This is a genomic window from Pseudomonas sp. 1L-E-NC-VB-C3 (assembly GCF_057291535.1).
This window is the reverse complement of sequence record NZ_JBXAWD010000021.1, coordinates 1-56,638: the sequence shown is the minus strand read 5'-3', so window position 1 is coordinate 56,638 and position 56,638 is coordinate 1. Positions and strand designations below refer to the sequence as shown.

Annotated in this window: 55 protein-coding genes, 4 tRNA genes and 1 pseudogene (1 of these 60 cut by a window edge); 13 read left to right on the top strand and 47 right to left on the bottom strand. The window is 60.7% G+C overall.

Annotated features, from left to right (window positions below):
- The 18 genes from AC0Z5Z_RS25385 to AC0Z5Z_RS25300 form a co-directional block, all read right to left on the bottom strand.
- Positions 1–192: the 5' end (the start) of a FadR/GntR family transcriptional regulator gene (locus AC0Z5Z_RS25385; protein WP_041479437.1), read on the bottom strand. 525 nt of this gene lie to the left of the window's left edge; only the first 192 of its 717 coding nucleotides appear in the window; it begins with the start codon at positions 190–192; the stop codon falls past the left edge of the window.
- A 193-nt stretch (positions 193–385) separates the two neighbouring features.
- Complete coding sequence (locus tag AC0Z5Z_RS25380; RefSeq protein WP_252878696.1) at positions 386–946, bottom strand: DUF1285 domain-containing protein; 561 nt, start codon at positions 944–946, stop codon at positions 386–388.
- 14 nt (positions 947–960) lie between these two features.
- Positions 961–1,566: a DUF4823 domain-containing protein gene (locus AC0Z5Z_RS25375; RefSeq protein ID WP_016770979.1), complete on the bottom strand. Its 606-nt coding sequence runs from the start codon at positions 1,564–1,566 to the stop codon at positions 961–963.
- Between the two features lie 165 nt (positions 1,567–1,731).
- Positions 1,732–2,700 (bottom strand): GTP 3',8-cyclase MoaA, encoded by a 969-nt coding sequence (locus tag AC0Z5Z_RS25370; protein WP_076563802.1) that lies wholly within the window; start codon positions 2,698–2,700, stop codon positions 1,732–1,734.
- Between the two features lie 138 nt (positions 2,701–2,838).
- Entirely contained in the window at positions 2,839–3,477 is a 639-nt protein-coding gene (locus tag AC0Z5Z_RS25365) for a TetR/AcrR family transcriptional regulator (RefSeq protein ID WP_016770981.1), read from the bottom strand.
- A 351-nt stretch (positions 3,478–3,828) separates the two neighbouring features.
- Positions 3,829–4,620, bottom strand: a complete 792-nt coding sequence (locus AC0Z5Z_RS25360; protein WP_485611797.1) for a TatD family hydrolase — start codon at positions 4,618–4,620, stop codon at positions 3,829–3,831.
- A gap of 15 nt (positions 4,621–4,635) precedes the next feature.
- Positions 4,636–4,992 (bottom strand): PilZ domain-containing protein, encoded by a 357-nt coding sequence (locus AC0Z5Z_RS25355; protein WP_016770983.1) that lies wholly within the window; start codon positions 4,990–4,992, stop codon positions 4,636–4,638.
- Between the two features lie 42 nt (positions 4,993–5,034).
- A complete protein-coding gene (locus AC0Z5Z_RS25350; RefSeq protein ID WP_095181625.1) occupies positions 5,035–6,018 on the bottom strand; it encodes a DNA polymerase III subunit delta' in 984 nt (327 codons plus the stop codon).
- A complete protein-coding gene (gene tmk, locus AC0Z5Z_RS25345) occupies positions 6,011–6,643 on the bottom strand; it encodes a dTMP kinase (protein ID WP_056788253.1) in 633 nt (210 codons plus the stop codon). Before tmk ends, AC0Z5Z_RS25350 begins: the two co-directional genes overlap by 8 nt.
- A gap of 19 nt (positions 6,644–6,662) precedes the next feature.
- On the bottom strand, positions 6,663–7,832 hold the full coding sequence (gene mltG / locus AC0Z5Z_RS25340) for an endolytic transglycosylase MltG (RefSeq protein WP_315436004.1): 1,170 nt from the start codon (positions 7,830–7,832) through the stop codon (positions 6,663–6,665).
- A 3-nt stretch (positions 7,833–7,835) separates the two neighbouring features.
- A complete protein-coding gene (gene pabC / locus AC0Z5Z_RS25335) occupies positions 7,836–8,651 on the bottom strand; it encodes an aminodeoxychorismate lyase (protein ID WP_095181623.1) in 816 nt (271 codons plus the stop codon).
- A complete protein-coding gene (gene fabF, locus AC0Z5Z_RS25330) occupies positions 8,651–9,895 on the bottom strand; it encodes a beta-ketoacyl-ACP synthase II (protein WP_038860467.1) in 1,245 nt (414 codons plus the stop codon). Before fabF ends, pabC begins: the two co-directional genes overlap by 1 nt.
- A 108-nt stretch (positions 9,896–10,003) precedes the next feature.
- Positions 10,004–10,240: an acyl carrier protein gene (acpP, locus tag AC0Z5Z_RS25325; RefSeq protein ID WP_003175607.1), complete on the bottom strand. Its 237-nt coding sequence runs from the start codon at positions 10,238–10,240 to the stop codon at positions 10,004–10,006.
- A 196-nt stretch (positions 10,241–10,436) separates the two neighbouring features.
- Positions 10,437–11,180, bottom strand: a complete 744-nt coding sequence (gene fabG, locus AC0Z5Z_RS25320) for a 3-oxoacyl-ACP reductase FabG (RefSeq protein ID WP_016770989.1) — start codon at positions 11,178–11,180, stop codon at positions 10,437–10,439.
- Between the two features lie 16 nt (positions 11,181–11,196).
- Positions 11,197–12,135: an ACP S-malonyltransferase gene (fabD, locus tag AC0Z5Z_RS25315; protein ID WP_485611796.1), complete on the bottom strand. Its 939-nt coding sequence runs from the start codon at positions 12,133–12,135 to the stop codon at positions 11,197–11,199.
- Positions 12,136–12,258: 123 nt separating this feature from the next.
- Positions 12,259–13,269, bottom strand: coding sequence for a phosphate acyltransferase PlsX (gene plsX / locus AC0Z5Z_RS25310; RefSeq protein WP_081932528.1), 1,011 nt, complete (start codon positions 13,267–13,269; stop codon positions 12,259–12,261).
- Positions 13,270–13,273: 4 nt separating this feature from the next.
- Positions 13,274–13,456: a 50S ribosomal protein L32 gene (gene rpmF, locus AC0Z5Z_RS25305; protein WP_003179396.1), complete on the bottom strand. Its 183-nt coding sequence runs from the start codon at positions 13,454–13,456 to the stop codon at positions 13,274–13,276.
- A 13-nt stretch (positions 13,457–13,469) separates the two neighbouring features.
- On the bottom strand, positions 13,470–13,997 hold the full coding sequence (locus tag AC0Z5Z_RS25300) for a YceD family protein (RefSeq protein ID WP_003204262.1): 528 nt from the start codon (positions 13,995–13,997) through the stop codon (positions 13,470–13,472).
- Positions 13,998–14,102: 105 nt separating this feature from the next.
- On the opposite strand from AC0Z5Z_RS25300, the gene AC0Z5Z_RS25295 reads away from it, so the two are divergent.
- Positions 14,103–14,681, top strand: a complete 579-nt coding sequence (locus AC0Z5Z_RS25295) for a Maf family protein (protein WP_485611795.1) — start codon at positions 14,103–14,105, stop codon at positions 14,679–14,681.
- An 86-nt stretch (positions 14,682–14,767) separates the two neighbouring features.
- On the opposite strand, the gene sppA is transcribed toward AC0Z5Z_RS25295, so the two are convergent.
- From sppA to rluC, 3 genes are read right to left on the bottom strand one after another with little or no spacing between them, the layout of a single operon-like run.
- Positions 14,768–15,757, bottom strand: coding sequence for a signal peptide peptidase SppA (gene sppA / locus AC0Z5Z_RS25290; RefSeq protein ID WP_056788236.1), 990 nt, complete (start codon positions 15,755–15,757; stop codon positions 14,768–14,770).
- A 24-nt stretch (positions 15,758–15,781) separates the two neighbouring features.
- The gene (locus AC0Z5Z_RS25285) at positions 15,782–16,444 is read right to left on the bottom strand and encodes an HAD-IA family hydrolase (protein WP_236168399.1); all 663 of its coding nucleotides are present in this window, start codon (positions 16,442–16,444) and stop codon (positions 15,782–15,784) included.
- On the bottom strand, positions 16,431–17,390 hold the full coding sequence (gene rluC / locus AC0Z5Z_RS25280) for a 23S rRNA pseudouridine(955/2504/2580) synthase RluC (RefSeq protein WP_016770994.1): 960 nt from the start codon (positions 17,388–17,390) through the stop codon (positions 16,431–16,433). The genes AC0Z5Z_RS25285 and rluC overlap by 14 nt, the downstream gene beginning before the upstream one ends.
- Before the next feature lie 699 nt (positions 17,391–18,089).
- On the opposite strand from rluC, the gene rne reads away from it, so the two are divergent.
- Complete coding sequence (gene rne / locus AC0Z5Z_RS25275; protein WP_485611794.1) at positions 18,090–21,362, top strand: ribonuclease E; 3,273 nt, start codon at positions 18,090–18,092, stop codon at positions 21,360–21,362.
- A 191-nt stretch (positions 21,363–21,553) separates the two neighbouring features.
- Here rne and AC0Z5Z_RS25270 read toward each other — a convergent pair whose 3' ends face one another.
- From AC0Z5Z_RS25270 to AC0Z5Z_RS25215, 12 genes are all read right to left on the bottom strand, one after another.
- On the bottom strand, positions 21,554–22,150 hold the full coding sequence (locus AC0Z5Z_RS25270) for a nucleotidyltransferase family protein (RefSeq protein WP_236168397.1): 597 nt from the start codon (positions 22,148–22,150) through the stop codon (positions 21,554–21,556).
- A complete protein-coding gene (locus AC0Z5Z_RS25265; protein WP_056788224.1) occupies positions 22,147–23,127 on the bottom strand; it encodes an XdhC family protein in 981 nt (326 codons plus the stop codon). Before AC0Z5Z_RS25265 ends, AC0Z5Z_RS25270 begins: the two co-directional genes overlap by 4 nt.
- Positions 23,128–25,449, bottom strand: a complete 2,322-nt coding sequence (locus AC0Z5Z_RS25260; RefSeq protein WP_310217713.1) for a xanthine dehydrogenase family protein molybdopterin-binding subunit — start codon at positions 25,447–25,449, stop codon at positions 23,128–23,130.
- Positions 25,446–25,916, bottom strand: a complete 471-nt coding sequence (locus AC0Z5Z_RS25255) for a (2Fe-2S)-binding protein (RefSeq protein WP_039760186.1) — start codon at positions 25,914–25,916, stop codon at positions 25,446–25,448. Before AC0Z5Z_RS25255 ends, AC0Z5Z_RS25260 begins: the two co-directional genes overlap by 4 nt.
- A gap of 250 nt (positions 25,917–26,166) precedes the next feature.
- Positions 26,167–27,186 carry a UDP-N-acetylmuramate dehydrogenase gene (gene murB, locus AC0Z5Z_RS25250; protein WP_095181616.1) on the bottom strand — a complete coding sequence of 340 codons (1,020 nt, stop codon included), beginning with the start codon at positions 27,184–27,186 and terminating at the stop codon, positions 26,167–26,169.
- Positions 27,183–27,647 carry a low molecular weight protein-tyrosine-phosphatase gene (locus AC0Z5Z_RS25245; RefSeq protein WP_076563814.1) on the bottom strand — a complete coding sequence of 155 codons (465 nt, stop codon included), beginning with the start codon at positions 27,645–27,647 and terminating at the stop codon, positions 27,183–27,185. Before AC0Z5Z_RS25245 ends, murB begins: the two co-directional genes overlap by 4 nt.
- Complete coding sequence (gene kdsB, locus AC0Z5Z_RS25240) at positions 27,647–28,411, bottom strand: 3-deoxy-manno-octulosonate cytidylyltransferase (RefSeq protein WP_024013932.1); 765 nt, start codon at positions 28,409–28,411, stop codon at positions 27,647–27,649. Before kdsB ends, AC0Z5Z_RS25245 begins: the two co-directional genes overlap by 1 nt.
- Positions 28,408–28,593, bottom strand: coding sequence for a Trm112 family protein (locus AC0Z5Z_RS25235; RefSeq protein WP_003179363.1), 186 nt, complete (start codon positions 28,591–28,593; stop codon positions 28,408–28,410). Before AC0Z5Z_RS25235 ends, kdsB begins: the two co-directional genes overlap by 4 nt.
- Positions 28,594–28,616: 23 nt before the next feature.
- Complete coding sequence (lpxK, locus tag AC0Z5Z_RS25230) at positions 28,617–29,627, bottom strand: tetraacyldisaccharide 4'-kinase (RefSeq protein WP_252886646.1); 1,011 nt, start codon at positions 29,625–29,627, stop codon at positions 28,617–28,619.
- Positions 29,627–30,055: an ExbD/TolR family protein gene (locus AC0Z5Z_RS25225; RefSeq protein WP_041479458.1), complete on the bottom strand. Its 429-nt coding sequence runs from the start codon at positions 30,053–30,055 to the stop codon at positions 29,627–29,629. The genes lpxK and AC0Z5Z_RS25225 overlap by 1 nt, the downstream gene beginning before the upstream one ends.
- Positions 30,052–30,687: a MotA/TolQ/ExbB proton channel family protein gene (locus AC0Z5Z_RS25220; RefSeq protein ID WP_016771007.1), complete on the bottom strand. Its 636-nt coding sequence runs from the start codon at positions 30,685–30,687 to the stop codon at positions 30,052–30,054. The genes AC0Z5Z_RS25225 and AC0Z5Z_RS25220 overlap by 4 nt, the downstream gene beginning before the upstream one ends.
- Positions 30,688–30,788: 101 nt before the next feature.
- Positions 30,789–33,023 (bottom strand): DNA internalization-related competence protein ComEC/Rec2, encoded by a 2,235-nt coding sequence (locus AC0Z5Z_RS25215; RefSeq protein ID WP_485611793.1) that lies wholly within the window; start codon positions 33,021–33,023, stop codon positions 30,789–30,791.
- 136 nt (positions 33,024–33,159) lie between these two features.
- Between AC0Z5Z_RS25215 and AC0Z5Z_RS25210 the strand changes: the two genes are divergently transcribed.
- Positions 33,160–33,678 carry a DUF2062 domain-containing protein gene (locus AC0Z5Z_RS25210; RefSeq protein WP_039760200.1) on the top strand — a complete coding sequence of 173 codons (519 nt, stop codon included), beginning with the start codon at positions 33,160–33,162 and terminating at the stop codon, positions 33,676–33,678.
- Between the two features lie 139 nt (positions 33,679–33,817).
- Here AC0Z5Z_RS25210 and AC0Z5Z_RS25205 read toward each other — a convergent pair whose 3' ends face one another.
- The 4 genes from AC0Z5Z_RS25205 to AC0Z5Z_RS25190 all read right to left on the bottom strand — a co-directional run bounded on the left by AC0Z5Z_RS25205 (position 33,818) and on the right by AC0Z5Z_RS25190 (position 36,986).
- Entirely contained in the window at positions 33,818–34,597 is a 780-nt protein-coding gene (locus AC0Z5Z_RS25205; protein WP_039760202.1) for an ABC transporter permease, read from the bottom strand.
- Entirely contained in the window at positions 34,594–35,526 is a 933-nt protein-coding gene (locus AC0Z5Z_RS25200; RefSeq protein WP_485611792.1) for an ABC transporter ATP-binding protein, read from the bottom strand. The genes AC0Z5Z_RS25205 and AC0Z5Z_RS25200 overlap by 4 nt, the downstream gene beginning before the upstream one ends.
- Before the next feature lie 133 nt (positions 35,527–35,659).
- Positions 35,660–36,283 (bottom strand): glutathione S-transferase family protein, encoded by a 624-nt coding sequence (locus tag AC0Z5Z_RS25195; RefSeq protein ID WP_252868099.1) that lies wholly within the window; start codon positions 36,281–36,283, stop codon positions 35,660–35,662.
- Positions 36,284–36,326: 43 nt separating this feature from the next.
- Positions 36,327–36,986: a transglutaminase-like domain-containing protein gene (locus AC0Z5Z_RS25190; RefSeq protein WP_252878709.1), complete on the bottom strand. Its 660-nt coding sequence runs from the start codon at positions 36,984–36,986 to the stop codon at positions 36,327–36,329.
- A gap of 247 nt (positions 36,987–37,233) precedes the next feature.
- Here AC0Z5Z_RS25190 and AC0Z5Z_RS25185 point away from each other — a divergent pair, with 247 nt between their 5' ends.
- Both AC0Z5Z_RS25185 and AC0Z5Z_RS25180 read left to right on the top strand, forming a co-directional pair.
- Positions 37,234–39,681, top strand: a complete 2,448-nt coding sequence (locus tag AC0Z5Z_RS25185) for an acyl-CoA dehydrogenase (protein ID WP_460161186.1) — start codon at positions 37,234–37,236, stop codon at positions 39,679–39,681.
- A 73-nt stretch (positions 39,682–39,754) separates the two neighbouring features.
- Positions 39,755–40,162 carry a PA2817 family protein gene (locus AC0Z5Z_RS25180; protein WP_039760212.1) on the top strand — a complete coding sequence of 136 codons (408 nt, stop codon included), beginning with the start codon at positions 39,755–39,757 and terminating at the stop codon, positions 40,160–40,162.
- A 644-nt stretch (positions 40,163–40,806) separates the two neighbouring features.
- On the opposite strand, the gene AC0Z5Z_RS25175 is transcribed toward AC0Z5Z_RS25180, so the two are convergent.
- Entirely contained in the window at positions 40,807–41,805 is a 999-nt protein-coding gene (locus AC0Z5Z_RS25175; protein ID WP_024013940.1) for a LysR family transcriptional regulator, read from the bottom strand.
- A gap of 89 nt (positions 41,806–41,894) precedes the next feature.
- Between AC0Z5Z_RS25175 and AC0Z5Z_RS25170 the strand changes: the two genes are divergently transcribed.
- The 4 genes from AC0Z5Z_RS25170 to AC0Z5Z_RS25155 all read left to right on the top strand — a co-directional run bounded on the left by AC0Z5Z_RS25170 (position 41,895) and on the right by AC0Z5Z_RS25155 (position 45,950).
- Positions 41,895–42,521 (top strand): alanyl-tRNA editing protein, encoded by a 627-nt coding sequence (locus tag AC0Z5Z_RS25170; RefSeq protein WP_423664923.1) that lies wholly within the window; start codon positions 41,895–41,897, stop codon positions 42,519–42,521.
- A 90-nt stretch (positions 42,522–42,611) separates the two neighbouring features.
- Positions 42,612–43,382: a 2OG-Fe(II) oxygenase gene (locus AC0Z5Z_RS25165; RefSeq protein ID WP_406227163.1), complete on the top strand. Its 771-nt coding sequence runs from the start codon at positions 42,612–42,614 to the stop codon at positions 43,380–43,382.
- Position 43,383: 1 nt separating this feature from the next.
- Positions 43,384–44,022 (top strand): LysE family translocator, encoded by a 639-nt coding sequence (locus AC0Z5Z_RS25160; protein ID WP_056788181.1) that lies wholly within the window; start codon positions 43,384–43,386, stop codon positions 44,020–44,022.
- 188 nt (positions 44,023–44,210) lie between these two features.
- Positions 44,211–45,950: a dipeptidase gene (locus AC0Z5Z_RS25155; RefSeq protein ID WP_485611791.1), complete on the top strand. Its 1,740-nt coding sequence runs from the start codon at positions 44,211–44,213 to the stop codon at positions 45,948–45,950.
- A 135-nt stretch (positions 45,951–46,085) separates the two neighbouring features.
- Here AC0Z5Z_RS25155 and AC0Z5Z_RS25150 read toward each other — a convergent pair.
- From AC0Z5Z_RS25150 to AC0Z5Z_RS25135, 4 genes are all read right to left on the bottom strand, one after another.
- Positions 46,086–46,161 (bottom strand) — tRNA-Gly (locus tag AC0Z5Z_RS25150).
- Positions 46,162–46,164: 3 nt separating this feature from the next.
- A tRNA-Glu gene (locus AC0Z5Z_RS25145) sits at positions 46,165–46,240 on the bottom strand.
- Positions 46,241–46,344: 104 nt separating this feature from the next.
- Positions 46,345–46,420, bottom strand: a tRNA-Gly gene (locus tag AC0Z5Z_RS25140).
- A gap of 2 nt (positions 46,421–46,422) precedes the next feature.
- A tRNA-Glu gene (locus AC0Z5Z_RS25135) sits at positions 46,423–46,498 on the bottom strand.
- A 384-nt stretch (positions 46,499–46,882) separates the two neighbouring features.
- On the opposite strand from AC0Z5Z_RS25135, the gene AC0Z5Z_RS25130 reads away from it, so the two are divergent.
- A complete protein-coding gene (locus tag AC0Z5Z_RS25130) occupies positions 46,883–47,641 on the top strand; it encodes a hypothetical protein (RefSeq protein ID WP_039764159.1) in 759 nt (252 codons plus the stop codon).
- 254 nt (positions 47,642–47,895) lie between these two features.
- On the opposite strand, the gene AC0Z5Z_RS25125 is transcribed toward AC0Z5Z_RS25130, so the two are convergent.
- From AC0Z5Z_RS25125 to AC0Z5Z_RS25110, 4 genes and pseudogenes are all read right to left on the bottom strand, one after another.
- Entirely contained in the window at positions 47,896–48,759 is an 864-nt protein-coding gene (locus AC0Z5Z_RS25125; protein WP_371699606.1) for a methyl-accepting chemotaxis protein, read from the bottom strand.
- Positions 48,757–48,981: pseudogene (locus AC0Z5Z_RS25120) on the bottom strand (HAMP domain-containing protein); the annotation flags it as partial. The gene AC0Z5Z_RS25125 and the pseudogene AC0Z5Z_RS25120, both read right to left, overlap by 3 nt.
- A gap of 990 nt (positions 48,982–49,971) precedes the next feature.
- Entirely contained in the window at positions 49,972–51,372 is a 1,401-nt protein-coding gene (locus AC0Z5Z_RS25115; protein ID WP_095181603.1) for an aminotransferase-like domain-containing protein, read from the bottom strand.
- Between the two features lie 190 nt (positions 51,373–51,562).
- Positions 51,563–52,324, bottom strand: coding sequence for an SDR family oxidoreductase (locus AC0Z5Z_RS25110; protein WP_423523120.1), 762 nt, complete (start codon positions 52,322–52,324; stop codon positions 51,563–51,565).
- Between the two features lie 235 nt (positions 52,325–52,559).
- On the opposite strand from AC0Z5Z_RS25110, the gene AC0Z5Z_RS25105 reads away from it, so the two are divergent.
- Positions 52,560–53,564 (top strand): NADP-dependent oxidoreductase, encoded by a 1,005-nt coding sequence (locus AC0Z5Z_RS25105; protein ID WP_041479470.1) that lies wholly within the window; start codon positions 52,560–52,562, stop codon positions 53,562–53,564.
- 126 nt (positions 53,565–53,690) lie between these two features.
- Here AC0Z5Z_RS25105 and pyrF read toward each other — a convergent pair whose 3' ends face one another.
- A complete protein-coding gene (pyrF, locus tag AC0Z5Z_RS25100; RefSeq protein ID WP_122746841.1) occupies positions 53,691–54,389 on the bottom strand; it encodes an orotidine-5'-phosphate decarboxylase in 699 nt (232 codons plus the stop codon).
- Between the two features lie 262 nt (positions 54,390–54,651).
- On the opposite strand from pyrF, the gene AC0Z5Z_RS25095 reads away from it, so the two are divergent.
- Both AC0Z5Z_RS25095 and AC0Z5Z_RS25090 read left to right on the top strand, forming a co-directional pair.
- Entirely contained in the window at positions 54,652–55,401 is a 750-nt protein-coding gene (locus AC0Z5Z_RS25095) for a response regulator (protein WP_095181601.1), read from the top strand.
- Positions 55,401–56,450, top strand: a complete 1,050-nt coding sequence (locus AC0Z5Z_RS25090; RefSeq protein ID WP_485611790.1) for an ATP-binding protein — start codon at positions 55,401–55,403, stop codon at positions 56,448–56,450. Before AC0Z5Z_RS25095 ends, AC0Z5Z_RS25090 begins: the two co-directional genes overlap by 1 nt.
- The last annotated feature ends 188 nt before the right edge of the window (positions 56,451–56,638 follow it).

Sequence of the window (56,638 nt, the reverse complement as noted above, 5' to 3'; positions counted from 1 at the left end):
GACCTTCGGTCCGACTTCGAGCATGCCTTTGGCGACGAGGGTTTTGATGGCTTCGCGAATCACTGTGCGGCTGACGCCAAGCTGCTCGCCCAGATCCGCCTCGACCTTGATGGTCTGCCCCGGCTTGACCTGACCGGCCGCAATCCAGCTGCCCAGCCAGTCAACGGTCGACGCATGAAAGCTGCTGGACATGTACACCTCAAGGCGAATCGCGATGGGTGCCTACGCTAATCATCATACGAATAACAGTCAACCGGATTTTTTTAAGCTTGCACAAACCATTGTGGGAGCGAGCCTGCTCGCGAAAGCGTCGTGTCAGTCAACATTGCTGGCGACTGATACACCGCGTTCGCGAGCAGGCTCGCTCCCACATTTTAATGTTGTGTCAGGGTTCCAGGCCGATGCGAAAGAACTCGCCGCCGCTCCACACGCCCAACCAGCGCTGACCATCGATCTCGCGGCTCACCGCCAGTTCCACCAACTGGTAAAACACATTGCGGTGAATCAGCGCTTCAAGGTTGCTGCGCACATGCACATAGGGCGCAGGCTCCTGAGTCTCAGGATCGATCTCGACACGCAGCGGATGCTCAGTCCCCGCTTCGGTGGTTTCCTCGACGTTGGTGGTAAAGCGCAAAACCTGCGCCTCGCCCTCCCCCTCCACGTCAACGGCAACCGCCACGAACGGCGCGTCATCGACCTTGATCCCGACCTTCTCGACCGGGGTGATCAGGAAATAATCATCGCCGTCGCGGCGGATGATGGTGGAGAACAGTTTGACCATCGGCTTGCGCCCGATCGGCGTACCCAGGTAGTACCAGGTGCCGTCACGGGCAATGCGCATGTCGATGTCGCCGCAGAAATCCGGGTTCCACAAATGCACCGGTGGCAGGCCTTTGGTCTTGGGGATCTGCCCCAGCAGGTCATTGGCTGTTTGCGGGTCACTCATGGCGTACTCCTTGATTACTGGTCGCCGATCCCCAGCAGGCTGCGTGCGTATTGCGCCAGCGGCGGACCGATGAGGTCTTCGGGTTTGGAATCATGGAACGTCAGTAAACCGCCACGACTCTTGATCCGTGCAGTATCAATCAAATACTGGGTGCTGGTCTCGATCAACATGATCTGAATCACGCCGCCATCGATACCGAGGCGATCCACGGCTTCCTGGTCCAGCCACTCATCGGAGTTGCCGATGCGGTCGTCTGCCTTGGCGAATCGTGTGTAGAGCAGATAATGCGCGCCGGCATCACGGGCTTCACCCATGGCCTGGTCGAGGCCTTCCGGCGCACGGGCGCGGCGGACCATCGGGAAGTATTCGACAAAGCCCTTGAAGGCTTCTTCGGCGACCACGTTCGGCCGTGGGTAGGAACCACCCGGTGGCGCGAACGCGCCCTGGGCGATAAAGATGAACGAGTCCGGCTGAATGCGGAGATTGTTCACCCGGCGGCTGTCGCTATGGTCCAGAAGCCCCGCATCGCTCATGTGATAGCGAGTGCCTTCGGCCATATCGCTGACATTCATGCAGCCACCAAGCGCCAAAACGGCCAGCAGCAAAACCAGGCTACGCATCCTATTCCTCCAGAAGCCGGTGTCGGAAAACCGGCGAATGGCCGTTGAATGCAGCTTTTGCGCCAGCTCGGCAAATTCAGTGATAGAGGCCTTCGCGAGCACTCTCGCTCCCACAGGGAAATGCATTCCATTTGTGGGAGCGAGCCTGCTCGCGAAAGCGGTTCTTCAACCGCCAATAATCTTCATGACAGTAGCGCCGCCAGAGAACGCCACCTCCTGCTTGTCACCCAACGCCTTGACCAGCAAACGTTGCAGCGCCGGCAACGCCTGGTGGCGCGGCTTGTCGAGCAGATCGCCGACATAGTGGCGGTTGCTCGACGACAGGCAGCCATGCAGCCAACCGGTCGACGAAAGGCGCAACCGCGAACAAGTGCGGCAGAACGGCACACTTTCGTTGGCGATCACCCCGAAATTGCCGCGACCGGGAATCGCATAGCGAACGGCCGTGGCGTCCACCGGTGCGTCGGTCTGGGCGTATTCATAACGTTCGCCGATCAGGCCGAGCAACTGCTCAAGGCTGACGAACTGCTGCAGGAAGGCATTGGAATCCTTGGCCAGATGGCCCATGCGCATCAGCTCGATGAAACGCAGTTCGAAGCCGCGCTCCAGACAGTAGTCGAGCAGCGGCATGACCTGATCGAGGTTCTGCCCGCGCAACGGCACCATGTTGACCTTGATCTTCATCCCGGCAGCAGCAGCCTGATCCATGCCATCGAGCACGCTGGCCAGATCGCCGCCACGGGCGATGCTGCGAAAAGCCGCGGCATCAAGAGTATCGAGGGAAACGTTGATCCGGCGCAGACCGGCATCGACCAGCAGCGGCAGTTTTTTCGCAAGGAGTTGACCGTTGGTGGTCAGGCTGATGTCGTCGAGGCCCATCTGGCCGACGGCAGTCATGAACGATTCGAGTTTGGGGCTGACCAGTGGCTCGCCGCCAGTGATGCGCAGGCGCTCGATGCCGGCCGCTTCGATCAGGTATTCGACGCCGCGCGCCATGGCTTCGGCCGACAGCTCATCCTGCGCAGCGACCAACCGCTTGCCGTTGGGCACGCAGTAGGTACAGGCGTAATTGCAGGCAGAGGTCAGGCTGATGCGCAGATTGCGAAAACGCCTGCCTTGACGGTCAACGATCATGAAACACTCCGGCGAAAGAAAATCGAGCAAGCAAAACTTGACTGAGAAATCAGGTTTTAGCAAGCCCTATGCCTGAGTATATTCCTGTGCTATTGCGCCATGTTGTGAAAACACGGCGCAATCAGCCCGCTGAATGACTTATGTGCTCGGCGTTTCCGGGTCGCGCTTGCGCTTGTTGCCCATGCGCACGCCGATGTCCATCAGGAACTGGAAGAAGCCTTCCTGATCTTCCAGCACGTTGCTCCAGAACGGCGAGTGATACAGCGCCACCGCGCCGTGCACCAACGCCCAGGATGCGCAGTAGTGGAAGTACGGCGGCACGTCTTCGAGCTTGCCTTCGCTGATGCGACCCTTGATCAGCAGGGTCAGGCGTTCGAAGTTCGAGGCACGGATCTTGTGCAGTTCCTCGACCATCTCCGGCACCTGATTGCCCTTGACCACTTTCTCTTCGAGACGGTCGAACAGGCGATAGCGCTGCGGGTCGCGCATGCGGAATTCGAAGTAGGCGCGGGACAGCGCTTCCTTGTCCTTGTCGACATCGGCCGAATGCAGCAGCTCGTTCAGATCGCGCTCGTAATCGAGCATCAGGCGCAAGTAGATCTCGGCCTTGGATTTGAAGTGCTTGTAGATCGTGCCTTTGCCGATACCCACGGCATCAGCAATCATCTCGACGGTGACACTGTCTTCACCCTGGTCGAGGAACAGCTTGAGCGCGGTATCGAGAATTTCCTGCTCGCGGCGACGAAATTCACGGACCTTACGAGGTTCTTTATGCATAAGAAAAAGGTCTGAAGGGTCAAAATTCGAAGCCGCGTATTATGCCTAACTTGCGCAAAAAAGCACGGTTCATCGACCAAATCTGTGTTTCTTGTTCATTTCGAGAACGAATCGGGTGCAATGAGAACTCAACTGAAGCAAACGTATTCCAAATTTGTTTAAAAACCCCGACCCGCTCACTGGACTGCACGCCAGACTGATCAATACTTGAACTGTCGGGCGACATCTCCCCCAAGTGTCGTGCCGGTAAAGGTACCAACGGACCGCGTGCCTTTGTTTTACTCCTAATGGTCTTAACCCGGATTCACCCCCCAGAACCCGGGTTTTTTTTGCCTGCGATTTGGCCTGCGGTCATACGGCAGATTTAACACTCGCCAGCGGGAACAAGCGCTTGAAGTTTTCCGTGGTCTGCTCGGCAAAGCGCTCGTAGTTCTCACCACGCAGCATCGCCAGAAACTCCGCCACTTCGCGCACGTACTGCGGCAGGTTCGGCTTGCCGCGATACGGAATCGGCGCCAGATACGGCGAATCGGTTTCCACCAGCAGGCGATCGGCCGGCACCTTGCTCGCCACGTCACGCAAGGCGTCGGCATTGCGGAACGTGACGATGCCCGACAGGGAAATGTAATAACCCATGTCCAGCGCCGCTTTGGCCATTTCCCAGTCCTCGGTGAAGCAATGCAACACACCGGCCTGGGGCAGCGCCGCTTCGCGCAGCAGTTGGAGGGTGTCGGCACGGGCGCCGCGAGTGTGGATGATCACCGGTTTGCCGGTCTGCTGCGCCGCTTGCAGATGCAGGCGAAACGACTCCTGCTGCAACTCGGCAGCTTCCGGCTCGTAGTGATAGTCGAGACCGGTTTCGCCGATCGCCACCACTTTCGGGTGATCGAGTTCGTGCAGCAGCCAGTCCAGCGCCGGTGCCGCGCCCGGCTGCACATCCAGTGGATGCACGCCGACCGAGCAATCGACATCGGCATAACGCTCGGCGAGGGCTTTGACGTCGGCGGCGTTGTCGGCGCTGACGCCAATGCACAAAAAGTGTCCGACCCCGCGCTCACGGGCCGCAGCGAGTGCGGCATCCAGCGAGCCGTCATGGGCGGCGAGGTCGAGACGGTCAAGGTGACAATGGGAATCTACGAGCATAAAAAGGACTGCAACTTACATCGTATGAGTGGGACGGTCGGATTTCAGCGCTCCGGCCAGATGAGTTTCGATGCGACTGCGCGCGGTGTCGTCGCCGTCGTTGAATTGCACACCGACACCGGCGGCGCGATTGCCTTGTGCGCCTTTGGGGGTGATCCAGGCGACTTTGCCGGCGACCGGAATTTTTTCCGCTTCATCCATCAGGTGCAACAGCATGAACACCTCGTCGCCCAACCGGTAGCTTTTGTTGGTCGGGATGAACAGTCCGCCATTCTTGATGAACGGCATGTAGGCGGCGTAGAGCACCGACTTGTCCTTGATGGTCAGGGACAAGATGCCGTTACGCGGCCCCGGGCTGACAGGTTCAATCATGTTCACCTCCACTGCTGATCTTCAGAGTCTAGGTACACATTCTTATCTTTGACCAGGCAATCCCACCCATTGCACCAACAATGCTTCCAGCAACAGGGCCGGATTGAGGTTGGCCTTGCTCAGCACTTTCTGTCGCTGGGCGAGAATCCAATCCTGAATATCCAGCACTTTACCCTGCGGGCTTTTCTGGGCCAGGTACTGCACGACCTTTCGCATATCGGCCAGGCCGAGACCGGCTTCGTCCTGAGTCAGTTGATAGCGCAGGATCAGGCTCGACCAGTCGTAGAACCAGTCGAACAGACGCAGCATCGGAATGCTTTTCCACTCTTCCGCCAGTTGCGTCGGCGATTGCTGGCCCTTGAGCAACTTCTTCACGCCTTCGACCACTTGCGCGCGCTGTTCACGCACACCTTGCGATTGCAGGCTGACCGCCATCAGCGGCGACCCGGCGGCGAGGGTCAGCAGTTCGACGCGCTCTTCCTCCGCGCAATCCGGCAGCGCCTGGGCCAGCCATTGCAGGCTCATCGCCTCGCCCGGCAGCGGGCAGGCCTGCTGCACGCAACGGCTCTTGATGGTTGGCAACAAACGGCTCGGCTGATGGCTGACCAATAGCAGCACGGTATCGCCGGACGGCTCTTCAAGGCTTTTGAGCAAGGCGTTGGCAGCGTTGATGTTCATCGACTCGACCGGCTCGATCAACACCACTTTGCGCCCGCCGAGCTGCGCGGTCTGCACGACGAAACTGACCAGATCACGAACCTGATCGACCTTGATCGCCTTGTCCGCCTCTTCCGGCTCCAGGATGTAATTGTCCGGATGACTGCCGGCCTTGAGCAGCAAGCAGGATTTGCACTCGCCGCACGCCTCAGGCGTCGGACGCTGGCACAGCAGGCTCGCCATCAGGCGTTCGGCCAGCGCACGCTTGCCGATCCCGGCCGGACCGTGCAGCAGATACGCGTGGGCATGCTGACTGCGTCCGGCCAGTTGCTGCCAGAGGCTGTCCTGCCATGGATAGGCCTCAGCCACGGGCCAGCTCCAGCAAATTCGGTAGCAAGGTGTCCAGCGATTGCTGGACCTTGGCCAATGGCTGACCGGCATCGATGCGCACGTAGCGCGACGGGTCGGCTTCGGCGCGTTTCAGGAACGCATTGCGCACGTTCTCGAAAAACGCCCGGCCTTCGAGTTCGAAACGGTCCAGGCGACCACGGGCACTGGCGCGGGCCAGGCCGATTTCAACGGGCAGGTCGAAAATCAAGGTCAGATCGGGCCGCAAGTCGCCCTGCACAAAAGTTTCCAGCGTAGCAATGCGCTCCAGTGACAAACCACGACCGCCGCCCTGATAGGCGTATGTCGAGTCGGTGAAACGATCACACAGCACCACAGCGCCACGGGCCAGCGCCGGGCGAATCACCTCGGCCAGATGCTGGGCGCGCGCGGCGAACATCAGCAACAGCTCGGCGTCCGGGTGCATCACTTCGTCGGCCGGGGTCAGCAACACGTCACGAATCCGCTCGGCCAGCGGCGTACCGCCAGGCTCACGGGTGAGCAGCACTTCGATACCGGCGGCGCGCAGGCGCTCGGCGAGGTATTCGCGATTGGTGCTCTTGCCCGCGCCTTCCGGGCCTTCCAGGGTAATAAACAAGCCAGTCACAGGCAGTCCTTCATCAAAGTCATTGCGCGTTCTGCGGTGCAGCGGCGTCCGGTTCCGGGGCTGGCGCAGGTTCTTGCGGCGGCACTTGCGGCAGCGCCTCGGGCGCGGTGTTCGGCGAGGCCGCCGGAATCGCCTCATCGGTGGCCGGCGCGGTTACTGGTGCCGGGCTGGAACGGTAATCGGCACGACGCTTGAGCTGGTATTCGCGCACTGCGTTGTTGTGCGCATCCAGATCATCGGAGAACACATGGCTGCCATCGCCACGGGCGACGAAATACAGGCTGCTGCCTTCCACCGGGTTGAGCGCAGCATGAATCGCTTCGCGCCCGACCATCGCAATCGGCGTCGGCGGCAAGCCGGGAATCACGTAGGTGTTGTAAGGCGTCGGCTCTTTCAAATGTGCGCGGGTCAGTTTGCCGGTGTAGCGATCACCGAGGCCATAAATCACCGTCGGATCGGTCTGCAACTGCATCCCCAGCGCCATGCGCCGTACAAAGACGCCGGCAATCTGCCCGCGCTCCTGCGGAACGCCAGTCTCTTTCTCGACCAGCGAGGCCATGATCAGCGCTTGATAAGGTTCGCTGTAAGGCACATCGGCAGAACGCTGCGCCCACTCTTTGGCGAGCACTTCATCGAGACGATCAAAGGCCTTTTTCAGCAGCTCGGCATCGGACATGCCGCGCACGAAGCGATAGGTATCCGGGAAAAACCGACCTTCCGGGAACAAGCCTTTGTGGCCGATCTTCGCCATCACGTCGCTGTCGCTCAGGCCATTGAGGGTCTGCTCGAGCTTGTCGTCCTTGGCCAGGGCGGCGCGCACTTGATGAAAAGTCCAGCCTTCGACCAGGGTCAGGCTGTACTGAACCACGTCGCCACGCTTCCACGAGTCGATCAGACCGTTGACGGTCATGCCCGGCTGCATGCGGTACTCGCCGCTGTGAATCGGTGTGCCGGCGAGATTGAAGCGCCAGTAGACGCGCAGCCAGAACGCGTCCTTGATGACGCCATCGGTTTCGAGTTCAAGGAAGGTACGGGTCGGTGTAGAGCCTTTCGGCACATCCAGCAGTTGTTCCTGCGGGATGTTCAGGGGCTGTTCCAGCGCCGAATGAATTTTCCAGGCGCTGGCGCCCAACAGCAGCCCTGCCAGAACCAGTCCGGTTTCCAGCAGCAGCAAAAGTTTACGTCTCACGAATCAAGCATCCAGTAGCGCGCGGGCAATGGTTTGCAGTTTACGGGTGAGCGGGCCAACCGGCCAGCTCAGTGCAGCACAGGCGCGTACCGGCCAGACGCCATAAACGCTGTTGCAGACAAACACTTCATCAGCCCATTGCAGCTGTTCGAGGCTGATATCGGCGATTTGCGTGGGGATGGCCAGCGACTCGGCCTGAAACAATATTTCCGCGCGCATCACCCCAGCGACGCCGCAGCGCTTCAAGTCGGGCGTGATCAAGCCACCGTCGCGCACCAGGAAAATATTGCTGTACACACCTTCGACGACGCGCCCGGCCTGATCGAGCATCAAGCCTTCGGCATGCTCGCTGTCCTGCCATTCGGCGCGGGCGAGCACCTGTTCCAGTCGATTCAGATGTTTGAGCCCGGCCAACAACGGCTGCGTAGATAAACGCGTGTTGCAGGGAAACAGGCGGATGCCGTGCTCGGCATGGGCAGCGGGATACGCTGCCGGCGGATTGCCTTGCAGGATGCGTCGGCCCTGCGCCGCAGGATCGGGCGCATAACCACGCAAGCCGTCACCCCGAGTGAGGATAAGCTTGAGCACGCCCTCGCCCATCGCAGCGGCATAGCCGAGCAGCTCATGGCGAACCAGCTCGAGATCGGTCGCAATGGCCAGACGCGCGCAGCCATCAGCCAGGCGCGTCAGGTGCCGATCCAGCAGGACGGGCTGACCACTGCGCACGGCAATGGTCTCGAATAGACCATCGCCGTAAGCCAGGCCGCGATCTTTCAGCGACAGCACGTCAGCCGGTTGACCGTCGACCCAGCTGTCCATCAGCCGGCGAACCGGCGAAACGCCAGAGTGCCGTTGGTGCCGCCAAAACCGAAGGAGTTGGACAGCACGACATCGATGTCCATGTTGCGCGCGGTGTGCGCAACGAAATCGAGATCGCAGCCTTCGTCCGGTTCATCAAGGTTGATGGTCGGCGGTGCCACCTGGCTGTTGATCGCCAGCACGCTGAAAATCGCTTCGACCGCGCCCGCCGCACCCAACAGGTGGCCGGTCATCGACTTGGTCGAGCTGACGGCCAGCTTGTAGGCGTGATCGCCGAACACCGACTTGATCGCATTGGCTTCGGCAAGGTCGCCGGCCGGGGTCGAGGTGCCGTGGGCGTTGATGTACTGCACTTGATCGACATTGATCTTCGCGTCGCGCAGGGCATTGGTGATGCAGCGCGCGGCACCGGCGCCATCGGCGGGTGGCGAGGTCATGTGGAACGCATCGCCACTGGTGCCGAAACCGATCAGCTCGGCGTAGATCGTGGCGCCACGGGCCTTGGCGTGCTCCAGCTCTTCGAGAACCAGAGCGCCAGCACCATCGGACAGAACGAAGCCGTCGCGGCCCTTGTCCCACGGACGGCTGGCGCGGGTTGGCTCGTCGTTGCGGGTCGACAGCGCACGGGATGCGCCGAAGCCGCCCATGCCCAGACCGCAAGCGGCCATTTCCGCGCCGCCGGCAATCATCACGTCAGCTTCGTCGTACATGATGTTGCGCGCCGCCATGCCGATGCAGTGCGTACCGGTGGTGCACGCGGTGGCGATGGCGTAGTTGGGTCCCTGTGCGCCCAGATGGATCGACAGGAAGCCGGAAATCATATTGATGATCGAGCCAGGCACAAAGAACGGCGAGATCCGTCGCGGACCGGTCTCGTGCAGGGTGCGGCTGGTCTCTTCGATGTTGGTCAGACCGCCAATCCCCGAACCCATGGCCACGCCAATGCGTTCACGGTTGGCATCGGTGACTTCCAGACCGGCGTTGCGCACGGCTTGAAAGCCTGCGGCGAGGCCGTACTGAATGAACAGGTCGAGCTTGCGCGCTTCCTTGACCGACAGGTATTCCTCGACATTGAAGCCTTTGACCGAACCACCGAAGCGGGTCGAATAGGCAGAAAGGTCGGTGTGTTCGATCAGACCAATGCCACTGCGGCCAGCCAGAATGCCCTGCCAACTGCTCGGCACATCCGTGCCCAGTGGCGACAACATACCCATACCGGTGACTACGACGCGTCTACGCGACACAGCACTCTCCTTTTTCAAATGACGACTTTGCATCAGGCCTAAAGAAAAAACCGCACGCCATGATGGCAGTGCGGTTTTTCCATGACAGCAAGCAACGATTACAAACTATTACGCCTGGTGGCTGGTAACGTAGTCGATTGCAGCTTGTACAGTAGTGATCTTTTCAGCTTCTTCGTCAGGGATTTCGGTCTCGAATTCCTCTTCCAGAGCCATCACCAGCTCAACGGTGTCAAGGGAGTCGGCACCCAGGTCTTCTACGAAGGAAGCGGTGTTGACCACTTCTTCTTCTTTAACACCCAGTTGCTCGGCAACGATTTTCTTGACGCGCTCTTCGATGGTGCTCATACCTTGTTTTCACTCCTAATGGACAAATTCAGGCAGCTGGCCAGTGGGTAAGTGTATAGAAAGCCTTTTCAGTTTTTCAACTGAAAGCTTCACTCCTCAAACCCTGCGGCCCTCTGCCTATAAATAGATTGCAGCTTTATAACGGATTTTAGACAGCTCGTATGACATTTTTTTGAAGCAATCCGTCACATTTTACTTACATGTACATCCCACCGTTCACCGGGATTGTAGCCCCGGTAACGTATGCCGCACCGTCGGATGCAAGAAAAGCGACCACGGACGCGATCTCTTGAGCTTGCCCCAGACGACCCAGCGGAATCTGCGTCTGCAAGGCTTCACGCTGTGCTTCAGGCAGCTCGCGGGTCATATCGGTGTCGATGAACCCTGGGGTTACCGAGTTGACCGTAATCGAACGCGAACCGACTTCACGCGCCATCGCCCGGCTGAAACCTTCCAGACCGGCCTTGGCGGCTGCATAGTTTACTTGGCCGGCGTTGCCCATGGCACCCACCACCGAGCCAATACTGATAATTCGACCCCAGCGCGCCTTGGTCATGCCACGCAAAACGCCCTTGGACAGGCGATACAGACTGTTCAAGTTGGTATCGATCACGTCGTACCACTCGTCGTCTTTCATGCGCATCATCAGGTTATCGCGGGTGATACCGGCATTATTGACCAGAATCGCCACCGGCGCACCGAACTGCTCCTGAATGCCTGCCAGCACGGCGCTGACCGATTCGTCGCTGGTGACATTGAGTTCGAAACCGGCGCCCTGGATACCGTTTTCCTTCAGGGTCGCGGCAATGCGCTCGGCGCCCGACGCGGAGGTCGCGGTGCCGACAACGATGGCGCCCTGACGACCCAGTTCCAGCGCGATGGCCTGGCCGATGCCGCGGCTTGCACCGGTAACCAGTGCAACTTTACCTTGCAGACTCATGCAAGTTTCTCCTGATTCAGGCCTGCGCTGCGCGAGCGGCAGCGAAGGCGTCTGGGGTATTGAGATTGGAAGTCGAAACGCCTTCGGCGCAACGCTTGTTCAGGCCAGCGAGGACTTTGCCCGGGCCGCATTCGACCAGATTGGTCGCGCCCTTGGCGGCCAAAGTCTGCACCGATTCAACCCAGCGCACTGGCTTGTAGAGCTGTTCGAGCAGATCGCGCTTGAGGGTTTCCAGATCGGCTGGCACTTGTGCGCTGACGTTCTGCACCACCGGGATCTGCGGCGCCTGCCAGTCGATGGCGGCGATGGATTCGGCGAAACGCTCGGCAGCCGGACGCATCAGCTCGCAGTGCGACGGCACGCTCACCGGCAATGGCATGGCGCGCTTGGCACCACGGGCCTTGCAACCCTCGATGGCTCGCTCGACGGCCGCCTTGGCACCGGCGATCACCACTTGGCCCGGCGAGTTGAAATTCACTGCGCTGACGACTTCGCCTTGCGCCGCTTCGGCGCAGGCAGCCAGCACGTCGGCATCTTCCAGGCCGAGGATCGCGGCCATGCCGCCTTGCCCGGCCGGCACCGCTTCCTGCATCAACTGGCCACGGCGCTCGACGAGCTTGACCGCGTCAGCCAGGGTCAGGCTGCCGGCGGCAACCAGCGCGCTGTATTCACCCAGGCTGTGGCCGGCGACAAACGCCGGACGCGCGCCGCCTTCGGCCAGCCACAGACGCCACAGGGCGATCGAAGCGGTCAGAATGACTGGTTGGGTTTTGTCGGTTTGATTGAGCAGCTCTTCCGGACCCTGTTGGGTCAGTGCCCACAGGTCGTAGCCCAGCGCAGCAGAGGCTTCTTGAAAGGTTTCGAGGATCAGCGGATGTTGCGCGCCCAGCTCGGCCAGCATGCCGAGGGACTGCGAACCCTGTCCTGGAAAGACGAATGCGAGGGAAGCAGACATGTAACAAGCCCCTAATGATCTTGTCGTCGGAAAATAACGCCCTGTTGGGGACGCCAGAAACTGACAGTTTGGATGGCCCTTTGAACCGGGCGGTCACATTTAAGCATTGTCCGACGAAAACGCCTAAGACAACAGCTCCTCCAGACGACCGTGGAGACGCTCGGGGAGGTTCTCTTGAATCTCGATCAGCGCCCGTTGAATGGCACTCTGAAAGCCCTGTACCCCGGCCGATCCGTGGCTTTTCACGACGATGCCCTGCAAGCCGAGAAAGCTTGCGCCATTATGCCGCGCCGGGGCCAGGTCGGCCTGCAGACGCTTCATCAACGGCAGCGCGAGAGCGCCGACAGCGCGCGAAGCGAAGTTTTTCTTGAACAAAGCCTCGATCCGCGCAGCAATCATCGTCGCCAGACCTTCGCTGGACTTGAGCAGGATGTTGCCGACGAAGCCGTCACACACCACCACATCGGCCTCACCGCGATACAAGCCGTCGCCTTCGATAAAACCGATGTAGTTGATCCCGCGCGCAGCCTGCAACAGCGTGGCGGCCAGTTTGACCTGCTGATTACCCTTGATGTCTTCGGTGCCGATATTCAGCAGTGCCACACGCGGACGGGCGATACCCAGGGTCTGTGCAGCGACCGAGCCCATCACCGCAAACTGCAACAGGTGCTCGGCACTGCAATCGACGTTGGCACCCAGATCGAGCAGCTGGCAATAACCGGTCTGCGTCGGAATCGCCGCGACCATGGCCGGACGATCAATGCCGGGCAATGTCTTCAGCACGAATCGTGACAAGGCCATCAACGCACCGGTATTGCCGGCGCTGACACAGGCCTGCACCTTGCCATCGCGCAGCAGTTCAAGGGCTACACGCATCGACGAATCCGGCTTGCCACGCAGGGCTTGGGCGGGTTTTTCGTCCATGGTGATGACTTCGCTCGCCGCGACAATCGTCAGGCGCGCGCGATCGGCAGCCGACTGGCCGTGGATCAGTTCTTCAAGAAGGGAGGGTTGACCGACGAGGGTCAGGTGCAGCGAGGGTGTAGCAGACAGGCAAGCGAGACTGGCCTGAACAATGCTGCGGGGACCGAAGTCCCCGCCCATTGCGTCAATCGCGATGACTTGAGCAGACAAGTGATTACTCGTCAGCGCCCTTGTCGATCACTTTACGGCCACGGTAAACGCCTTCTGGCGATACGTGGTGACGCAGGTGAACTTCACCAGTGGTTTTTTCTACAGACAGGGTGCTAGCCTCGAGAGCGTCGTGCGAACGGCGCATGTCACGGGCAGAGCGGGATTTTTTGTTCTGCTGAACAGCCATAATTGATTAACTCCTAAACGTTTGGGTCACGCTTTAACTGCGCCAATACACTGAACGGGTTGGACCGCGTTACCTCGTCCTCGCTCGGTTCGGGCTCATCTGCTCCCGCCGGCTGCTGGCATTCTTCCGGATGATGAGCAGGCACAATGGGCAAGGCGAGCAGAAGCTCCTCCTCGATCAGTGACTGCAGATCCAATGGATCTTCGCCCAGTTCCAGCACGTCATAACCTTTCGGCAACGACTGGGTATTCGCACCCTCCTTCACCACCGCGTAACTGCATTCGCTGTGGATCGGCAGGGTGACCAGCTCAAGACAACGCTGGCAAACCATTTTGACTTCGGTGTCGATAAAGCTGTGGATGACCACAGACTTACGTTCATCTCGTTCAAAAACGAATTTGGCCTGCACCGTACCGACATCGTCGGAAAGCGGGTCGCAGAGTCTCTTCAAATCGGCCAGCAGCAGTTCACCTTGAAGGGTGGTGCCACGGTCAGCCAATTTGCGCGGGTCAACGTGAGGTGGAATCGGGTCATTCAACATAGGCGCAGCATTATAGGGATGCACCCAACCATGTCAAAGGAAATTGTGCCCTGTCCGTCACTTGCGCGCCTCCGCTAGAATCCGCACCTGCCTCAGGAGACGTCCATGCTGCCTTTATTACTCGCTTCAAGCTCGACTTATCGCCGCGAATTGCTCGCCCGCCTGCACCTGCCGTTCGTCTGCAGCTCGCCGGACATCGACGAAAGCCACCGCCCGGGCGAATCCGCGATCGATCTGGTCAAACGCCTCGCTGAGGAAAAAGCCCGCGCCCTGGCGGACAGCCACCTTGCTCATCTGATCATTGGCTCGGATCAGGTTGCCGTCCTCGGCGAACAGATCATCGGCAAGCCGCACACCTTCGAGAAGGCTCGCGAGCAATTGATGGCGGCCAGCGGCGCGAGCGTGACCTTCCTGACCGGCCTGGCGCTGCTCAACAGCCAGACCGGGCAATGCCAGGTCGACTGCGTGCCGTTTACCGTGCACATGCGCCAGCTGGATCAGGCACGCATCGAGCGCTATCTGCGCATCGAGCAGCCGTACGACTGCGCCGGCAGCTTCAAGGCCGAGGGACTCGGCGTAAGCCTGTTTCAATCGACCGAAGGCCCGGATGCCACCAGCCTGATCGGCCTGCCGCTGATTCGCCTGATCGATATGTTGTTGGTCGAGGGTGTGCAAATCCCTTAAAAGCAAAAGATCGCAGCCTTCGGCAGCTCCTACACCGATTGTGCAAGAGCTGCCGTTGACCTGCGATCTTCTGACCTTGAAACGATTTACCGCAACGAAGGCCCGTGAAACCCCATCCACATCGCCAACTGCTCGGCCACGCTGGCGCCGAGCTTTTTCGAGAAGCGATCGAACGGCGATTCCTGCACGGTGAAGTCCACCAGCTCCTTCTCGCCAATCACATCACGCGCCACCGAACTGGCATTGCCCAAGCCATCGATCAGGCCTAGCGGCAGCGCCTGCTCACCCGACCAGACCAGCCCGGAAAACAGCTCCGGATGCTCTTTGTCCTTCAGACGATCGCCACGGCCCTGCTTGACGCTGTTGATGAACTGCTTGTGCGTGGTGTCCAGCACGCTTTGCCAGAATGCGGTTTCTTCAGGCTTTTGCGGCTGGAACGGATCCAGGAATGCCTTGTGCTCGCCCGAGGTATAGGTGCGGCGCTCAACCCCGAGTTTTTCCATGGTGCCAACGAAACCGTAACCCGCCGCCGTCACGCCGATCGAGCCGACCAGACTGGCCTTGTCGGCATAGATCTGATCCGCCGCGCTGGCGATGTAATAGGCGCCCGAAGCACCAAGATCGGAAATCACTGCGTAGAGCTTGATCTCCGGATGCAACCCACGCAGACGCTTGATCTCGTCATAGACATAGCCAGACTGCACCGGACTGCCGCCCGGGCTATTGATGCGCAGGACCACGCCCTTGACCTTTTTGTCTTCGAACGCCGCACGCAGGCTGCCAACGATATTGTCGGCGCTGGCCGGCTCCTTGTCGGCGATTACGCCGTCGATCTCGATCAACGCCGTGTAGTTCGGGCCGCGGGTGGCGGTTTTTTCCATGTCCATCAGCGGCGTGAACAGCAGCAGCGCAACAAACAGATAAACAAACGTCAGCAGCTTGAAGAAAATCCCCCAGCGCCGCGAACGGCGTTGTTCCTGCACGCCGGCCAGCAAAGTCTTTTCCAACAGCTTCCAGCTTTTCGCGTCACCGTCGTCGGCACTTGCCTTGGCCGGTGCTTTCCATTCGTCGGTCATGCCATCTACCCCAGCAAAAACGTATTAAGCCTGCTGACCCAGCCAGGCGTGCAATTCAGAAAAACGGTCGATCGACAGGCGCGGCTCGAACTGTTGCAGGGACTCGATCGATTGCGCGCCGTAACTGACCGCCACCGAATCCATCCCCGCGTTGCGTGCCATCAGCAGATCGAACGACGAATCGCCGACCATCAACGCCTGCTCCGGACGTACGCCGCAGTGGCTGACGATCTGCTCAAGCATCAGAGGGTGTGGCTTGCTGGCAGTTTCATCGGCGGCGCGGGTGATATCGAAATAATCTTCCCAGCCATTGGCCTTGAGCACCCGATCCAGCCCGCGACGGTTCTTGCCCGTCGCTACCGCCAGGTGATAACCCTGCTCGCGAAACGATGCCATCGACTCGACCACGCCCTCGAACAGCGGCGACGGCACGGCTTCGGCAGCGATGTAGTGATCGGCGTAGTACTCGCGAAACGCGAGCATTTCTGCGTCGCTGATTTCGGGATATAGGGTGCGAATCGCTTCCGGCAAGCCAAGACCGATGATGCCTTTGACAGCGAAGTCATCGCGCAGCTCGAAACCGGAACGCCCGGACGCGGAGTGCATGGCCTCGACGATCCGATGGATGGAATCGGCGAGGGTACCGTCCCAGTCGAAAATCAGCAGTTTGTAATCAGATGGGCGCACTCAATCGCTCCACGGTCTTGGCCCACATTTCATCGACGGGCGCTTGCAGATTCAGCTTGCCGCCGTCGGGCAGCGGCACGGTCAGCATGTAGGCGTGCAGGAACAGGCGCTTACCACCCAGATCGCGGATTTCCTTGGTGAAATCCTCGTCGCCATACTTACTGTCACCGGCAATGCAATGGCCAGCATGCAAGGTGTGCACGCGAATCTGGTGGGTACGACCGGTAACCGGTTTCGCCTCGACCATGGTGGCAAAATCGCCGAAGCGGCGCAGCACCTTGAACAGCGTCAGGGCTTCTTTGCCTTCATCGTTAACTTCGACCATGCGCTCGCCGGAGCGCAGATTGCTCTTGAGCAACGGTGCACGAACCTGCTTGATCGAGGTTGCCCAGTTGCCACGGACCAGCGCCATGTAGCGCTTGTCGACGCCATCGCCGCGCAACTGCTCGTGCAGGTGGCGCAACATGCTGCGCTTCTTGGCGATCATCAGCAGGCCGGAGGTGTCACGGTCAAGACGGTGAACCAGCTCCAGTTCCTTGGCGTCGGGACGCAACTGACGAAAGGCTTCGATCACGCCGAAATTCAGCCCGCTGCCGCCATGCACCGCAATGCCGGCGGGCTTGTTGATCACGATCAGGGCCTTGTCTTCGAAGACAATCGAGGCTTCCAGGCGCTGCAACAGCCCCTGGGCCAGCGGCACCGGTTCGTCGCGCTCAGGCACGCGAACCGGCGGCACGCGCACGATGTCGCCGGCCTGGAGCTTGTATTCGGGCTTGATCCGACCTTTGTTCACGCGCACTTCGCCTTTGCGCAAAATGCGGTAAATCAAGGTCTTGGGCACGCCCTTGAGCCGGGCGAGGAGAAAGTTGTCGATTCGTTGGCCGGCATACTCCGGCGAGACTTCAAGCAGTTGAACGCCTGGAGTCGAAGGGGCAGTAGTTGTCATGCCGCGGATGATAACAATTTTTATGGAATTGAAGCACTTAATCATTGCTGCTATAGTCGCGAACGCCGCCAAAAGCGGCCTGGACAGCGGAACCACGGTCAAAGACCGGCCCTGACCAACGCAATTCACCAGGGCGCGAGGCCGTCCTACGGGGCTTTCGCTACGTAACGGTGGAGTTTGCGGTTGTAACGAGCGCAGGTGACATGAGGCCTGAATTACACCGCCGGGCAGAGTTCTGACTCGCCAGGCAGGCGACATTCGAGGCCAGTTCACAAAGTGCAGTCGACTGCGAATGACCCCGAGCGATTGCTTCGGAAACATCGCCTGAATTAGCCATGATGCGTGACCTCCCCTTTCGGAGCTCACGGTAAATGCCAACCCGCTGCGGATTCTGCGCGCGGCAGCACCCGAATTATCAGGGATACGTGTAGGGTGGAGATGCACAACCGCCGGACTGTGTAGCAACAAGCTTTGATCAAGACGCTTCATCTCGTCCACAGCCGCTGGTTGATTCCTCCTCCTGACTGAGTGCTTAAGTAGCCACAGCAAGCAGGACGCGTACGTCGCGGTATCGGCCCAATTGGCCGCACATCGCTGGACACGGGAATGGCCAACCACTCCCGACGCACCTGACACCGACCGTGAGAAGTCGTGTGTGCCGAACGCCGTTTCCGGCAGCCCGGAAACCGACGGTACTACATGAAAAGAATGCTGATTAACGCAACTCAACCCGAAGAGTTGCGTGTTGCACTGGTAGATGGCCAACGCCTCTACGACCTGGACATCGAATCCGGTGCACGCGAGCAGAAAAAGGCCAACATCTATAAAGGCCGTATCACTCGCATCGAACCAAGCCTTGAGGCTGCCTTTGTCGATTTCGGCTCCGAGCGCCACGGCTTCCTGCCCCTCAAAGAAATCTCCCGCGAATACTTCAAGAAAGCCCCAGAAGGCCGCGTCAACATCAAGGACGTCCTGAGCGAAGGCCAGGAAGTCATCGTTCAGGTCGAGAAAGAAGAACGTGGGAACAAGGGCGCCGCCCTGACCACCTTCATCAGCCTGGCCGGTCGTTACCTCGTACTGATGCCGAACAACCCGCGTGCCGGCGGCATCTCCCGTCGCATCGAAGGCGAAGAACGCAACGAACTGCGTGAAGCGCTGAACGGTCTGGTTGCTCCGGCCGACATGGGTCTGATCGTGCGCACTGCCGGCCTGGGCCGCAGCAGCGAAGAAATGCAGTGGGACCTCGACTACCTGCTGCAACTGTGGACCGCCATCAAAGAAGCCTCGCTGGATCGCTCCGCGCCATTCCTGATTTACCAGGAAAGCAACGTGATCATCCGCGCCATCCGCGATTACCTGCGCCAGGACATCGGCGAAGTGCTGATCGACAGCGTTGAAGCCCAGGACGAAGCCCTGACCTTCATCCGCCAGGTGATGCCGCAGTACGCCAGCAAGATCAAGCTGTACGAAGACAGCGTGCCACTGTTCAACCGTTTCCAGATCGAAAGCCAGATCGAGACCGCGTTCCAGCGCGTCGTCGAACTGCCTTCCGGCGGCTCCATCGTCATCGATCCGACCGAAGCCCTGGTGTCCATCGACATCAACTCGGCGCGCGCCACCAAAGGCAGCGATATCGAAGAAACCGCGCTGCAGACCAACCTTGAAGCCGCCGAAGAAATCGCCCGTCAGTTGCGCCTGCGCGACATCGGCGGCCTGATCGTCATCGACTTCATCGACATGACCCCGGCCAAGAACCAGCGCGCCGTGGAAGAGAAAGTCCGCGAATGCCTGGAAGCTGACCGCGCCCGTGTGCAGATCGGCCGCATCTCGCGTTTCGGTCTGCTGGAAATGTCCCGTCAGCGCCTGCGTCCATCGCTGGGCGAAAGCAGCGGCATCGTCTGCCCGCGTTGCAACGGCACCGGCATCATCCGTGACGTTGAATCGCTGTCGCTGGCCATCCTGCGCCTGATCGAAGAAGAAGCCCTGAAAGACCGCACCGCCGAAGTTCGCGCGCAAGTGCCGATCCCGGTCGCCGCGTTCCTGCTCAACGAAAAACGCAACTCGATCACCAAGATCGAACTGCGCACCCGTGCCCGCATCGTCATTCTGCCGAACGATCACCTCGAGACGCCGCACTTCGAAGTTCAGCGCCTGCGTGACGACAGCCCGGAAGCCGCGACCAACCAGTCCAGCTACGAAATCGCTGCCGCCGCTGCCGAAGTCGAAGAAGTCCAGCCAGCCGCTGCGACCCGCACTCTGGTTCGCCAGGAAGCTGCGGTGAAAACTGCGCCGGCCCGTGCCAACGCACCGGTGCCGACTGAAGTTGCACCTGCCGCACCAGCTCCAGCACCAGTTGCCGCGCCTGAGCCAAGCCTGTTCAAGGGTCTGGTGAAGTCGCTGGTCAGCCTGTTCGCCACCAAGGAAGAGCCAGCCGCACCGGTCGCTGTCGCGAAACCGGCTGCCACCGAGCGTCCTGCCCGCAACGAAGAGCGTCGCAACGGTCGTCAGCAGAGCCGCAACCGCAACGGTCGCCGCGATGAAGAACGCAAGCCGCGCGAAGAACGTGCTCCACGTGAAGAGCGCGCACCACGCGAGCCGCGCGAAGAGCGCCAGCCACGCGAAGCCCGCGAGCCGCGTGAAACCCGCAGCGAAGCGCCGGTAGCCCGCGAAGAGCGCGCACCACGTGCCCCGCGTGAAGAACGTGCACCGCGTGCACCGCGTGAAGATCGCAAGCCGCGTGGCGAGCGTGAAGAACGCGTACGTGAACTGCGCGAGCCACTGGACGCCGTGCCAGCCGCAGCCGCTGCTGTTGCTGCCGTGACCGCTGAAGAGCGTCCGGCCCGTCAGCCACGCGAAGAACGCGCCCCGCGTCCGCCGCGTGAAGAGCGTCAACCGCGTGCCGAGCAGGCCGCTGCTGCCGTTGCTGAAGAAGAAGTGAACAGCAACAACGAAGAGCAACTGCCGGAAGACGGTCAGGACAACGCCGAAGGCGATCGTCCACGTCGTCGCTCCCGTGGCCAGCGTCGTCGCAGCAACCGTCGCGAGCGTCAACGTGATGCCAACGGCAATGTGATCGAAGGTTCGGAAGAATCCGAGTCCGCTGAAAACGCTGGCGAGCCAAGCACTGCCGATCTGGCCGCTGGCCTGGCTGTCACCGCTGCCGTTGCCAGCAGCACCATCAGCGCTCCGGCAGAAGCCGAAGCTCACGAGCAGGCTGAACGCGCCACTGCCGCCACACTGGAAACCGCTCCAGTCGAAGCGCCGGTTGTCGAAGCCACCACTCCAGTGGAAGTGACTGCTGCACCGGAAATCGAAGTCGCCCCGGTCCGCGAAGCTCAGCCTCAGGTTGAAGCGCCTGCCGAACCGGAAGCTGTCGTTGAAGCGCCAGTTGCTGAATCCGAACCAGCGACCGAAACCGTCAGCGAAAACGTGACCAAAACCGTGCGTGAAGTTCGCGAAGAGCAGACTGCGTTCAACTGGGTTGCCGAGCCAGCCGTCACCGAAGCTCCAGCGCCAGTCGCTGAAGCCGAAGTACCGCAGGCCATGGTTTCCGAACCAGTAGTTGCAGCAGCAGAACCGGCGCCGACACCAGTAGTTGAAGCTCCGGTTGCCGAAGCTCAGGTTGAAGAAGCACCAGCCGCAGTCGAAGCGCCAGCCCCTGTGGTTGAAGCTCCGGCTCCGGTCAGCGCCCTGACGCCAAACGGCCGCGCGCCAAACGACCCGCGTGAAGTGCGTCGTCGCAAGCGTGAAGCCGAGCGTTTGCAGAAGGAAGCCGAACTGGCTGCCGCTGCAGCGCCAGTGGCTGCCGAACCAGCCGCTGCGGCTGAAGTGATCGAGGCAGCCCCTGCCCCGGTCGCGGAAGAAGCATCGGTTGAAGCGGTGATCGCTGAAGCACCACGCTCCGTTCAGGACGCGGTTGAACAGCGCGAAGAAGCCCAGGAAAAAGAGCACGAGCCTAAACCACTCGTGTAATTCCTGAAGCCATTAAAAAGCCCCGCCCGGTGAAAGCCTGGCGGGGCTTTTTATTGCCTGAAATACCAGCATCATCCACAACCTTTGTGGGAGCGAGCCTGCTCGCGAATGCGCTGGGTCAGACAATATTCATGTAACTGAACCAGCGCATTCGCGAGCAGGCTCGCTCCCACAAGGAATTTCAACACGGCTCAGGGCTGAGGAAATACCAGAGATTCAGGCACATCGATATCCCACAACATCCCCGGGTCATCTACCGCCACCTCAACCACCCTACCCTGCGCAAACAACGGCCGTGCGCCACGATCGCCGGTCAGCGCCTGCAACTGCGCGCCAAACGAGCGGCCAAACCCCACCGGATGGCCAAACTCGCCACCCAGCACCGGCACGCTCACCGCATCATCAGCCATCGCCGCGACCACTCTCTCGATACTCGAAGGCAAGATAAACGGCATATCGCCGAGAACAATCAGCCAGCCATTCGCGTCAGGACAAGCAGCAACACCTGCGGCAATGCTGTCGCCCATGCCGGTCGACTCGATTGACACCACGTCGCAGCCATATGCCTGGGCCATGCGCATCGCCTGTGGTCGCGCTTCGGTGGTGACCAGTACGCGCTTGTCGAGACTGGCCGGCAGGTTCACCAGCACCTGCTCGATTACCGAGCGCACCGCGCCGTCACGCCCGGTGCAATCAGCGAGCAATTTGTCTTTGTCGGGACCGGCGATCTGGCGAAAGCGTTTGCCCTCGCCTGCTGCCAGCACGATCACTGCGATGGATTGGCTCATGCACCCTCCAGCGTTTTTTTCTGCTTCAACTCCACACCGTTCTTGATCGCGACAATTTCCGCCAGCAAGGACAAAGCGATCTCTGCCGGCGAATGACTACCGATGTGCAGGCCGATCGGCCCGTGCAAGCGATCAATCGACGCTTGCGACAAGCCTAGCTGAGCGAGGTTTTCCCGGCGCTTCTGGCTGTTGACCCGCGAACCGAGCGCGCCGACGTAAAACGCCGGCGAGTCGAGCGCGGTGAGCAAAGCCATGTCATCCAGGCGTGGATCGTGAGTCAAGGCGACAATCGCCGTGCGCTCGTCGGTCTGGATGTTCAGCACAGCTTCATCCGGCATGCCGGGGACGAAACGGCCATGCTGCTCTTCCCAGCCGTAAACGAACTCGGTGCGCGGATCGCAGATCAGCACTTCGAAATCCAGCAGCCGCGCCATGTCGGCGACGTAGCGCGACAGCTGCCCGGCACCGATCAGCAACAAGCGCCAGCGCGGGCCGTAAATCGCTCGCAGAGTCTTGCCGTCGAACACCAGCGAATCGGACTTGCTCGCCGGAGCCAGCCGCACCTCGCCGGTTTCGATGTTCAGTTCTCGGGCGACGATTTCATGGTTTTCGCAACGCTGCAGCAGCTCGGCGACCCACGCCGGGTCACCGACGCGCTCTTCGGTCAGGCGCAGGGTGCCGCCGCAAGGCAGGCCGAAACGCGCGGCCTCTTCGCGGGTCACGCCGTAGGTAATCATCTGCACTGGCGGACCATCGGTGGCAATGCGGCCGTCGTGCAGCCGCGCGATCAGGTCATCTTCGACACAGCCGCCTGACACCGAACCGATCACCACGCCGTCCTCGCGCAAGGCGAGCATGGCGCCGGGCGAGCGCGGCGCGGTGCCCCAGGTCTGCACCACGCTGAACAGCACCACCCGCTGCCCGGCACGGCGCCACTCGAGGACGCTGCGCAGGACGTTGAGATCGACGCTGTCCATTTACGCCTCCGCCTTCTGCCAGCCTTGCAACTGATACCGCACCGGCAGATTGCGGATGCGCTTGCCGGTGGCGGCGAAGATCGCATTGCACAGCGCCGGAGCAATCGGCGGCACGCCCGGTTCACCAACGCCACCCAGCGGCACGTCACCCGGCGGCGTGACCAGATGCACCGCGACTTCCTTGGGCGCCAGCGACATGCGCGCGACCTCGTACATATGGAAGTTGTCCTGCTGGACTTTGCCGTCCTTGAAGCTGATCTCACCGAGCACAGCGTTGCCCAGGCCCATGACGCACGCACCTTCGAACTGCGAACGGATGCGCTCAGGGTTGATCTGCGGCCCGCAGTCCACGGCGATGTCGGCCTTGTGCACGATCAGTGAACCGTCATCCTTGACCTCGACTTCGATCACCGCCGCGACATAGGTGACGAAGCTGTAATGCACTGCCAGACCGAGGCCACGACCCTTGGGCAGTTTGCGTCCCCATCCGGCTGCCTTGGCGGCGGTTTCCAGCACGGTGCGCATGCGCCCGGTGTCGATCGGATAACGCTCGGGCGATTCGCCGTAGTTCCACTCTTCGCTCAAGGTGCGAGGATCGATCTGCCGGTCCGGGCCGAGCAATTTGATCTGGTACTTGAGCGGATCCTCCCCGGCCTTGTGCGCCAGTTCATCGACGAAACTCTGAATCGCGAAGCCGTGGGGAATGTTCGACACCGAGCGATACCAGCCGACCCGCGTGTGTACCTTGGCTTCGGGGTTTTCCAGGCGCACGTTGGGAATCGCGTAGGCCATGTTGGTAAAGCCCATGCCCAGCTCGAACGCCGCCTCATGGTTCATGTCCGGCGCAAACAACGCGGTGATGCTCGGCGCCACGGTACGATGCAGCCAGCCGGACGGCATGCCGTTCTTGTCGATGCCCGCCTTCAGATATTCCGCCGACACGGTGTGGAAATACGAGTTGTGGATGTCGTCTTCGCGCGTCCACTGCACCCGTACAGCCTTGCCCGGAAATTCCTTGGCGAGAATCGCCGCTTCGACGACGAAGTCCGGTTTCGACTTGCGACCGAAACCACCGCCCAGCAATGTCACGTTGACGGTGACCTTTTCGAACGGCACGCCAAGACGCTCGGCGATGCGCTCACGGGTGACCTGCGGTGCCTGACTCGGCGCCCAGGCTTCGCAGACGCCGTCCTTGTAACGGGCGATAGCAACCATCGGTTCCATCGGCGCCTGCGCCAGGTGCGGCAGGTAATACGACGCTTCGAGAGTGCTGGCAGCGCCGCTCAAGGCCTTGTCGATATCACCGGTGTTGCGCACCACTTTGCCGGCCTTCAGCGACGCGGCTTCAAGCTCTTTGCGATAGGCAATCGAGTCATAACTGGCATTCGGGCCGTCATCCCACTCGATCTTCAGCGCCTCGCGGCCCTTGATCGCCGCCCAGGTATTGCTGGCCACAACCGCGACGCCGCCTAGTGGCTGGAACTCCGACGGCAATGGCCGGCCTTCGATCTGCATGACTTTTAGCACGCCAGGGACTTTCAGTGCGGCGCTGTCATCGAGGCTTTTGACCTTGCCTCCATAAACCGCCGGGCGAGCGATGGTGGCGTAGAGCATGCCATCGAAATGCACATCGGCGCCGTACACTGCGCGGCCATTGACGATATCGGCACCGTCGATGGCCTTGGTGCCTTCCTTGCCGATGTAGCGAAATTCCGACGGCTGCTTGAGACGCAGGCTGTCACGCGCCGGTACTGCCAGCGCACTGGCCGCAGCGGCGAGTTCGCCGTAACCCAATTCACGGCCGGACGGTTTGTGAATGACCTTGTGCAGTTGCGCATGGCATTCGCCAACCGGCACTTTCCACTGCGCAGCAGCGGCCTGTTCAAGCATGGTCCGCGCGGCGGCGCCGCATCGACGCATCGGCTCGTACCAGTGACGCATGCTGCGCGAACCATCGGTGTCCTGGTTGCCGAAGCGCACTTCGTCGCCCGGCGCCTGCTGCACTTTGACCTGCGCCCAATCGGCCTCAAGCTCATCGGCAACCACCATACTCAGGCTGGTGCGCACGCCCTGGCCCATTTCCGAACGGTTGCACACCACGGTGACGCTGCCATCGGCAGCAATGCTCACGTAGACCTTGGGATCGTCGATCCAGCCATTGGGCATGCCATCGGCGCCAAACTTCTTCGGCGCGTCATCGGCCAGCGCATCCTGCCAGCCCCAGCTCGCGGCGAGGACCAGCGCGCTGGTGGCGCCGACGCCTTTGAGAAAACCACGGCGGCTGAGGTTGCTCAGGGCGAAATCATTCGGGACGCGGCTCATGCCTTCACCCCCTTCAGTTGAGTGGAGGCCTGGCGGATCGCGGTTTTGATCCGGTTGTAAGTACCGCAGCGGCAGATGTTGCCCACCATGGCTTCTTCGATCTGCTCGTCGCTCGGGTTCGGATTGGTTTTCAGCAGAGCGGTGGCCGACATGATCTGCCCGCCCTGGCAATAACCGCATTGAGCCACAGCGCTGTCGAGCCAGGCTTGCTGCACGACCTTGCCTACCGGGTCGGCGTGGAGATTATCGATGGTGGTGACGTTCTGGCCGATCACCGAGCCGATCGGCGTGATGCAACTGCGTGCCGGCAAGCCGTCGATATGGATGGTGCAGGCGCCGCACAGGCCCATGCCGCAACCGAATTTGGTGCCGTTGTAACCGGCGACGTCACGAATCGCCCACAACAGCGGCATGTCTTCGGTGACATCGAGGGAGTGGTCTTGACCGTTGAGTTTCAGGGTAATCATGGGCACGCCCGCATATTTTTTAGTGGTTATGGGGTCGAGCAATCTGCCGCCGGAAAATCAGCGGTGGGTTCGCGCAGATCGACTCAGGCTAATCAGGCTCTCTTGCGCCGACGGGAACGTCTGCACCGGGCCTTTGGGTGGAGCAAATGGTAGGTATCGTTAGGTCGCTAAGTTAACCCAGCATTAACAAAAAAGCCCTGCACTTTTTTCATCAGTGCAGGGCTTTGGATGGCGTCAGGCAAGCGTAGCCTCAATACCGATTGGGCTCCATTTCCAGTTCGACATGGAAGCGCTCGGCGATGTCTTTCTGGATACGTTGCGCCAGGTCGAGCAGTTGCGGGCCGGTGGCCGTGCCGTAGTTGACCAGCACCAGCGCCTGCAACTTGTGCACGCCGGCATCGCCATCGCGAAAACCCTTCCAGCCGGCGCGTTCGATCAGCCAGCCAGCGGCCAGTTTCATCTGCCCGTCCGCTTGCGGGTAAGCCACCAGATCCGGGTGCTGCGCTTTGATCTGCGTGACCACAGCGGCAGGCACCAGCGGATTCTTGAAGAAGCTGCCGGCATTGCCGAGCACCGCCGGGTCCGGCAGTTTTTCGCTGCGGATGCTGCAGATGGCGCGGCTGACATCGGTGGGCGTCGGCTGCTCGATGCCCTGCTCGCTCAGGCGCTGGCGCACCGGACCGTATTCCAGATGCAGGTGCGCTGCGCGATCAAGCTTGAAGCGCACCCGCAGAATCAGCCAACGTCCCGGCTGCTGCTTGAACAGGCTGTCGCGGTAGCCGAAATTGCAGTCTTCCAGACTGAAATCACGCAGCTCGCCGCTCTCGCGGTCCAGCGCGGTCAGGCCAGCAAACACGTCCTTGATCTCGACGCCATAGGCGCCGATGTTCTGCATCGGCGCGGCGCCGACGGTGCCGGGAATCAGGCTGAGGTTTTCCAGCCCGGCAAAACCCTGGGCCAGCGTGTGCTGCACGAACGGATGCCACGGTTCGCCCGCTTCCGCCTCGACCACCACGCGACTGCCATCATCGCTGAGCACGCGGATGCCGCGCGTGACCATGCGCAGCACCAACGCCGGAATATCCGCCGTCAGCAGCAAGTTGCTACCGCCGCCGATCACCAGTAACGGCACGTCATGGGAAGCGGCATAGGCCAGCGCTTCGCGGACATCGTCATCGCTGTGGGCTTCGGCAAACAGCTGCGCGCGCACATCGACGCCGAACGTATTGAAGGCCTGCAACGATACTTGCGGTTGCACCTGCAAACTCATAAACGACCCTTCACTTCGATCAGCAACTGGTCGCAGGCCGCTTCTATCAGATCCAGCACCTGCTCGAAACCCTGATCGCCGTCGTAATACGGGTCCGGCACTTCATCGACCAGCCCGGCATAACGACGCAGGAACAGATCCAGCTCGGCCCTGCCGGTGGATGGCTGCAAAGCCTTGAGGTTGCGCAGGTTGCTGTTGTCCATGGCGAGGATCAGGTCGTAGCTGGCGAAGTCGGCCCGACTGACCTGCTGCGCGCGTTGCGTCGACAGGTCATAACCGCGCAGTTTCGCCGCCGCCTGGCTGCGCTTGTCCGGCGGGTTGCCGACGTGCCAGTCACCGGTGCCGGCGGAGGCCACTTCGACCACATCCGCCAGCCCGGCTTCACGCAACTTGTGGCGCAACACGCCTTCGGCGGTGGGCGAACGGCATATGTTGCCCAGGCACACAAACAGAACGCGCATCAGGCCCCCAGCAGGCGACGAACCCGCTCAAGGTCTTCGACGGTGTCGACACCGGTCGGCGGCGCGATCAGCGCGTCGGCAACATGAATGCGCACGCCGTGCCACAGGGCACGCAGTTGCTCGAGGGATTCGGTATTTTCCAGCCAGCACGGCCCCCAGCTCACGAAGTCGTGGAGGAACCCGGCGCGATAGGCATAAATACCGATGTGGCGGCGATAGGGCACGCCTTCCGGCAGTTGCTCGCGGCTCTTGGCAAATGCATCGCGAGCCCAAGGCAAGGTGGCGCGACTGAAAGTCAGCGCGAGGCCGTTGATGTCGCTGGCGACCTTGACCACGTTGGGGTTGAACAGGGTTTCCACGTCTTCGATCGGCTCAGCCAGCGTGGCCATGCGCGCTTCGGTGTGAGCGGCCAGGTTAGCGGCGACCTGATCAATCACGCTTGGCGGAATCAGCGGCTCATCGCCCTGGACGTTGACCACGATCGCATCAGGCGCAAGACCGAGTTTCGCTGCGACCTCGGCCAGACGATCGGTGCCGGAATTGTGATCTTCACGGGTCAGCACCACTTCGGCGCCAAAGCTTTTGCACGCCTCGACGATGCGCGCGTCATCGGTGGCAACCACGACGCGGGTCGCACTGCTTTTGCTCGCCTGTTCCCAGACATGCTGGATCATCGGCTTGCCGGCAATATCCAGCAACGGCTTGCCCGGCAGACGGGTCGAGGCGAACCGCGATGGGATGACAACGGTGAAGGCTGTGGTCATTTATCCAGGCGCTCGTCGGTGGTCAGGGTGCGCGCTTCGCTTTCCAGCATCACCGGGATGCCGTCGCGGATCGGGTACGCCAGACCAGCGCCCTTGCTGATCAGCTCGGTCTTGTCGGCACTGAGCTTGAGCGGGCCTTTGCACACGGGGCAAGCGAGGATGTCGAGCAATTTGGTGTCCATGAACATTCCCAGAAATAAAAGAGTTAAGGCAGCAGACGATCCGGCAGCAGGCGCATCAGCTGAGTGTCGAACCAGGCCACGAAGGCTGGCGACGGCACGGCATCGACCGCCAGATACCACCAGTCGGCAGCAGCAAAGGCACGGCACTTCACCGCGTCCTTTTCGGTCATCACCAACGGCAATGACGGGGTGAAATTCAACGCCTGCACGCTGTACTCGGCGTGGTCGGCAAACGCATGCGGGACTGGCCGCCAGTCTAGCGCTTCGAGGGTATTGAAGAAACGTTGTGGATTGCCGATACCGGCCACCGCGTGCAGCGCTTGCCCGGGCGGGAAATGCTCCAGTGACTGACGTTCGCCGCTGCGCAGATTGACCAGGGCCGTGGGTTGCAGGCGGAAGGCGAAACCATCGTCGCGATCATCAAGGGCACCGTTGAACAGCACGCCATCGACACTTTGCAGGCGCTCGACCGGCTCACGCAACGGCCCGGCCGGCAGACAGCGCTGATTGCCCAGTCCGCGCGCGGCATCGATCAGCACCAGTTCCAGATCCCGCGCGAGGCGATAATGCTGCATGCCGTCGTCAGACAGAATCAGGTCCAGCGGCTCACTGGCAATCAAGGCTTTGACGGCGGCGCTGCGATCAGGGTCGATCATCAGCGGCACACCAGTGCGCTGGACGATCAGCAGCGGCTCGTCACCGGCAACCTCGGCGCTGTGCTCGGCCTCGACCCGCCACGGCAGGTGCGGCGGTTTGGCGCCGTAACCGCGGCTGACCACGCCGACGCGCAGTCCACGGCGTCGGCAATGTTCGATCAGCCAGAGAATCATCGGCGTCTTGCCGGTGCCACCGACGGTGATATTGCCGACCACGATCAGCGGCACGGGCGATTGGTAGATCTCTCCGTCACCGTCGAGAAAGCGCTGACGCTTGTTGATCACCACGCGGCGATACAGCATTTCCAGCGGCCGCAGCAGCGTCAGGGCCGGGTGCCCCTGATACCACGCGGCGAGCAGGCGATCGGACAGGCTCATCAGGATTTCGGCGCCGCCTCGACCGTGGTCATGCGCAGATGGCTGAAACCGAGCTTGCCGGCCGCGTCCATGGCAGTGATCACCGATTGATGCTGGGCCTTGCCATCGGCACTGATCGACAACGGCATGTTGGTGTCGCCGTTGGATTCTTTCTGCATGGCTTCCATCAGCGTCGGCAGATCATTTTTCGGCAGAATCTTGTTGTTCACCGAGAACACGCCTTCGGCACTGATCGCGACGTCCAGCTGTTTGACCTGCTGATCTTCGGCGGGCGAACCGCTGACCGCTTCCGGCAGATCCACGCGCAGCTGGGTTTCCCGAGTGAAAGTGGTAGTGACCACGAAAAACAGCAGCAGGATAAACACCACGTCGATCAGCGACGCGAGGTTGATGTCCACGGTTTCCCGGGGCTTTCGACGGAATTTCACGCTTTGCCCTCGGCCAGATCGACATCACGGTCGCCCTGCACCACTTCCACCAGTTTGATCGCTTCCTGCTCCATACCGACCACCAGCTCGTCGATACGACGTTGCAGGAAGCGGTGGAAGAACACCGCCGGAATACCGACCATCAGGCCCGCTGCGGTCGTGATCAGCGCTTTGGAAATACCGCCGGCCAGTACCGAAGCATTGGTGGTCATGCCGGAACCGGTGAAGGCACTGAAAATGTCGATCATGCCCAGCACGGTGCCGAGCAGGCCGAGCAATGGCGCCATGGCGGCGATGGTGCCGAGGGCGTTGATGTAGCGTTCGAGTTCATGAATGACCCGCGCAGCAGCCTCTTCGATGCACTCTTTCATGATCTCGCGACCATGCTTGGAATTGGCCAGGCCTGCGGCGAGGATTTCCCCCAGCGGCGAGTTGGCGCGCAACTCCTTGAGTTTTTCCTTGTTGAGCTGCTTGTCCTTGATCCAGACCCAGACCTGACCCAGCAGATGCTCGGGGGTGACGCGACTGGCGCGTAGTGTCCACAGGCGCTCGGCGACGATCGCCATGGCCGCGATGGAACTCAGAATGATCGGCAACATCATCCAGCCGCCGGATTTGACCAATTCCCACACAGTGACAGTCCCCTCGAAAAAGTGCGCCACTTTACCATACCGATCCGCGATTAAGACCCGCCGCCCCGACGACCGTGAGGTGGCACCTATGCTGGCACCGATCAACGGCCCGGGACCGGCGGATCGCGCCAGAAACGCCGCTGTTGCCGCATCGTCCACGGCGGTTTGAAGCTGCCCAGTTGCAGATGAATGGCACCTTGTTCGGCGCTGTCGTAGATGCGCAGGCCCTGTTTGCGATAGCGCGCCAGCACGGTGGGATGCGGATGACCGAAGGAGTTGCCGTGGCCACGGGAGATCAGCACTGATTCCGGCTGCAAGGCTTTCAACAGCGCCATCGACGATGAACTGCGACTGCCGTGATGTGGCGATTGCAGCCACTGCGTCGGCACGGCCAGTGGGCTGTCGAGCAGAACGCGCTCGGCGTGAATGTCGATGTCGCCGGTGAGCAGCAGGCGTTCACCGTTGGCTTCGATCTGCAATACACAGGAGCGCTGGTTGCTGTCATCGGCCGCCGACCATTGCCAGAGCTGGAACTGCACGCCATCCCACTGCCACTGTTCGCCACTTGCGCAGGCTTCGGCGTTCAGCTCCGGCGGCAGGTTTGGCGGATCGCCGCTGACCACGCGGTGCACGTTCAATCCACGCATGACCGCCCGGGCGCCGCCAGCGTGATCGGCGTCAGCGTGGCTGAGCAGCATCAGGTCGAGCTGTTGCACGTTGAGTTTGCGTAACGCTGGCAACACCACTCGCTCGCCGATATCGAAATCGCCGAAGCGCGGGCCGGCGTCATAGAGAAGCGCGTGATGGCGGGTGCGAACAAGGATGGCCAAGCCTTGGCCGACGTCGATTTGCCAGACATCGGCTCGCCTTTCTTCTATTCGCTCTTGAGGCGGCCATATCAAAAGCAACATCAGCGGCCAGCCCAATGGACGCATCGGCACGCCACGGGGAAACAGCAATAAAATCGCGCCAAGGCTGCCCAGGATCAACGCCCAGAGTGGAATGGCGGCTGGTATCCACGCCGGCCATTGCCCGGCAATCAGCGCCAGCCCGATAAACAGCCAGTCGATCAAACCACCGGCCAGCCACAACAGTCCTTCGCCAACATAAGGCACGGGCAGCAATAGCGTGCCGAGCAATGCCGGCGGCAGCACCACGAGGCTGACCCACGGAACGGCCAGCAGATTGGCTACAGGCCCGCTGACGCTGATGGGCAAGCTCAGCGCCAGCAACACCGGACACAAGCCGATCGCGATCAGCCACTGCGCGCGCGTCCAGGTCTGCCACCACCGCCAGGCCCCAAGCCGCCCGCCGAAGGTGAAAATCAGTACTGCAACGGCTGCGAAGGACAGCCAGAAACCTGGACGCAAACTGGCCAGCGGATCGAACAACAGCACGCCATTGAACGCCAGCAATAACGGCCACCACGCGCCGAGATGGCGAAAACGCAGGCGCCACAACAATACCAGCGCCACCATCACGCAGGCGCGCTGCACCGGCACATCGAACCCGGCGAGCAAGCCGTAACCCAGCGCCGCCGCGAATGCCAGGCCACACGCCCACGGCAACCAGGGCCAGCGCAACGGCCAGATTCCGAAACGCGCCAGCCCGGCAACCAGCAGATACATCACTGCGGCGAGCAAACCGATGTGCTGGCCGGAGATCACCAGCAGATGCACGGTGCCGGTGTCTTGCAGTACCTGCCAATCCTCGCCACTGAGCCCAGAGCCATCACCGAGCACCAGCGCTGCCAGCGCGCCCTCGCGTCCTTGCGCATCCACCGCCAGCAGGCGTTGGCGAACGCCGTCGCGCCATGCATGCCGGGCCTCAGCCAGGCGCTGGCCATCCTTGATCGTGCCGGTTGCGCCGATCCGTTGCGCGAGCAGCCAGGCCTCGTAGTCGAAGGCGTGCGGGTTGAGCAGGCCACCCGGGCGCTTCAACTTCACCGCCAGGCGCCAGCGTTCGCCGCTGTTGACCGGCGGCCCGGCGTACCAGGCCAGGCGCAGCAGCGATGGCAGTTTTTCGTGGCGTGAGCGCGCATCAGCCAGCTCGAAACGCACCACGCCATCGCTGTGCTGCGGTAAGCCGACCACGCGCCCTTCAAGCCAACGGGTTTCGCCGTCCAGGCTCGGTGGCAAGCGGTCATTTAGCGCCCACTGCGCGCCAACGCAGGCCCAGGTAAAGCCAAACAGCAAAAATGCCAGTGGAAAGCTGCGAAACGGCAGCAACATCAGCGCCACCATTGGCAGCACCAGCAACCAACCGACCGGCGGCAAGGCCGGCAAAAAAACCGGGGCCAGCAGACCGACTGCCAGCGCCATCATCCCTGTGCGCATATGCCCGTCCTTGAGAGTCCCCCCACTAGGCATAGCCGGTCTGCGGCACCACCGTCGTCAACAATTGTCACAAAGTCTGAATGGGCGGTTCGTAGAATCCAGACATACTTGCCGCCTTAACCGACCGAGAAGCCCTATGCCCCGGCGCTTATTCAAACGTTACATGCCCGACCCGACGAGCATCAGGGAACACAAATCCTTACGCTTTCTCGGCACGTTGCTGCATGACCCTAACCTCTGGCATCTCAACCGCCACTCGGTCGCCCGGGCGATGGCGGTCGGCCTGTTTGCGGCATTCCTGCCGATCCCGGCACAGATGCTGGTAGCGGCGGCATTGGCGGTGATGGTGCGCGGCAATATGCCAATCGCGGTGAGCCTGGTCTGGCTGACCAATCCGATCACCATGCCGGCGGTGTTTTTCTGCACCTACCAGGCCGGGGCGTTCCTGATGGATGTGCCGGCGCGGCATCTGCCGGACGAGTTGACCTGGGAATGGATCAGCGGTGAGCTGTCGACATTGTGGCAGCCGTTTTTATTGGGCTCGGTGGTTGTCGGCCTGGTGCTGGGCGTTCTCGCGTACTTTCTGGTGATGCTGTACTGGCGCTGGTGGGTGGCGCGGCAATGGCGGCGGCGCAAGCAAAGTCGGCAGAAATGAATGCAAAACGGCCTCCGCGATGGGAGGCCGTTTTTTGTTGTGTCTGGGCTGGCCCATTCGCGAGCAGGCTCGCTCCCACAGAGAACATCATTCCAATGTGGGAGCGAGCCTGCTCGCGAAGAAGGTGACACGGTCGGGATCAGGTGCGCATTCCGCGTCCACTTACGAGCAACCGCGCACAGCCGAGATAAAGCACCACGGTCGCCACCAGCATGAAGGTGATGGCGATGCCGATACGGATATCCGAGACGCCAAGGATGCCGTAGCGGAAGGCGTTGACCATGTGCAGCACCGGGTTGGCCAGCGACACGGTCTGCCAGAACGGTGGCAGCAAAGTGATCGAGTAGAACACGCCGCCAAGGTAAGTCAGCGGGGTCAGCACAAAGGTCGGAATGATCGAAATATCATCGAAGTTGCGCGCAAACACCGCGTTGATAAAGCCCAGCAGCGAGAAGATTGTCGCGGTCAGCACCACCACCAGGATGGTCACGCCGAGATGATGCACCTGCAAATCTGTGAAGAACAGCGACAGAATCGTCACGATCAGACCCACCGCCAGACCGCGCAATACCCCACCAATGGTGAAGCCGATCAGGATCGTGTGCGGTGACACCGGCGAGACCATCAGCTCTTCGATCGAGCGCTGGAACTTGCTGCCGAAAAAGCTCGAGACCACGTTGCCGTAGGAGTTGGTGATCACTGACATCATGATCAGACCCGGCACGATGTACTCCATGTAGGTGAAGCCACCCATGTCGCCGATCTGTCGGCCGATCAGGTTGCCGAAAATCACGAAGTACAGAACCATGGTGATCGCCGGCGGCAGCAACGTCTGCGGCCAGATCCGCATGAAGCGTTTGACCTCGCGGTAGACGATGGTTTGCAGGGCGACGAGGTTGGGACCGAACTCGGAACTCATACCGCCACCTTCGACAGATTTTTCTCCACCAGGGACACGAACAACTCCTCAAGGCGATTGGTTTTGTTGCGCAGGCTCAGCACTTCGATGTTCTGCTGCGCCAACTGGGTGAACAGCGCCGTGATACCCATGGATTTGTCGACCTGCACCTCCAGGGTGTGGCCGTCGAGCAATCGGGCCGGGTAGCCGAGCAATTGCGGCGCAACGTGCAAGTAGTGTTTCAGGTCGAGCAAAAAGGTTTCCACGTGCAACTGGCCCAGCAACTGTTTCATGCTGGTGTTTTCGACGATGGTGCCGTGGTCGATGATGCCGATGTTGCGGCACAGCTGCTCGGCCTCTTCCAGATAATGCGTGGTCAGAATGATGGTGATGCCTTTCTGGTTCAGCTCGGTGAGGAAGGTCCACATCGAACGGCGCAGCTCGATGTCGACGCCCGCAGTCGGTTCATCAAGAATAAGCAGACGCGGTTCGTGCACCAGTGCACGAGCGATCATCAAACGACGTTTCATGCCGCCGGACAGTGAACGCGACGGCACATCGCGCTTGTCCCACAGGCCGAGCTGGGTCAGGTACTGCTCGGCGCGTTCCTTGGCGACTTTCGCCGGAATGCCATAGTAGCCGGCCTGGGTTACGACGATGTCGAAGGTCTTTTCGAACTGGTTGAAGTTGAATTCCTGCGGCACCACGCCGATCGAGCGCTTGAGCGCCGCCGGGTTCTTGTCCAGGTCATTGCCGAAAATATTCACGGTGCCGCTGGTCTTGTTGACCAGGGTCGAGAGGATGCCGATGGTTGTGGATTTGCCGGCGCCGTTGGGGCCGAGCAAGGCGAAAAAATCACCTTCGGCGACGTCCAGATCGATACCACTCAAGGCCTGGAACCCGTTGCCGTAGGTTTTGGTTAGCTGCCGGATGGACAGAGCGGAACTCATATCGGATTTACGCACCAAGAAGGAAGGAAAGAAGTAAATAAGGGCGGGCGGCGAGGGAAACAACCGCGGCGCAAGTTCGCAATGGTGCTTGCCGCCGCCGCACAAGTACAGTCAAGTGTGTCGATAGTAATTATCAAGTCAACGCGGTCATGACCGCTTTCTGATAGGCCACACGCTGCTTCAAACGTTCATACCAGGCTTGGAGATGTGGTTGCGGGGCGCGCTCGATGGGCATTTCGAACCAGGCATAAATGAAGCTGCCCAGCGGGATGTCGCCCATGCCGATGTCATTGCCGGAGAGATAAGGCTGGCTGATCAGGGCATGGTCGGCCATGTTCAGCAATTCATCGCATTCCTTGATCGCGGCGTTGATCGCCTTCCAGTCCTGCTTCTCGGAGGGCGTGCGCAGCACACCCCAGAACACCGTGCGAAACGGCCCGGCGAAACTCGACGTGGTCCAGTCCATCCACTTGTCCGCCGTGGCGCGGGCTTGCGCATCCGCCGGATACCAAGCGCTGCCCGGGGCGTGCTTGGCCAGCAGATAGCGAACGATGGCGTTGGATTCCCACAGCACGAAACCGTCATCCTCGATCACCGGCACCCGGCCATTGGGGTTCATCGCGCGGTACTCGGGCGTATCGACCAAACCGAACGCGCCGCCGGCATCGATGGCCTCGTAAGCCAGGCCCAACTCTTCGGCAGCCCACAAGGGCTTTCTGACGTTCGATGAATTTTTTCGTCCCCAGATCTTCAGCATGACCGCCTCTTTGCAAGTGAGTGGACGGCCAGCATACGCCGGATCAGGTGCGACTCAAATCCGCCTGCATATCGCCCAGCAGCACCGGCAGTTGCTCACTGAACAGATGCGGATAGCACTTTTGCAGGTGCTCGAAGAAGAACGTTTCCGGCACATCGGTGAACTGGCCGTGATCGAGCAGATATTCCATCAACTGCGCGCCATCACGGTTGAACGGGTGGAAAACGCTGTCGTTGACCCCGTCGAATTCCAGCGCTGCGACGTTGAACAGCTCGCACAGTTGCTGGTTGAACGCCGGCGTCGCCTTGACCCAGCGGCCGTCGAGAAACAGCTCGGTGTAGCCATGCATAGCGAACACGTCGCTTTTCAGCAGCTCGAGCAAACGCGGCGTCGACAAATGATTGCGCACATCGGCCAGACCGATGCGCGCCGGAATCCCGCAATGCCGGGCACAACCGGCGAGCAGCGTAGCTTTCGGCACGCAATAACTCTCCCCCGCCGCCAGTGCGTAACTGCCGCGCAAGGTTTGCGGATCACGGCTGAAGGTGTAGGGGTTGTAGCGCACTGCCTCACGCACGGCGTAATACAGACTGATCGCCTGCTCACGCGGATGGTTACTGGCGCCGCGATGCTGCTCGGCGAACTCCACCACCGCCGGGTGGTCACTATCGATGAAGCGGCCGGGGCTCAGATACTCGTGCATGACGGCAATCTCCTGGGTAAGCCACGAGTCTAGCGACAGCCTGAGCACAGAGATAACGACGTTTCGGCCAAACCTGAAAGCAAAGCTGCGCAGCAACGAACGATTTCCCACACGTGTTGCCCACCGAACCTACGAAAACCATCCGGGGTTTCCCACGATTTCAATCACCATGCTCTGACCACCCTTGTTTGCAGATGCCGTCTAAGCTCTGGAGGGTCGATTTGCCTTGGTTCACGGAGGACTGAATATGCTGTTGTTGTGGATACTGGTTTTGATCGTCGGCGTGGCGTATCTCGCCCATCGACGCATCGCCCCGCTGCCCGCGTTGGGCATCGTTGCGGCCTATCTCGTCGCCATGGGGATTTTCAGTCACGCGCCGGGCTGGCTGCTGTTTGTCTTCTGGGTCTTGTTGGCGGTGGTCGCCGCGCCATTGTTGCTGCCTGACCTGCGCCGCAAGCACTTCACCGCGCCGCTGTTCAACTGGTTCCAGAAAACCCTGCCGCCCATGTCACAGACCGAACGCGACGCGATCGATGCTGGCACCGTATGGTGGGACGGCGAGCTGTTCAGCGGCCGTCCGGACTGGGACAAACTGCTGTCCTATCCAAAAGTGCAACTGAGCGAAGAAGAACAAGCCTTCATCGACGGCCCGACCGAAGAACTCTGCGCAATGGTCAGCGACTGGCAGATCGGCCAGTCCATGGACCTGCCGCCCGAGGCCTGGACGCACATCAAGGAACATGGCTTTTTCGCCCTGATCATTCCCAAGGAATACGGCGGCAAAGGCTTCTCGGCCTACGCTCACTCACAAGTGGCAATGAAACTGGCGACACGCAGCGGCGACCTCGCCTCCACCGTGATGGTGCCCAACTCCCTCGGCCCTGCCGAACTATTGCTGCATTACGGCACCGACGAACAACGTAATCACTACCTGCCGCGCCTGGCCCGTGGCGACGATATTCCGTGCTTCGCCCTCACCGGCCCGCTGGCCGGTTCCGACGCCGGCGCGATGCCCGACACCGGGATCATCTGCAAAGGCCAGTGGGAAGGACAGGAAGTCATCGGCCTGCGCCTGAACTGGGAAAAGCGCTACATCACCCTCGGCCCGGTAGCAACTCTGCTTGGCCTGGCATTCAAGGCTTATGACCCGGATCACCTGCTCGGTGAAGAAGAAGACCTCGGCATCAGCCTGGCGCTGATCCCGACCGATACCGCAGGTGTGGAAATCGGTCGTCGTCACCTGCCGCTGGGCGCCGCGTTCATGAACGGCCCGAACTCCGGCAAGGACGTGTTCATTCCGCTGGACTACCTCATCGGTGGTGAGGAAATGCTCGGCAAAGGCTGGATGATGCTGATGAACTGCCTGTCCGTCGGGCGTTCGATCTCGCTGCCAGCCGTGGGCACCGGCGCGGCCAAGTTCACCAGTCTGGTCACTGGCCAATACGCGCAGATTCGCGAGCAATTCAATGTACCGCTGTCCGCTTTCGAGGGCATTCAGGAAGCCATGGCGCGCATCGGCGGTAACGCGTGGATGATGGACGCCGCCCGCATGCTCACCGCCAACGCGGTGGACCTGGGTGAAAAACCATCGGTGCTGTCGGCGATCCTCAAATACCACCTCACCGAACGCGGCCGCGAATGCATCAGCCACGCCATGGATGTGCACGGCGGCAAAGCCATCATCATGGGGCCGAACAACTACCTCGGCCGCAGCTGGAACGGCGCGCCGATCTTCATCACCGTCGAAGGCGCGAACATCCTGTCGCGCAACCTGATGATCTTCGGTCAGGGCGCGATCCGTTGCCATCCGTTCGTACTCAAGGAAATGGCCCTGGCGGGTCGCGAGGACAAGGATCAGGCGCTCAAGGAATTCGACGGTCTGTTGCTCAAGCACATCGGTTTCGCCGTCAGCAATGCCGCCAGCACACTGGTGCTGAACCTCGGCCTTGGCCATTTCGAACATGCGCCGGGTGACAGGATCAGCCAAGGCTACTTCCGCGCGCTCAACCGTCAGGCCGCCGCATTCGCCATGCTCGCCGACTTCAGCATGATGCTCCTGGGCGGCGAACTGAAACGCCGCGAACGCCTGTCGGCGCGCCTCGGCGACGTGCTGAGCAACCTGTATCTGGCCTCTGCGGCGCTCAAGCGTTATCACGACCTGGATTCGCCGGCGTACATGGAGCCGCTGTTCCGCTGGGCCATGGAAGAAAGCCTCGGCCAGTCGGAGCGTGCGCTGGATGAACTGCTGAGCAACTTCCCGAACAAAGTCTTCGGCTGCCTGCTGCGGGTCATCGTCTTCCCGTTCGGGCGCCGTCACAAAGGCCCATCGGACAAACTCGGCGCCGAAGTCGCTGCGGTCATCGGTCGCGCCAAAGGCGATCCGGCCCTCGAAGAATTGCTCGCCGGCTGCTACCGCCCGCAATCGGCGGACGATGCCGTGGGCGCGCTGCAACACGCCAGCGACCTGCTCAATGCCGCGCAACCGCTGCACAAAAAACTCCACACCGCGTTGAAAAGCGGCCAGGTGAAACCGGCTGCCGGCGAACACGCCATCGATGCCGCGCTGGAAGCCGGCGTGCTGCAAGCCGTCGAAGCGCAAAGCCTGCGCGACGCCGAAGCGGCCCGCCGCAAGGTGATCGACGTCGACGATTTCGCCAAAGAAGAACTGACCCAGGCAGAGGGCAAAGTCCGCTGAACCCGGTTTATGTGAAAAAACGGCGCGAGGGCTTTATACTCCCGCGCCCGTTTTGCTCTTGAGGACTTATCTCGTGTCCAACGTCGTTGCCGATCATCTCGTGTTGCTCGACCACCTGCGCAGTATCCTGGTCGCCGTAGGTGAGGCCGAACAAGTGCCCGAAGAAAGCCATGCCCTGTTCCTCGAGCGCTTCGACGAACTGCTGGCCTCCCTGCCGATCGACCCTATCGAAAGCCAATACCTGGGCCAGGACATCCTCACCCAAGTCATCAGCCGCTACCCGCAAATCGCCCACCTGATCCCACGCGACCTGCTGTGGTTCTTCGCCGGCGACTGCCTGCACTACCTCTCCGACGAAGAAATCGACCTCTACCAGGCCCTCGAAGAACGCCGCTACGAAGCCGAACAGAACGACGAACCGTTTGACTGGAACCAGGAAAAACAACTGCTGGCCATGTCGGCGCAGGACAGCAAGCACTGATATTCGAACACTACTGAAAAGGCCCGCATGGAGATTCCATGCGGGCCTTTTTTTCAAGATCAAAAGCCCCTCACCCTAGCCCTCTCCCGGAGGGAGAGGGGACTGACCGCGCTGTTTGGATGAGGTACGTCGACCTGAATTACCGAGTCGAATGCAGATTACGAACAACCTACAAACCGGCCCCCTCTCCCTCGGGATAGGGCTGGGCGGGCGGCGTTCCGATGAGGGGCGAATCCAATACAAAACCCAAGCCAATTGCACGCTTTTCACCACTCAAAACAATGAGCGCAAGCTCGAGTACCGCTTTTGATCTTGATTCACAGGCGACGTCGGAAGGCTGAGCGGAGGGATTGATCCGGGCGTGGGAGCGCAGCGACCGTCTGGCGCAGCCAGACACAGCGGAAGGAGGTGCAGCGAAGCAAACCGTAGCCGCTGCGCCCGGATCGATCCCGCAGCGAAGGAACCCGAGCCTGCGAGGGCCGAACGCAGGAGCAAGCCTTTTGGGTTACCTTTTTGGCGTTTGAAAAAGGTGACCCGCCGTAAGGGCGGAACCGTAATCCGCAACACCCGCAGAAACGGATATACATCCAAAACCCCAAGAGCATGGTCGGCCCAAAGGCCGCCAAGCCCCCCCACAAAGAACCTCAAAGCAACCCCTCACTCTCCGGCAGCTCATACGCCACAGCCGCATTGCTCCCACCGGCAGATTTCCCGGGCCTACCCAACGTCGGCTCCTTCTGCAAACACTCCACCAGATAATCAATGAACACCCGCAATTTCGGCGGCAGATACCGCGTCGGCGAATGCAGCAGCCACAACCCACCGTGATAAGAGGCAAGAAACGTCCAGTCCGGCAACACCTGCACAATCAACTTCTGCTCCAACGCATAACGCGCCGTGAAATACGGCAGACTGCCAATCCCGATGTGCTGCAACACCGCCCCCAACCGCACACCCGTGTGATTGGCGGCATAACGCCCACGCACCCCGACCGTGACAGCTTTACTGCCCTTCTTGAACTTCCAGCGCGCATCGCTCGGCGTTTCGCCCAGATAAATACAACTGTGATTGAGCAAATCATGAGGATGCGTCGGCGTGCCATGTTCGGCCAGGTATTGCGGCGTGGCGCAAAGCAAATGATCGATGGTCAGCAACTGCCGCCCGACCAGACCGGCCGGTGGACGATCAGTGATGCGAATTGCCAGATCGACATGATCATCGATCAGATCGACCTGACGATCTTCCAGCAGCAACTCCACATCAACCTTGGGATAGCGGCGCAGAAACTCCGGCATGTGCGGATGAATCACAAAACGCCCCACTGCTTTCGGTACGCTGACCCGCACCAGGCCTTCGGCTTCGTGGGTGAACTGACCGCTTATTTCCATCACCGACCTGGCCGCACTGACCATTTCCTGGCAACGCTTGAACACCTCCTCACCGCCATCGCTCAAGCGAAGTTTGCGTGTGGTGCGTTGCAGCAAGCGCGTGGCCAACGCCTTTTCCAATCGGGAAATGCTGCGGCTGACCGCTGAGGGAGACGACCCCATCTGCCGCGCCGCTTCGGAGAAGCTGCCGGTCTCGACAACCTTGACGAAAATCGCCATTTCACCCAGCAGCGGCAGCGGAAGATTGATGCTCACAACGCACAAGTCCTTTGATGTTCGAATGGATTATCACGTTATTGCACGATTCATATAATAAAAACAGAACTTCGATCAGGGCATGGAATATGACGCTTCGCCTGTTTTTTCACAGTGACGACCTCAAGGCGAATGTCGAAGTCCTCGACTGCACACCCCACGAGAACGAATTCGCCGTAGTGCTGCGCGCCACCCTGTTTCACCCCCAGGGCGGCGGTCAGCCTTGCGACACCGGCTGGATCGGTGAAAGCCGGGTGTCGCGCGTGGTGCAGGAACCTGAGCGCATTGTGCATTTCGTCGACCGCCCGCTGCCGCTGGGCATGACCGTCATCCGTATCGATGAAGAGCGCCGCCGCTTCAATACGCGCATGCACTCGGCCGGGCACCTGATCGGTCATTTCATTCAGGCCATGGGCTGGATGCCGATCAAGGCGCACCACTGGCCGGACGAAGGCCGGGTGCAATTCAAGCCGGGCGATGGCGCTGAAGAAGTCGATGCGCCAACCGTACAAACCGGTATCGAGCAGTGGATCGAACATGATCTGCCGCGCCTGACCTCGCTGCGCGAAGGCGCGCGGGAAATCAGTTTCGGTGAGCTGCCAGCCTATGGCTGCGGTGGCACCCACGTACGTAGCCTGAAGGATCTGGGCACAGTCACGATCGCGTCGCTTTCGCAGAAGAAGGGCACGCTGTCCGTCCACTACTGCGTGGATTGAGCATTTCGGACGTTGCCATCGCGCAACGTCCGACGCCGGGGAACCGCACTCGCCGGTTCCGTTGACTCTCGATAGATGGACCTAAAACAAATGATGCTAGACGTCGAGCGTCTCGATGAGACGTGCATAAAAAAACTGGCCAACGAAGAAGTCCTCGCCATCCGCGTCAAACGCTTTCTGCCCGAGCCGCTGGCGATCGAAATTGGCGACAAGATCCTCGCCCCGGGCTTTGAAGGCTACATCAACGCACCGAGCATCGGCCGCATCGGCATGGCCTTTTACGAGGCGGAAAACCAGCCGCTGCTGATCGAGGATTACTTCGAACGCGCCACCCGCAACATCGACGAACTGCGCCAGCGCTGCGCGCCCTACTCTTCGCCGATCGACACGTTGCGCTGCATGCTCGACGAATCCTGGCCCGCCGGCGCGCATCTGGAAAATCTCTACGGGCGCAAGATGTATGTCGGCTTGTCGCGGGTGGTCAAACCCGGCGTGTGCTTTCTTGCTCATCACGACATCTTCGCCAAAGACGCCCCGGACAGTTTTCAGGCGCGCAGTCTCGAGGCGCAATTTGCCTGCAACGTCTACCTGAACATGCCCACCGAAGGCGGCGCGCTGCAGATGTGGGAAGACGACATCACTCCGGACCAATTCGACGAAATGCGTGGCGACAGCTACGGCATCGAGCCGTCGCTACTGGGGCCGCCCACCCTCGAAGTACGACCGCAGCCCGGCGATTTCATCATGTTCAATTCGCGGCGCATGCACTCGGTAACCCCGGGCGTAGCGGATCCGCGTTTGAGCCTGTCGTTCTTTGTCGGCTATCGCGGCAATGCCTCCCCTCTGACTTTCTGGAGCTGACATGTTTTCCAATTACCTGGGCGAGTTTCTCGCATTGGCCACCATCCACTTTCTCGCCGTGGTTGCGCCCGGTCCGGACTTCGCCGTGACCATCCGCCAAAGCGTGCGCTTCGGTCGCCTCGTCGGCATCTGCACCGCGCTGGGCATCGGCGCGGGGATTTCCGTGCATGTGCTGTATACCCTGCTCGGCGTCGGCGCCCTGATGCACACCACGCCGTGGCTGCTGACTGTGGCCAAAGTGGTCGGTGGGGCTTACATCCTCTATCTGGGCGTCAGCCTGATCCGCAGCAAACCGAAGAGCAGCGTCGAAGGTGAAAAAACCGCCGATGAGCCGCTGGTTGAACAGTCACTGTTCAAGGCATTCAGCACCGGTTTTCTGACCAACGCGACCAACCCCAAGGCCACGCTGTTTTTCCTGGCCATCTTCACCACGATCATCAGCGCCAGCACACCGCTGCAGATCCAGGCGTTCTACGGATTGTGGATGTGCTTCGTCAACGCGCTGTGGTTTGTGATCGTCGCGCTGTTTTTCTCCAGCAATAAAGTGCGCCTGCTGTTCATGCGCCTTGGACACTGGTTCGAGCGCAGCATGGGCGTCATCCTCATTCTATTTGCCGGCCGCCTGATGCTGTCGATGTAACCCACACAAAAAAGTCCCGGCCATCACCCGCCGGGACTTTTTCATTTGTGCGTCTCTTTTGCATTTCTGTGCGACAGATCAAGTTTGTGACTCCCTTTCCCAGCGCTCGCAGTGTTAGGTTTACAAAATGTTTCTGTCACAAGCGTCAGAAATACTTTCCCAATCCTTTGCAAAGGAATGCCTGTTCCATGGTCTTTTCCCTGAAAAAACTGGCCGCCGCCACTCTGGTCATGGCCAGCCTCACCGCGTTTACCAGCGCCGCACAAGCCAACATCACTGCCGAGCAAAGTGCAGCGATCCTGAAATCCTTTGACGGCAAGAGCTTGACGGATTTCCGCAGCTTCCTTGGCAGCCTGGCGAAAAGCGACCTGGCCAAAACGGATAATCTCACCCCGTCCATCAGCGCCTTCCTCGACAACAAGACCCTGAACGCCGAACAGCAGAATGAAATTCACCGTCTGCTGGGCATTTATACCCGCGTGAAATATGGCAAGGCCGCGCTGGAAACCCTGCGCCAACTCGTCGAGATCCCGACCTTCCGCAAGGACGGCGTGGAGCAACACGACAACCCGGAATTCATCAAGATTGCCGGCGAGATCCAGAAACTCGCCGAATCCTTCGGTTTGAAATTCCGCAACATCGATAACCGTGTCTACGAAATCTCTCTGGATGGCAAAGGCGACGAAGTCGTTGGCATTCATGCCCACGCCGATGTGGTGCCGGTAACGCCGGAAAACTGGGTGCTGAAAGATGGCACCAAACTCGACCCGTTCAAAGTCACGCTGATTGGCGATCGCATGTACGGTCGTGGCACAGAGGATGACAAGAATGCGATCGTCGTGGCGCTGTACGCCATGAAAGTGATCAAGGACGAGAAACTGCCACTGGCGCGTAACTTCAAGCTGCTGGTCGACACCACCGAAGAAACCAGCGGCGACGCCATTCCCTATTACTTCGAGCGCAACCCGACGCCGAACTACAATATGGCGCTGGACGGCGGTTATCCGGTAGTGATCGCCGAAAAAGGTTACGGCACCGTCATGGCCAACTTTGCCAAACGCAAAGGCGAAGGCAACGGCGCGGAAATCGTTTCGATGACCGGCGGCAAGGCGACCAACCAGATTCCGTCCGCGTCGGTGGCCACGCTGGTAACCGACAAGCCTGCCAAGCTCGCCGCCAGTCTGCAAAAAGCCGGCGACGCCTACGCCAAAGCCAACGGCGGCGACTTCGAAGTCGCGGCAAAGGTTGATGGCAAAAACGTCAAACTGACCGTGACGGGGGTTTCTGCGCACTCCTCCGAACCAGAGTCCGGCGTCAACCCGGTCGCGCGGATGCTGAGCTTCATCAACAGCCTGGACGGCAAAGTCGCGCTCAAGCACAACCAGTTCACCGATGCCGCACGTTATGCCGATGACAACTGGGGCCTGGATTATCTGGGCAAAAAACTTGGCGTGGGCTTCTCCGATTCGTTCATGGGACCACTGACCACCTCGCTGACCTACGTCGGCGAGGACGACAAAGCCTTCAAACTGGCGGTGAACCTGCGGGTGCCGAAGGGTAAATCCCCGGAAAAGCTCAAGGCTGAGATCGCTGAGAAACTGGACGCCTGGAGCAAGAAGACTCACGTTGCCGTGGCGTTCGACTACTCAGTGGCCGAACCGATGTATCGCAACCCCGAGGGTGAGTGGGTCAAGGCGCTGCTTGCCGTAGCCAGCGAAAACCTCGGCATGAAGTCGGAATTCGGTACTTCCGCTGGCGCGACTTCGGTTCACGAATTGCCGAACGGTGTGCAATTCGGCCTGGCGCGACCGGAAGCCAAATACACCGGCCACACCGATGGCGAATTCAAGACCGTCGACCAGTTCCTGCTGGATCTGCAGATCGTCACGGAAATGATGGGGCGTGTCGGGCAGTTGCCGAAGCTGTAAGCACGGCCTGAGCCCGATCATTGATGACCGGGCTCAAAATAAAAAAGGACCTGTGAAAAGGTCCTTTTTTATTGCCGCCACAAAACGCGTACAAACAAAAACGCCGATCATCACTGATCGGCGTTTTTGTGAAATTGGAGCGGGAAACGAGACTCGAACTCGCGACCCCGACCTTGGCAAGGTCGTGCTCTACCAACTGAGCTATTCCCGCAAATGGCGTCCCCTAGGGGACTCGAACCCCTGTTACCGCCGTGAAAGGGCGGTGTCCTAGGCCACTAGACGAAGGGGACACGCTACCCGGAACACATGGTGTGTGTTTCGGTGTCCAGATCCGCATCCGAAGATTTGGTTCTGGTTTCACTCAGCACCGCCCGAAAGCACTGCTGTTTAAAATTGGAGCGGGAAACGAGACTCGAACTCGCGACCCCGACCTTGGCAAGGTCGTGCTCTACCAACTGAGCTATTCCCGCATTGGCGTCCCCTAGGGGACTCGAACCCCTGTTACCGCCGTGAAAGGGCGGTGTCCTAGGCCACTAGACGAAGGGGACACACTACAACATTCACTCCCTGCCGCGTTTCGCTGTGTGCTTTACGCTGCAAGTGGCGCGCATTCTATGGATGGATTGAGGGGTCGTCAACCCCTTGATATAAATTTATTTAAATCAATGACTTCGACCTGGATTACGGGCCGCGTAGGGCTTTTCCGTCGTCCGAAACCTGACGCCTATATTCCGCCACTCGCCAAGACGTTATAGTCCACCGCACAGTGATGGCAATCTGCACATCAAGCGCCAGCATTCATCTATACCGCTGGCGGCCGATACAGATTGCAGCAGCCGATCAAACCCGTCGAGCGGCGCTAGGCGCCTAAATGTCCAGCCACTACACTCGCATGCGAACCCTATAAAGAGGTCTTACCGGTGACACCACTCATGATCACCCTGCTAGTCGTAGCCGGGATCGCAATTCTGATCGCCATTGGCTACATGAACCATGTGGTGGAAAACAACAAACTGGAGAAGGCCCGCACCAAAGTCGAACTCAACGACCGCCTGCGCCGCTGCGGCGAACTGACCGAAACCTTCCCCGGCCAGTTCATGACCCCGGCGCTCAAGTTGCTGCTGACCCGCCTGGAACTCAACGTCTGCCAGCGCCTGCTCAATCTGGAAAAAACCAGCGCAACCACCAAGGCCCGCATCACCGAACTCAGCGCCCTCGTTGCCCAAGGCGAATCGATCCCGGTGAACAACCCGCCCGCGCCGATCCTGACCGAAGCCAAAGCCAAAGACGTGCGCTTCCTCCTCGAAGCCCTGCATGGCCAGATCACTCGCGCGGCCCACGACGGCTTCCTGCCACCGAACGAAGCCAAACAATGGATTCGCGAAGTGCGCCACATCCTCGTGCTGCTGCACATCGAATTCTTCAACAACCTCGGTCAACAGTCCCTGCAACAAAACCAACCCGGCCAGGCCCGCCTCGCCTTCGAACGCGGCGTGCAATATCTGCGCAAACAGCAGGACCCGCAGATGTACGCGGAGCAACTGCAATACCTGGAAAAACTCCTCGCCCGAGCGAACGCCCAGGTCATGGACAAGATTGCCCCGGTGGAAGGTGAAGAAAACCAACTGACCGCCGGTTTGAAGGATGTCGAAGCCGATGCGGACTGGAAGAAAAAAGTGATTTACGACTGAGGCGGGAATGCTGGAAGAGAAGCCACCGTTATTGGTGGCTTTTTTGTGGGCGACTTGAAAGAGAATGTGAATTGAAGGCCGCTTTCGCGAGCAGGCTCGCTCCCACATTGGGAAGCAGTGTTCTCAGGTAAAAATCGGTCGGCTGTCAGGCCGCCTTCGCTGGCAAGCCAGCTCCCACAGAACAGCAAAAGCAAACCCGGGCCATCCCCACGCGGCGAAGCCGAGAGCCTGGTCGGCCCAAGGGCCGCCAAGGCTCAAAGCCGAAAATGCCCAACCATCGAGCGCAACTCGCCGCCCAACTGCGCCAGCTCAACACTCGAAGCCGCATTCCCGCGCATCGCCACGGAAGAGTGATCCGCACTCGCACGAATCTGCGTAACACTGCGATTGATCTCCTCCGCCACCGAACTCTGCTCCTCCGCCGCCGCCGCGATCTGCTGATTCATCTGCTGAATCAACGACACCGCCGCGGCAATACTCCCCAGCGCACTCTCGGTCTGCAACGCATCACTGACCGCCAGCTTCACCAGTTCGCCACTGCTGCGAATCTGCTGCACCGAAGACTGCGCCGCCGCGCGCAAGGCACTGACCAAGCGCTCGATCTCCTCGGTCGATTGCTGCGTGCGCCGTGCCAGCGCACGAACCTCATCGGCCACCACCGCAAACCCCCTGCCCTGCTCCCCGGCCCGCGCGGCTTCGATTGCCGCGTTCAGCGCCAACAGATTGGTCTGCTCGGCCACGCTCTTGATCACCTCCAGCACCGTGCCGATATTCTGAATCTCGGCACTGAGGCTCTCGATGCTGGAACTGGCCGAGGTCGCCGAATCCGCCAACTGCTCGATCCGCGCCATGCTTTGACGCACCACCTGCTGGCCGCTCTCGACCTTGTCATCCGCCGTCTGCGCCGCGAGAGCTGCTTCTTCGGCATTGCGCGCGACGTCATGCACGGTGGCGGTCATCTGGTTCATGGCGGTGGCGACCTGCTCGGTTTCCTCCTTCTGGCTGTTGACCTCCAGATTGGTCTGCTCGGTCACTGCCGACAGCGATTGCGCGGAACCGGCCAAGCGCTCGATGCCGGCCTGCAAGCCGCTGACAATCGTGCCGAGACCGGCAGCCATCTGCTGCATGGCCAACATCAATTGCCCCATTTCATCGCGGCGCGTCACCTCGACCTTCGCCGTCAGATCACCCGCAGCAATCTGCTGCGCCACGCGAATCACACTGCGCAGCGGCGCCACGATCAGGCGCGTGATCACCCACGCGGCGAGCAATCCGACCAACAAGGCCAGCGCCGAAGAGCCAATGATCAACACCGTGTTCTTTTTCAGCTCCGCCTGCATCGAAGCATCTTCGGCGACATAGGCCTGATTGACCCGGTCCACCACCTGCGCAGCGCGCTGATGCAGTTGCTCGTACACAGTTTTTTCTTGCGCCAGCAAACCGGTGTATTCAGCCAGTTTCTCGTTGAATCCGGCGATATGCCCCGACACTTCGTTGAGCACAGTCAGATAGCCCTCGTCCTTGACCGTGGTTTTCAGCGCCTCGGCCTGCTCCTGCGCTTGCGCGGCCTGCTCGATGTTGCCTTGGCCGGCATTGTCGGCATCGCCCTTGCGGCTTTGATCCAGCCGCACCCGCGCTTCGTTCATCGCCTGCAGCATCAGTCGCGAGACCTGACTGACCTGATTCGCCTGTTCGATGAACTGGGCGCCGTCCTTGCCCTCGGTGTCTTTCAACGTATAGGCGCCATCATCGGCCAGCCCGCTCTGCAACACGTCGAGGTTATTGGCCACGCTGGACACCGACCAACTGGCCATCTCCAGCGCGAGGTCCTTGGCCTGGCTCAGCGAGACGAATTCATCGAAGGCCTTGCGATACGCGCCCAGCGCTTGCTCGACATCGCTCATCACCGGCACATTGGCCGGGGAATGTGCCTTGAGCTCGCCGGCTAGAACAACCAGCCCATCGACGCCTTCGCGCAAGGCATCGGCGGTTTTCGGATTGCCGCGCAGGGCGTATTCCTGCTCGAGCAGGCGCACCTTGAGCAGGCCGCTGTTGAGCGCGGACATCTGCTTCAAGCCGTCGAAACGCAGACTGATGGTTTGCAGCGACCAGACGCCGATCGCCGCCACCAACGCAGTCAGCAACAAGACGAGCACAAATCCGATACCCAGTTTTTTCGCCATACCGAGGTTGGCAAAACGTCCTTGCACGGCCGAAATCATTGCGCGTAGTCCCCTGCCAAAGTCTGTTGCCGAAGATTCGCAACGGGCTCGAACCAGCACAAGACTCTGGCGTCGGAATAATGGCAAAAAGCTACGCCCGCGTCGTTTTCAGAATGCTGGAGGTCGATCCGCGCAGGTATTGCGAAAAAACTGCCGCGCCCGTGGGTCGCAGGCACAGGCCACATTGATGCGCTGCCAGTCACCGCACTCACCGCTGGGACTGAAGGCGTCCGCTGCTGACAACTCCAGCCCGCATTGCTGGGCCTGCCTGCGCACCGACGTCTGGTCGCGCAAGCGTGCCCGCGCCCAGATGAACAGCCCGCCAACCGGCTTGCCGAACACTTCCCACTCGGCGTCTTCCAGTGCCTGCAAGGCCGCCGCGCGATCGGCATTCAAGCGCTGACGCTGGCGCTGCACCAGTTTGCGATAGGCGCCGGTCGCCATCAGTCTGGCCAATACCGCCTCGGCCAGCCTCGAACAGCCCAGGCCGCTGATCATCTTGACCTCCGCCAGGCGCTTCAGCAGTTCGCTGTCCGCCAGGACAAAACCGACCCGCAACGAGCTGCTCAGTGTCTTGGAGAAGCTGCCGACATAAATGACCCGGCCGCCATGGTCCAGCGCCGCCAACCGCGTACCGTTGCCGGTGTGCAGATCAGCATAGACGTCATCTTCGATCACGCGCAGGTCGTAGGTCTTGCTCAACTGCACGATACGCTGGGCCACCGCAGGCGTCAGGCAACTGCCGGTGGGATTGTGGTGATGACTGCCGATGAACAGGGCGCCGGGACGAAACTGACGCAGCACCGACTCGAGCATGTCGATGTCCGGCCCGCTCGGCGTACGACGAACTTCGAGCATCTGTACGCCGTGCAGACGCAACAGGTCAAACAACGGTGCATAACCGGGCGTTTCCACCACCACGCAATCGCCAGCCTTGAACAGGGTGCGCACGATCAGATCGAGCGCATGACTGGCACCGCTGGTGCTCATCAGCCGGGTATTGCAGGCGTCGATATTCAGCAGTTTCAGACGCTTGGCAATTTGCTCGCGCAACGCTGGCAGCCCCAGTGGCGAGCTGTAGTTGAACAGGCTGGCCATGTCGGTGCGTGCCACCTCGCGCAGCGCGTAGCTGAGGTCGTCGGGCTCACGCCAACTCGGCGGCAAGCCTCCTTGCCCCAAAATCAAGCGACTCGTTGCGGCGTCCACCTCATCACGCCATGCGGGGCGGCCCTCGCACGCTGCCCATTCCGAGTCCGCTTCGCGCAATGCCGGCGAGGCCGCGACGATGAATCCCGCGCCCTGGCGCGTGGTCAATACGCCTTGCGAGACCAGGCGCTCGCAGGCTTCGACAACGCACGACTGGCTGAGCAGATTCCCCCGGGCGATTTGCCGTACGGAGGGTAACCGGGTGGCCGGCGGGATGCCGCTTTGCACAATCCAGTCAGTCATTCCGTCGACGATCTGCTGCACGACCGGCACCATTGCCTGTCGGTCAATTCTCAGTTCCATGAGCTCGCAAACTCCTGTCAGTTTTGCTGGCAGCAGTAAATCACAGCCGCACCGCCGAGGCTGTGCGACAACACCGCCAAATGCGCCAGTTCTAACGGTTTGATACACATTGTTTAACGGTATTCACAGGGACCGACCGCGAGGTAAAAAAAACCCGCACGCAGGCGGGTTCTTTGTATTTCGGCAACTTTCAGAACGCTGTCACGCCGCCGTCCACCGCCAATGAGTGCCCAGTGGTGAACGCTGCGCCATCGCTGCACAGATACAGCACCGCGCTGGCGATTTCCTCGACCTTGCCAATGCGCCCGACCGGGTGCATGGCGTTGGCGAACTCGGCCTTCTTCGGGTCGGCTTCATAGGCACGGCGGAACATGTCCGTATCGATCACTGCCGGGCACACTGCGTTGACGCGGATTTTCTTCTTCGCGTATTCGATCGCCGCCGATTTGGTCAGGCCGATCACCGCATGTTTCGACGCCGCGTAGATGCTCATCTTCGGCGCCGCACCCAGCCCGGCCACCGACGCCGTGTTGACGATCGCGCCACCGCCCTGCGCCAACAGCAGCGGCAACTGATACTTCATGCACAGCCAGACGCCTTTGACGTTGACGCCCATGATCGCGTCGAATTCGTCCAGCGTACCGTCGGCGAGTTTGCCCTTCTCGATTTCGATCCCGGCGTTGTTGAAGGCATAGTCGAGACGACCGTAGGTATTGATCACCTCATCCATCAGATTTTTCACATCGCTTTCCAATGTCACGTCGCAGCGCACGAAGGACGCTTCGCCACCGGCTGTACGAATCAGCGCCACCGTGCCTTCGCCGCCGGCCGCGTCCAGGTCAGCCACCACCACTTTCAGGCCCTCGGCGGCAAACGCCAGGGCTGTCGCGCGGCCGATGCCGTGGGCGGCCCCCGTGATTACAACCACCTGACCGGAAAACGTCATGCTCATGGGTATGTCCTCGAACGCAAAAACTGGAAGATGTTGGCGTCGCAGCATAGCCAAGGGCAGCGAAAGCGCGTCAGCACTATGCAATCGCTGTTTACAGGCCCATGCGCCGCAGTGATAAAACCCGCCCCGTAACCATCACTGCACTGGATCGACTCGCATTCGCCGTATCAGCCAACCTTGCGACATCGGCGTTGAAGAGCTATCAACAAGGCTTCATTCCATTCGAGTGCCTGTCATGACCAACCAGACCAATCGCCAGTTCCTGCTCGCCAAACGCCCGGTGGGCGCCGCGACCCGCGAGACTTTCACTTATCAGGAAGTTCCGGTCGGCGAGCCACAGGCGGGACAGATCCTGGTGAAAAACGAATACCTGTCCCTCGACCCGGCCATGCGTGGCTGGATGAACGAAGGCAAGTCCTACATCCCGCCGGTCGGTCTCGGTGAGGTCATGCGCGCACTGGGCGTGGGAAAAGTCATCGCCTCGAACAATCCTGGCTTCGCCGTCGGCGATTACGTCAATGGCGCCCTCGGTGTGCAGGATTATTTCCTCGGCGAGCCGCGCGGTTTCTACAAGGTCGACCCGAAACTCGCGCCATTGCCACGCTATCTGTCTGCACTGGGCATGACCGGTATGACCGCCTACTTCGCCTTGCTCGACGTAGGCGCACCGAAAGCCGGTGACACCGTGGTGCTGTCCGGCGCCGCAGGTGCGGTGGGCAGCGTGGCCGGGCAGATCGCCAAAATCAAAGGCTGCCGCGTCGTTGGCATTGCCGGCGGGGCCGACAAGTGCAAATTCCTCATCGACGAATTGGGCTTCGACGGCGCCATTGATTACAAGGCCGAAGACGTCGTGGCCGGTCTGAAGCGCGAATGCCCGAAGGGCGTGGACGTGTATTTCGATAACGTCGGCGGCGACATTCTCGACGCGGTGCTGAGCCGCTTGAACATGAAGGCGCGAGTGGTGATCTGCGGCGCCATCAGCCAGTACAACAATAAAGAAGCGGTCAAAGGTCCGGCCAATTACCTGTCACTGCTGGTCAATCGCGCGCGCATGGAAGGTTTTGTGGTGATGGACTACGCCGCGCAGTTCGCCAGCGCCGCGCAGGAGATGGCCGGCTGGATGGCCAACGGGCAGCTCAAGAGCAAGGAAGATGTGGTTGATGGGCTGGAGACGTTCCCCGAGACGCTGATGAAACTGTTCAACGGCGAGAACTTTGGCAAGTTGGTTCTGAAGGTTTAAGGCCAGCCTGAAACCAATGTGGGAGCGAGCCTGCTCGCGAAAGCGGTGGATCAGTCGGTAATGATGCCGACTGACACTCCCTCTTCGCGAGCAGGCTCGCTCCCACAGTTGGATCTTCAATAAGCTTTAGGCAATTTCGGCTACGACTGCGGCCAACGCCTGCGCCGGATCTGTCGCCTGGCTGATCGGACGGCCGATCACCAGATAATCGGAACCGGCATCCAGCGCCTGACGCGGGGTCAGAATGCGCCGTTGATCATCCTGCGCGCTGCCCGCCGGACGAATCCCCGGGGTCACCAGTTGCAGCGACGGGTGCGCGGTTTTCAGCGCCGACGCTTCCAGCGCCGAACACACCAGACCGTCCATCCCGGCCTTCTCGGCCAGGGCCGCCAGCCGCAGCACTTGCTCCTGCGGTTCGATGTCCAGACCGATACCCGCCAGATCCTCGCGCTCCATGCTGGTCAGCACGGTCACACCGATCAACAGCGGTTGCGGGCCGCTGCGCTTGTCCAGCTCTTCACGGCAGGCGGCCATCATGCGCAGACCGCCCGAGCAGTGCACGTTGACCATCCACACACCCATCTCGGCAGCGGCTTTCACAGCCATCGCAGTGGTGTTGGGGATGTCGTGGAATTTGAGATCCAGAAACACTTCAAAACCCTTGTCACGCAGGGTGCCGACGATTTCCGCCGCGCAACTGGTGAACAGTTCCTTGCCCACTTTGACCCGGCACAGTTTCGGGTCCAACTGGTCGGCCAGCTTCAGTGCGGCGTCACGGGTGGGGAAATCCAGGGCGACGATGATAGGAGTCTGGCAGGCGGACATGGATGGGCTCTCAGGCTGGTCGAAAACGGCGCGCATTGTAGCGGAACCGGCGGCGGCGCGGCACCCGATGATCGGTAAATCGTCGCGCTGGCGGTTATCAGCTTAGCCGGCGCGGCTATTGTGTCGACTCCGATACACAACCGACACGCCCGCAACAAGCATTCGGGCTAGCCTCGCCCGGCGCAACACGTCCTTACAACAGCACTTCCCGCCCCCCGGCCGGACGCCTATGCTGAAACCACCCCTGGTAGTGAACAGCCCCATGCCCAACGCCCCGACAACCGTGACGGATGAAAGCAAAGACGACAAGCGCTGGAGCATCCGCGCGCTGATCGTCGACGATGACGTGCCGATCCGCGAGCTGATGATCGATTACCTCGCCCGTTTCAACATTCACGCCAGCGGCGTCACCGACGGCGCGGCGATGCGCCAGGCGCTGCAGGGCGAACATTTCGACGTCATCGTCCTCGACCTGATGCTGCCCGGCGAAGACGGCCTGTCGCTGTGTCGCTGGCTGCGCGCCGAATCGGACATCCCGATCCTGATGCTCACCGCCCGCTGCGAACCCACCGACCGCATCATCGGCCTGGAACTGGGCGCCGACGATTACATGGCCAAACCGTTCGAACCACGCGAACTGGTCGCCCGCATCCAGACCATCCTGCGCCGCGTGCGCGACGACCGCACTGACCAGCGCGCCAACATTCGCTTCGACAACTGGCGCCTCAACAGCGTCCTGCGCCAAGTGGTCGCCGACAACGGCCTGGTAGTGCCCTTGTCCAATGCCGAATTCCGCCTGCTCTGGGTCTTCATCGAACGCCCGCGCCGCGTGCTCAGCCGCGAACAACTGCTTGACGCCGCTCGCGGTCGCTCGATCGAAGCCTTTGACCGCAGCATCGACCTGCTGGTCTCGCGCTTGCGGCAAAAACTCGGCGACGACCCGAAAGCCCCGCAGTTGATCAAGACCGTGCGCGGCGAGGGTTACCTGTTCGACGCGCGGGACATCGGCTGATGAAGGCGCGCTTCGACACCCTGTTCGGTCGCCTGTTCGGGGTGCTGTTCGCGGCGATTGTCCTGGCGCACCTGCTGGCCTTCGCCTGGTTCAGGCTCTACGGCCCTCCTCCGCCCCCACCACCGCCCGAGTTCTCAGCGAACATCAACGGCCAACCGCCCATGCGCGACGCCGCTTATCCACCGAGACAAGCGCGCCCCTGGTTCGGTGGCCCGGTGGTGCCGCTGACCTTTCAATTCATCACGCTGATGATCGCCGCCTGGTACGGTGCCAAACTGCTCACCCGGCCGATCCAGCGCCTGAGCGACGCCGCCGAGCGCCTGAGCGAAGACCTCGACAGCGCCCCCCTCGACGAATCCGGCCCGCGCGAAGCCCGGCAAGCGGCGCACACCTTCAACCTCATGCAACGGCGCATCCGCGAACAGGTCCAGCAACGCGCGCGCATGCTCGGCGCCGTCTCCCACGACCTGCGCACGCCACTGTCACGGCTGAAACTGCGTCTGGAAAACATCAGCGACGACAAGCTGCAAAGCCAGATGCGCCAGGACCTGGACGACATGATCGGCATGCTCGACGCCACCCTCACCTATCTGCACGAACAACGCACCAGCGAAGCCTTGCAGTTGCTGGACGTGCAGGCGCTGGTCGAATCGCTGTGCGAAAACGCCCAGGACCAAGGCGCCGATGTACAGGTCAGCGGCCACTGCACGCCTTTGCCAGTGCAACCGATGGCGCTGCGTTCGTGCATCAACAACCTGCTGGACAACGCGCTGCGCTACGCCGGACAGGCACGGATTGAACTGCTGGAACAGCGTGAAGAGCTGCTGATTCGGGTGATTGATCACGGACCGGGGATTGCTGAAGAACAGCGGGAAGCCGTGTTTGAACCGTTCTACCGACTGGAAGGATCGCGCAACCGCAACTCCGGCGGCGTAGGGCTAGGCATGACCATCGCCCGCGAAGCCGCGCAGCGGCTGGGTGGGCAGTTGGATCTGGAAGAAACGCCGGGTGGCGGGCTGACTGCCATTGTCCGCTTGCCACGGGGCTGAGGCTCAGCCGGCTTGAAGTGTGAGCGAGCCTGCTCGCGAAAGCGTCTGATGATTCAATGCCTTGGTTGAATGTATCGGCCTCTTCGCGAGCAGGCTCGCTCCCACAATGAAACTGATTGTATTCGGTAGATATTGGCTGGATGTGAGGGCGCTATCGCTGGCAAGCCAGCTCCCACAGGGATCGAGTG

Coding starts and splice junctions, on each gene's coding strand:
- AC0Z5Z_RS25115 (WP_095181603.1), bottom strand. CDS start 51,372: ATGGAACTGAGAATTGACCGACAGGCAATGGTGCCGGTCGTGCAGCAG.
- rpmF (WP_003179396.1), bottom strand. CDS start 13,456: ATGGCTGTTCAGCAGAACAAAAAATCCCGCTCTGCCCGTGACATGCGC.
- kdsB (WP_024013932.1), bottom strand. CDS start 28,411: ATGACCACAGCCTTCACCGTTGTCATCCCATCGCGGTTCGCCTCGACC.
- acpP (WP_003175607.1), bottom strand. CDS start 10,240: ATGAGCACCATCGAAGAGCGCGTCAAGAAAATCGTTGCCGAGCAACTG.
- AC0Z5Z_RS25260 (WP_310217713.1), bottom strand. CDS start 25,449: ATGAGCCGCGTCCCGAATGATTTCGCCCTGAGCAACCTCAGCCGCCGT.
- AC0Z5Z_RS25105 (WP_041479470.1), top strand. CDS start 52,560: ATGACCAACCAGACCAATCGCCAGTTCCTGCTCGCCAAACGCCCGGTG.
- AC0Z5Z_RS25295 (WP_485611795.1), top strand. CDS start 14,103: ATGCTGCCTTTATTACTCGCTTCAAGCTCGACTTATCGCCGCGAATTG.
- AC0Z5Z_RS25110 (WP_423523120.1), bottom strand. CDS start 52,324: ATGAGCATGACGTTTTCCGGTCAGGTGGTTGTAATCACGGGGGCCGCC.
- AC0Z5Z_RS25090 (WP_485611790.1), top strand. CDS start 55,401: ATGAAGGCGCGCTTCGACACCCTGTTCGGTCGCCTGTTCGGGGTGCTG.
- AC0Z5Z_RS25095 (WP_095181601.1), top strand. CDS start 54,652: ATGCCCAACGCCCCGACAACCGTGACGGATGAAAGCAAAGACGACAAG.
- AC0Z5Z_RS25365 (WP_016770981.1), bottom strand. CDS start 3,477: ATGCATAAAGAACCTCGTAAGGTCCGTGAATTTCGTCGCCGCGAGCAG.
- sppA (WP_056788236.1), bottom strand. CDS start 15,757: ATGACCGACGAATGGAAAGCACCGGCCAAGGCAAGTGCCGACGACGGT.
- pyrF (WP_122746841.1), bottom strand. CDS start 54,389: ATGTCCGCCTGCCAGACTCCTATCATCGTCGCCCTGGATTTCCCCACC.
- AC0Z5Z_RS25235 (WP_003179363.1), bottom strand. CDS start 28,593: ATGGACACCAAATTGCTCGACATCCTCGCTTGCCCCGTGTGCAAAGGC.
- AC0Z5Z_RS25130 (WP_039764159.1), top strand. CDS start 46,883: ATGATCACCCTGCTAGTCGTAGCCGGGATCGCAATTCTGATCGCCATT.
- AC0Z5Z_RS25215 (WP_485611793.1), bottom strand. CDS start 33,023: ATGCGCACAGGGATGATGGCGCTGGCAGTCGGTCTGCTGGCCCCGGTT.
- lpxK (WP_252886646.1), bottom strand. CDS start 29,627: ATGAGCCTGTCCGATCGCCTGCTCGCCGCGTGGTATCAGGGGCACCCG.
- AC0Z5Z_RS25125 (WP_371699606.1), bottom strand. CDS start 48,759: ATGGCTGCCGGTCTCGGCACGATTGTCAGCGGCTTGCAGGCCGGCATC.
- AC0Z5Z_RS25195 (WP_252868099.1), bottom strand. CDS start 36,283: ATGCTGAAGATCTGGGGACGAAAAAATTCATCGAACGTCAGAAAGCCC.
- fabD (WP_485611796.1), bottom strand. CDS start 12,135: ATGTCTGCTTCCCTCGCATTCGTCTTTCCAGGACAGGGTTCGCAGTCC.
- murB (WP_095181616.1), bottom strand. CDS start 27,186: ATGAGTTTGCAGGTGCAACCGCAAGTATCGTTGCAGGCCTTCAATACG.
- AC0Z5Z_RS25205 (WP_039760202.1), bottom strand. CDS start 34,597: ATGAGTTCCGAGTTCGGTCCCAACCTCGTCGCCCTGCAAACCATCGTC.
- AC0Z5Z_RS25375 (WP_016770979.1), bottom strand. CDS start 1,566: ATGCGTAGCCTGGTTTTGCTGCTGGCCGTTTTGGCGCTTGGTGGCTGC.
- rluC (WP_016770994.1), bottom strand. CDS start 17,390: ATGACAACTACTGCCCCTTCGACTCCAGGCGTTCAACTGCTTGAAGTC.
- AC0Z5Z_RS25160 (WP_056788181.1), top strand. CDS start 43,384: ATGTTTTCCAATTACCTGGGCGAGTTTCTCGCATTGGCCACCATCCAC.
- AC0Z5Z_RS25165 (WP_406227163.1), top strand. CDS start 42,612: ATGATGCTAGACGTCGAGCGTCTCGATGAGACGTGCATAAAAAAACTG.
- AC0Z5Z_RS25265 (WP_056788224.1), bottom strand. CDS start 23,127: ATGGACAGCGTCGATCTCAACGTCCTGCGCAGCGTCCTCGAGTGGCGC.
- AC0Z5Z_RS25200 (WP_485611792.1), bottom strand. CDS start 35,526: ATGAGTTCCGCTCTGTCCATCCGGCAGCTAACCAAAACCTACGGCAAC.
- AC0Z5Z_RS25170 (WP_423664923.1), top strand. CDS start 41,895: ATGACGCTTCGCCTGTTTTTTCACAGTGACGACCTCAAGGCGAATGTC.
- rne (WP_485611794.1), top strand. CDS start 18,090: ATGAAAAGAATGCTGATTAACGCAACTCAACCCGAAGAGTTGCGTGTT.
- AC0Z5Z_RS25355 (WP_016770983.1), bottom strand. CDS start 4,992: ATGATTGAACCTGTCAGCCCGGGGCCGCGTAACGGCATCTTGTCCCTG.
- AC0Z5Z_RS25255 (WP_039760186.1), bottom strand. CDS start 25,916: ATGATTACCCTGAAACTCAACGGTCAAGACCACTCCCTCGATGTCACC.
- AC0Z5Z_RS25360 (WP_485611797.1), bottom strand. CDS start 4,620: ATGCTCGTAGATTCCCATTGTCACCTTGACCGTCTCGACCTCGCCGCC.
- AC0Z5Z_RS25245 (WP_076563814.1), bottom strand. CDS start 27,647: ATGCGCGTTCTGTTTGTGTGCCTGGGCAACATATGCCGTTCGCCCACC.
- fabG (WP_016770989.1), bottom strand. CDS start 11,180: ATGAGTCTGCAAGGTAAAGTTGCACTGGTTACCGGTGCAAGCCGCGGC.
- AC0Z5Z_RS25155 (WP_485611791.1), top strand. CDS start 44,211: ATGGTCTTTTCCCTGAAAAAACTGGCCGCCGCCACTCTGGTCATGGCC.
- AC0Z5Z_RS25380 (WP_252878696.1), bottom strand. CDS start 946: ATGAGTGACCCGCAAACAGCCAATGACCTGCTGGGGCAGATCCCCAAG.
- AC0Z5Z_RS25190 (WP_252878709.1), bottom strand. CDS start 36,986: ATGCACGAGTATCTGAGCCCCGGCCGCTTCATCGATAGTGACCACCCG.
- AC0Z5Z_RS25185 (WP_460161186.1), top strand. CDS start 37,234: ATGCTGTTGTTGTGGATACTGGTTTTGATCGTCGGCGTGGCGTATCTC.
- AC0Z5Z_RS25270 (WP_236168397.1), bottom strand. CDS start 22,150: ATGAGCCAATCCATCGCAGTGATCGTGCTGGCAGCAGGCGAGGGCAAA.
- AC0Z5Z_RS25210 (WP_039760200.1), top strand. CDS start 33,160: ATGCCCCGGCGCTTATTCAAACGTTACATGCCCGACCCGACGAGCATC.
- AC0Z5Z_RS25300 (WP_003204262.1), bottom strand. CDS start 13,997: ATGTTGAATGACCCGATTCCACCTCACGTTGACCCGCGCAAATTGGCT.
- pabC (WP_095181623.1), bottom strand. CDS start 8,651: ATGGACAGCTGGGTCGACGGTCAACCGGCTGACGTGCTGTCGCTGAAA.
- AC0Z5Z_RS25370 (WP_076563802.1), bottom strand. CDS start 2,700: ATGATCGTTGACCGTCAAGGCAGGCGTTTTCGCAATCTGCGCATCAGC.